This is a genomic window from Streptomyces filipinensis (assembly GCF_014649495.1).
GTDB classification, from domain to species: domain Bacteria; phylum Actinomycetota; class Actinomycetes; order Streptomycetales; family Streptomycetaceae; genus Streptomyces; species Streptomyces filipinensis.
Window position 1 is genome coordinate 1 of record NZ_BMTD01000029.1, and the last position, 55,208, is coordinate 55,208.

The 55,208-nt window shown below is 72.2% G+C and carries 58 protein-coding genes and 1 pseudogene (1 of these 59 running past the window's edge); 31 read left to right on the top strand and 28 right to left on the bottom strand.

What is annotated here, in order from left to right:
* Positions 1–229: pseudogene (locus IE244_RS38070) on the bottom strand (molybdate ABC transporter substrate-binding protein); the annotation flags it as partial.
* Positions 230–436: 207 nt separating this feature from the next.
* Between IE244_RS38070 and IE244_RS38075 the strand changes: the two are divergent.
* Positions 437–925, top strand: a complete 489-nt coding sequence (locus IE244_RS38075) for a molybdopterin-dependent oxidoreductase (protein ID WP_229854691.1) — start codon at positions 437–439, stop codon at positions 923–925.
* A 112-nt stretch (positions 926–1,037) separates the two neighbouring features.
* Here IE244_RS38075 and IE244_RS38080 read toward each other — a convergent pair whose 3' ends face one another.
* A complete protein-coding gene (locus tag IE244_RS38080; RefSeq protein WP_031174036.1) occupies positions 1,038–1,433 on the bottom strand; it encodes a TOBE domain-containing protein in 396 nt (131 codons plus the stop codon).
* Positions 1,434–1,559: 126 nt separating this feature from the next.
* On the opposite strand from IE244_RS38080, the gene IE244_RS38085 reads away from it, so the two are divergent.
* Positions 1,560–2,141 (top strand): DUF1707 SHOCT-like domain-containing protein, encoded by a 582-nt coding sequence (locus IE244_RS38085; protein WP_191878151.1) that lies wholly within the window; start codon positions 1,560–1,562, stop codon positions 2,139–2,141.
* Positions 2,142–2,220: 79 nt separating this feature from the next.
* Here IE244_RS38085 and IE244_RS38090 read toward each other — a convergent pair whose 3' ends face one another.
* From IE244_RS38090 to IE244_RS38110, 5 genes are all read right to left on the bottom strand, one after another.
* Positions 2,221–4,176, bottom strand: a complete 1,956-nt coding sequence (locus IE244_RS38090) for an APC family permease (RefSeq protein ID WP_191878152.1) — start codon at positions 4,174–4,176, stop codon at positions 2,221–2,223.
* Positions 4,177–4,441: 265 nt separating this feature from the next.
* Positions 4,442–4,999 (bottom strand): hypothetical protein, encoded by a 558-nt coding sequence (locus tag IE244_RS38095; RefSeq protein ID WP_191878153.1) that lies wholly within the window; start codon positions 4,997–4,999, stop codon positions 4,442–4,444.
* Positions 5,000–5,232: 233 nt separating this feature from the next.
* Positions 5,233–5,763 (bottom strand): universal stress protein, encoded by a 531-nt coding sequence (locus IE244_RS38100; protein WP_191878154.1) that lies wholly within the window; start codon positions 5,761–5,763, stop codon positions 5,233–5,235.
* A 378-nt stretch (positions 5,764–6,141) separates the two neighbouring features.
* The gene (locus IE244_RS38105; protein WP_031174044.1) at positions 6,142–6,348 is read right to left on the bottom strand and encodes a DUF5999 family protein; all 207 of its coding nucleotides are present in this window, start codon (positions 6,346–6,348) and stop codon (positions 6,142–6,144) included.
* 280 nt (positions 6,349–6,628) lie between these two features.
* Entirely contained in the window at positions 6,629–7,231 is a 603-nt protein-coding gene (locus IE244_RS38110; protein WP_191878155.1) for a hypothetical protein, read from the bottom strand.
* 577 nt (positions 7,232–7,808) lie between these two features.
* On the opposite strand from IE244_RS38110, the gene IE244_RS38115 reads away from it, so the two are divergent.
* Together IE244_RS38115 and IE244_RS38120 are read left to right on the top strand one after the other, a co-directional pair.
* Positions 7,809–9,326, top strand: coding sequence for a glutamate-cysteine ligase family protein (locus IE244_RS38115; protein WP_191878156.1), 1,518 nt, complete (start codon positions 7,809–7,811; stop codon positions 9,324–9,326).
* A gap of 354 nt (positions 9,327–9,680) precedes the next feature.
* The gene (locus IE244_RS38120) at positions 9,681–10,481 is read left to right on the top strand and encodes a CPBP family intramembrane glutamic endopeptidase (RefSeq protein WP_191878219.1); all 801 of its coding nucleotides are present in this window, start codon (positions 9,681–9,683) and stop codon (positions 10,479–10,481) included.
* Positions 10,482–10,574: 93 nt separating this feature from the next.
* On the opposite strand, the gene IE244_RS38125 is transcribed toward IE244_RS38120, so the two are convergent.
* Complete coding sequence (locus tag IE244_RS38125) at positions 10,575–11,387, bottom strand: PhzF family phenazine biosynthesis protein (RefSeq protein ID WP_191878157.1); 813 nt, start codon at positions 11,385–11,387, stop codon at positions 10,575–10,577.
* Between the two features lie 45 nt (positions 11,388–11,432).
* Positions 11,433–11,867, bottom strand: coding sequence for a hypothetical protein (locus IE244_RS38130; protein ID WP_191878158.1), 435 nt, complete (start codon positions 11,865–11,867; stop codon positions 11,433–11,435).
* A gap of 91 nt (positions 11,868–11,958) precedes the next feature.
* On the opposite strand from IE244_RS38130, the gene IE244_RS38135 reads away from it, so the two are divergent.
* A complete protein-coding gene (locus IE244_RS38135) occupies positions 11,959–12,318 on the top strand; it encodes a MerR family transcriptional regulator (RefSeq protein WP_191878159.1) in 360 nt (119 codons plus the stop codon).
* Between the two features lie 352 nt (positions 12,319–12,670).
* Positions 12,671–13,297 carry a PadR family transcriptional regulator gene (locus IE244_RS38140; protein ID WP_191878160.1) on the top strand — a complete coding sequence of 209 codons (627 nt, stop codon included), beginning with the start codon at positions 12,671–12,673 and terminating at the stop codon, positions 13,295–13,297.
* An 89-nt stretch (positions 13,298–13,386) separates the two neighbouring features.
* On the opposite strand, the gene IE244_RS38145 is transcribed toward IE244_RS38140, so the two are convergent.
* Positions 13,387–13,815 carry a type II toxin-antitoxin system Rv0910 family toxin gene (locus IE244_RS38145; RefSeq protein ID WP_191878161.1) on the bottom strand — a complete coding sequence of 143 codons (429 nt, stop codon included), beginning with the start codon at positions 13,813–13,815 and terminating at the stop codon, positions 13,387–13,389.
* A gap of 276 nt (positions 13,816–14,091) precedes the next feature.
* Between IE244_RS38145 and IE244_RS38150 the strand changes: the two genes are divergently transcribed.
* From IE244_RS38150 to IE244_RS38160, 3 genes are all read left to right on the top strand, one after another.
* A complete protein-coding gene (locus IE244_RS38150) occupies positions 14,092–14,670 on the top strand; it encodes a Clp protease N-terminal domain-containing protein (protein WP_373305827.1) in 579 nt (192 codons plus the stop codon).
* Between the two features lie 72 nt (positions 14,671–14,742).
* A complete protein-coding gene (locus tag IE244_RS38155) occupies positions 14,743–15,747 on the top strand; it encodes an EamA family transporter (protein ID WP_191878162.1) in 1,005 nt (334 codons plus the stop codon).
* Positions 15,748–15,939: 192 nt separating this feature from the next.
* A complete protein-coding gene (locus IE244_RS38160; protein ID WP_191878163.1) occupies positions 15,940–16,917 on the top strand; it encodes a DMT family transporter in 978 nt (325 codons plus the stop codon).
* Here IE244_RS38160 and IE244_RS38165 read toward each other — a convergent pair.
* Positions 16,899–17,579 carry a pyridoxamine 5'-phosphate oxidase family protein gene (locus tag IE244_RS38165; protein ID WP_191878164.1) on the bottom strand — a complete coding sequence of 227 codons (681 nt, stop codon included), beginning with the start codon at positions 17,577–17,579 and terminating at the stop codon, positions 16,899–16,901. The genes IE244_RS38160 and IE244_RS38165 overlap by 19 nt on opposite strands.
* 69 nt (positions 17,580–17,648) lie before the next feature.
* Here IE244_RS38165 and IE244_RS38170 point away from each other — a divergent pair, with 69 nt between their 5' ends.
* Complete coding sequence (locus IE244_RS38170; RefSeq protein WP_191878165.1) at positions 17,649–18,980, top strand: aminotransferase class I/II-fold pyridoxal phosphate-dependent enzyme; 1,332 nt, start codon at positions 17,649–17,651, stop codon at positions 18,978–18,980.
* Positions 18,981–19,063: 83 nt separating this feature from the next.
* Here IE244_RS38170 and IE244_RS38175 read toward each other — a convergent pair whose 3' ends face one another.
* A complete protein-coding gene (locus IE244_RS38175; protein WP_229854693.1) occupies positions 19,064–20,014 on the bottom strand; it encodes a DMT family transporter in 951 nt (316 codons plus the stop codon).
* A gap of 74 nt (positions 20,015–20,088) precedes the next feature.
* On the opposite strand from IE244_RS38175, the gene IE244_RS38180 reads away from it, so the two are divergent.
* Positions 20,089–20,991 (top strand): LysR family transcriptional regulator, encoded by a 903-nt coding sequence (locus tag IE244_RS38180; RefSeq protein ID WP_191878167.1) that lies wholly within the window; start codon positions 20,089–20,091, stop codon positions 20,989–20,991.
* A gap of 3 nt (positions 20,992–20,994) precedes the next feature.
* Here the strand turns inward: IE244_RS38180 and IE244_RS38185 are convergent, their stop codons facing one another.
* Entirely contained in the window at positions 20,995–21,465 is a 471-nt protein-coding gene (locus IE244_RS38185) for a pyridoxamine 5'-phosphate oxidase family protein (protein WP_191878168.1), read from the bottom strand.
* A 114-nt stretch (positions 21,466–21,579) separates the two neighbouring features.
* Between IE244_RS38185 and IE244_RS38190 the strand changes: the two genes are divergently transcribed.
* The gene (locus IE244_RS38190; protein WP_191878169.1) at positions 21,580–22,224 is read left to right on the top strand and encodes a cysteine hydrolase family protein; all 645 of its coding nucleotides are present in this window, start codon (positions 21,580–21,582) and stop codon (positions 22,222–22,224) included.
* Positions 22,225–22,230: 6 nt separating this feature from the next.
* Here IE244_RS38190 and IE244_RS38195 read toward each other — a convergent pair whose 3' ends face one another.
* The gene (locus tag IE244_RS38195) at positions 22,231–22,755 is read right to left on the bottom strand and encodes a Rieske (2Fe-2S) protein (protein WP_191878170.1); all 525 of its coding nucleotides are present in this window, start codon (positions 22,753–22,755) and stop codon (positions 22,231–22,233) included.
* Positions 22,756–22,934: 179 nt separating this feature from the next.
* Here IE244_RS38195 and IE244_RS38200 point away from each other — a divergent pair, with 179 nt between their 5' ends.
* From IE244_RS38200 to IE244_RS38230, 7 genes are all read left to right on the top strand, one after another.
* Positions 22,935–23,711, top strand: coding sequence for a HipA family kinase (locus IE244_RS38200; protein WP_191878171.1), 777 nt, complete (start codon positions 22,935–22,937; stop codon positions 23,709–23,711).
* Positions 23,708–24,157: a DUF3037 domain-containing protein gene (locus tag IE244_RS38205; RefSeq protein ID WP_031174064.1), complete on the top strand. Its 450-nt coding sequence runs from the start codon at positions 23,708–23,710 to the stop codon at positions 24,155–24,157. The genes IE244_RS38200 and IE244_RS38205 overlap by 4 nt, the downstream gene beginning before the upstream one ends.
* Positions 24,158–24,325: 168 nt before the next feature.
* Positions 24,326–25,087 (top strand): 3-oxoacyl-ACP reductase FabG, encoded by a 762-nt coding sequence (gene fabG / locus IE244_RS38210; protein ID WP_031174065.1) that lies wholly within the window; start codon positions 24,326–24,328, stop codon positions 25,085–25,087.
* 12 nt (positions 25,088–25,099) lie between these two features.
* Positions 25,100–25,864, top strand: coding sequence for an SDR family oxidoreductase (locus IE244_RS38215; RefSeq protein WP_191878172.1), 765 nt, complete (start codon positions 25,100–25,102; stop codon positions 25,862–25,864).
* A gap of 187 nt (positions 25,865–26,051) precedes the next feature.
* Entirely contained in the window at positions 26,052–27,629 is a 1,578-nt protein-coding gene (locus IE244_RS38220) for an ABC transporter substrate-binding protein (RefSeq protein ID WP_191878173.1), read from the top strand.
* A gap of 105 nt (positions 27,630–27,734) precedes the next feature.
* The gene (gene ung, locus IE244_RS38225) at positions 27,735–28,418 is read left to right on the top strand and encodes a uracil-DNA glycosylase (protein WP_191878174.1); all 684 of its coding nucleotides are present in this window, start codon (positions 27,735–27,737) and stop codon (positions 28,416–28,418) included.
* 100 nt (positions 28,419–28,518) lie between these two features.
* The gene (locus IE244_RS38230) at positions 28,519–28,974 is read left to right on the top strand and encodes a hypothetical protein (protein WP_191878175.1); all 456 of its coding nucleotides are present in this window, start codon (positions 28,519–28,521) and stop codon (positions 28,972–28,974) included.
* A 43-nt stretch (positions 28,975–29,017) separates the two neighbouring features.
* Here the strand turns inward: IE244_RS38230 and IE244_RS38235 are convergent, their stop codons facing one another.
* The 3 genes from IE244_RS38235 to IE244_RS38245 form a co-directional block, all read right to left on the bottom strand.
* Positions 29,018–29,503 carry a hypothetical protein gene (locus IE244_RS38235; RefSeq protein WP_308436311.1) on the bottom strand — a complete coding sequence of 162 codons (486 nt, stop codon included), beginning with the start codon at positions 29,501–29,503 and terminating at the stop codon, positions 29,018–29,020.
* 114 nt (positions 29,504–29,617) lie between these two features.
* Positions 29,618–30,130 carry a DinB family protein gene (locus tag IE244_RS38240; RefSeq protein ID WP_191878177.1) on the bottom strand — a complete coding sequence of 171 codons (513 nt, stop codon included), beginning with the start codon at positions 30,128–30,130 and terminating at the stop codon, positions 29,618–29,620.
* Positions 30,131–30,172: 42 nt separating this feature from the next.
* The gene (locus tag IE244_RS38245; RefSeq protein ID WP_191878178.1) at positions 30,173–30,763 is read right to left on the bottom strand and encodes a TetR/AcrR family transcriptional regulator; all 591 of its coding nucleotides are present in this window, start codon (positions 30,761–30,763) and stop codon (positions 30,173–30,175) included.
* 80 nt (positions 30,764–30,843) lie between these two features.
* Here IE244_RS38245 and IE244_RS38250 point away from each other — a divergent pair, with 80 nt between their 5' ends.
* Together IE244_RS38250 and IE244_RS38255 are read left to right on the top strand one after the other, a co-directional pair.
* Positions 30,844–32,034 carry an FAD-dependent monooxygenase gene (locus tag IE244_RS38250; RefSeq protein WP_191878179.1) on the top strand — a complete coding sequence of 397 codons (1,191 nt, stop codon included), beginning with the start codon at positions 30,844–30,846 and terminating at the stop codon, positions 32,032–32,034.
* Positions 32,031–32,942 carry a Gfo/Idh/MocA family protein gene (locus tag IE244_RS38255; protein ID WP_191878180.1) on the top strand — a complete coding sequence of 304 codons (912 nt, stop codon included), beginning with the start codon at positions 32,031–32,033 and terminating at the stop codon, positions 32,940–32,942. Before IE244_RS38250 ends, IE244_RS38255 begins: the two co-directional genes overlap by 4 nt.
* Here IE244_RS38255 and lnt read toward each other — a convergent pair.
* Both lnt and IE244_RS38265 read right to left on the bottom strand, forming a co-directional pair.
* The gene (gene lnt / locus IE244_RS38260; protein WP_191878181.1) at positions 32,860–34,434 is read right to left on the bottom strand and encodes an apolipoprotein N-acyltransferase; all 1,575 of its coding nucleotides are present in this window, start codon (positions 34,432–34,434) and stop codon (positions 32,860–32,862) included. The genes IE244_RS38255 and lnt overlap by 83 nt on opposite strands.
* Positions 34,435–34,608: 174 nt before the next feature.
* Complete coding sequence (locus IE244_RS38265) at positions 34,609–35,085, bottom strand: nuclear transport factor 2 family protein (RefSeq protein WP_191878182.1); 477 nt, start codon at positions 35,083–35,085, stop codon at positions 34,609–34,611.
* Between the two features lie 190 nt (positions 35,086–35,275).
* Here IE244_RS38265 and IE244_RS38270 point away from each other — a divergent pair, with 190 nt between their 5' ends.
* Positions 35,276–35,998 (top strand): SGNH/GDSL hydrolase family protein, encoded by a 723-nt coding sequence (locus tag IE244_RS38270; RefSeq protein WP_191878183.1) that lies wholly within the window; start codon positions 35,276–35,278, stop codon positions 35,996–35,998.
* A complete protein-coding gene (locus IE244_RS38275; protein ID WP_191878184.1) occupies positions 35,988–37,442 on the top strand; it encodes an MFS transporter in 1,455 nt (484 codons plus the stop codon). Before IE244_RS38270 ends, IE244_RS38275 begins: the two co-directional genes overlap by 11 nt.
* Before the next feature lie 144 nt (positions 37,443–37,586).
* On the opposite strand, the gene IE244_RS38280 is transcribed toward IE244_RS38275, so the two are convergent.
* The 5 genes from IE244_RS38280 to IE244_RS38300 form a co-directional block, all read right to left on the bottom strand.
* A complete protein-coding gene (locus IE244_RS38280; RefSeq protein ID WP_191878185.1) occupies positions 37,587–38,192 on the bottom strand; it encodes a TetR/AcrR family transcriptional regulator in 606 nt (201 codons plus the stop codon).
* 103 nt (positions 38,193–38,295) lie between these two features.
* The gene (locus IE244_RS38285) at positions 38,296–38,859 is read right to left on the bottom strand and encodes a dihydrofolate reductase family protein (protein WP_191878186.1); all 564 of its coding nucleotides are present in this window, start codon (positions 38,857–38,859) and stop codon (positions 38,296–38,298) included.
* A gap of 229 nt (positions 38,860–39,088) precedes the next feature.
* Complete coding sequence (locus IE244_RS38290; RefSeq protein WP_191878187.1) at positions 39,089–39,268, bottom strand: hypothetical protein; 180 nt, start codon at positions 39,266–39,268, stop codon at positions 39,089–39,091.
* Between the two features lie 383 nt (positions 39,269–39,651).
* On the bottom strand, positions 39,652–40,527 hold the full coding sequence (locus tag IE244_RS38295) for an undecaprenyl-diphosphate phosphatase (protein ID WP_191878188.1): 876 nt from the start codon (positions 40,525–40,527) through the stop codon (positions 39,652–39,654).
* Positions 40,528–40,877: 350 nt separating this feature from the next.
* The gene (locus IE244_RS38300) at positions 40,878–41,348 is read right to left on the bottom strand and encodes a winged helix-turn-helix transcriptional regulator (protein ID WP_191878189.1); all 471 of its coding nucleotides are present in this window, start codon (positions 41,346–41,348) and stop codon (positions 40,878–40,880) included.
* A 124-nt stretch (positions 41,349–41,472) separates the two neighbouring features.
* On the opposite strand from IE244_RS38300, the gene IE244_RS38305 reads away from it, so the two are divergent.
* A complete protein-coding gene (locus tag IE244_RS38305) occupies positions 41,473–42,642 on the top strand; it encodes a thiolase family protein (protein WP_191878190.1) in 1,170 nt (389 codons plus the stop codon).
* Positions 42,643–42,681: 39 nt separating this feature from the next.
* Here IE244_RS38305 and IE244_RS38310 read toward each other — a convergent pair whose 3' ends face one another.
* Both IE244_RS38310 and IE244_RS38315 read right to left on the bottom strand, forming a co-directional pair.
* Complete coding sequence (locus IE244_RS38310; protein ID WP_191878191.1) at positions 42,682–43,533, bottom strand: TVP38/TMEM64 family protein; 852 nt, start codon at positions 43,531–43,533, stop codon at positions 42,682–42,684.
* 104 nt (positions 43,534–43,637) lie between these two features.
* Complete coding sequence (locus IE244_RS38315) at positions 43,638–44,789, bottom strand: glutathione-independent formaldehyde dehydrogenase (protein ID WP_191878192.1); 1,152 nt, start codon at positions 44,787–44,789, stop codon at positions 43,638–43,640.
* A gap of 261 nt (positions 44,790–45,050) precedes the next feature.
* Between IE244_RS38315 and IE244_RS38320 the strand changes: the two genes are divergently transcribed.
* The 5 genes from IE244_RS38320 to IE244_RS38340 all read left to right on the top strand — a co-directional run bounded on the left by IE244_RS38320 (position 45,051) and on the right by IE244_RS38340 (position 51,256).
* Positions 45,051–45,773 carry a DNA alkylation repair protein gene (locus IE244_RS38320; RefSeq protein ID WP_191878193.1) on the top strand — a complete coding sequence of 241 codons (723 nt, stop codon included), beginning with the start codon at positions 45,051–45,053 and terminating at the stop codon, positions 45,771–45,773.
* A 305-nt stretch (positions 45,774–46,078) separates the two neighbouring features.
* A complete protein-coding gene (gene tuf / locus IE244_RS38325) occupies positions 46,079–47,260 on the top strand; it encodes an elongation factor Tu (RefSeq protein WP_191878194.1) in 1,182 nt (393 codons plus the stop codon).
* A gap of 96 nt (positions 47,261–47,356) precedes the next feature.
* Positions 47,357–48,202, top strand: a complete 846-nt coding sequence (locus IE244_RS38330) for a spermidine synthase (RefSeq protein WP_191878195.1) — start codon at positions 47,357–47,359, stop codon at positions 48,200–48,202.
* A gap of 80 nt (positions 48,203–48,282) precedes the next feature.
* Complete coding sequence (locus tag IE244_RS38335) at positions 48,283–48,564, top strand: hypothetical protein (RefSeq protein ID WP_191878196.1); 282 nt, start codon at positions 48,283–48,285, stop codon at positions 48,562–48,564.
* 124 nt (positions 48,565–48,688) lie between these two features.
* On the top strand, positions 48,689–51,256 hold the full coding sequence (locus IE244_RS38340) for a discoidin domain-containing protein (RefSeq protein ID WP_229854695.1): 2,568 nt from the start codon (positions 48,689–48,691) through the stop codon (positions 51,254–51,256).
* A gap of 78 nt (positions 51,257–51,334) precedes the next feature.
* Here IE244_RS38340 and IE244_RS38345 read toward each other — a convergent pair whose 3' ends face one another.
* Positions 51,335–52,345, bottom strand: a complete 1,011-nt coding sequence (locus IE244_RS38345) for a DUF8017 domain-containing protein (protein WP_191878198.1) — start codon at positions 52,343–52,345, stop codon at positions 51,335–51,337.
* A 216-nt stretch (positions 52,346–52,561) separates the two neighbouring features.
* Here IE244_RS38345 and IE244_RS38350 point away from each other — a divergent pair, with 216 nt between their 5' ends.
* Positions 52,562–53,020: a DUF4442 domain-containing protein gene (locus IE244_RS38350; RefSeq protein ID WP_229854697.1), complete on the top strand. Its 459-nt coding sequence runs from the start codon at positions 52,562–52,564 to the stop codon at positions 53,018–53,020.
* A 52-nt stretch (positions 53,021–53,072) separates the two neighbouring features.
* Here the strand turns inward: IE244_RS38350 and galU are convergent, their stop codons facing one another.
* On the bottom strand, positions 53,073–54,026 hold the full coding sequence (gene galU, locus IE244_RS38355; RefSeq protein ID WP_191878199.1) for a UTP--glucose-1-phosphate uridylyltransferase GalU: 954 nt from the start codon (positions 54,024–54,026) through the stop codon (positions 53,073–53,075).
* A gap of 289 nt (positions 54,027–54,315) precedes the next feature.
* Here galU and IE244_RS38360 point away from each other — a divergent pair, with 289 nt between their 5' ends.
* Positions 54,316–55,208 carry the beginning of an RICIN domain-containing protein gene (locus IE244_RS38360; protein ID WP_191878200.1) on the top strand. The gene runs 1,075 nt beyond the window's last position, so the window shows 893 of its 1,968 coding nt (coding positions 1–893); its start codon is at positions 54,316–54,318; its stop codon lies off the right edge, out of view.

The window sequence follows — 55,208 nt, forward strand, 5'->3', positions numbered from 1 at the left end:
CCGGGTGGGCCTGCTCGAACTCCTTGCCCAAGGCGGTGAAGCTCTCCTTGAGCGAGGCGGCGGCGAACACGGTGACCGTGCCCGACAGCTTCGCGGACGCGGAGCCGGCCTTGGCCGGCTTGGTGGAGGAGCCACTGGCGGAGGAGCAGGCGCTGAGTGCCATCAGGGCGGCGGCTCCCGCACCGGCCAGCTGCAGCGTTCGCCGGGTCCGGCGCACGGAACGGGTCATCACGGATCTACTCCTCGGGTCCTGTGGAACAACTGTCGCGCCCTGCCACGGACGGGGGCACCGACCGTGCGGCGATGATAATGCCGCATCTGCCAGCTCGAAGTCTCCTGTGGCATCGCATGAGCCGCGAACCAGTGACTTGTAGCTTGCATGTGCGTTTGCACGGTGCGTCACGGCGGGTACGGTGCTGCGGGGAGGTGGTCGCAGGTGACGCTCGCGGGACTCGCCCTGACCGGCGATCTGGCCCGGCCCGCTCGGCTGACCGTGCCGGATCTGCGGCGCTGGCCGCAGCACCGGGTGGACGTCAGCTTCGAGTGCGCGACGAGTGGCGTCCAGCGCCACCGGTTCGCCGGCCCGCGCCTGTACGACGTCCTCAGTGACGCGGGGCCCGGCTTCGACCCGGCGCGACGCAAGGACCGGCTGCGCTTTCTCATCGCCGTCACCGGCACCGACGGCCATCACGCGATGCTGTCCTGGGCCGAGATCGACCCGGACTTCGCGGATGCGCCCGTCCTGCTGGGCGTGCGCATCGACGACACCCCGCTGGATGTGGCCGGGCCCCAGCTGGTGCTCCCGCAGGACCGGTGCGGAGCACGGCACATCAGTGGGATCACGGCGATCCGTGTGGACGGCGGGTATCGGTGTGGCACTCCGGCACCGGCCGCACCCGCTCACGCCGCAGCGGCAGCCCGCTGAACCGGTCGTCCTCGGATCGTGAGGGCGTCCTGGTCCGGCCGAAGTGCGCGCCGCAAGCCCTCAGCCCGACGCCCTCAGCCCCACGGCCCGCTGTCCGTGCGGCCGGGTGGTGTCAGACGCGGTCGATGTGCACGTTGGTGGACTTCACGCGCGCGGTGGCCTCCATGCCGACCTCCAGGCCCAGTTCCTCGACGGCCTCCCGGGTCAGCAGAGAGACCAGCCGGTGCGGGCCGGCCTGGATCTCCACCTGGGCGGCGACGTCACCGAGCTTGATCGCCGTGACGATGCCGGGGAAGGCGTTGCGGACGGAGGTGTAGGAGGCGTCCTCCTCGCCGCCACCCGCCTTGGCTAGTTCCACGGAGAACGCGGCGAGGTCCCTGCCGTCGATGAGCCGCCGCCCGGACTCGTCGCGATGGGTCGCCACCCGGCCCGCGTCGGCCCAGCGGCGGGCGGTGTCCGGGCTCACGCCGAGCAGCCGCGCCGCTTGGCCGATCGTGTAGGACTGCATGCCGGTCACGATAGGGCCACCGGCGGGGAACCGTGGACGTGGGGTTGGCCGTTGGGTATAACGCGATATAGCGTTAGTGCGCGAGAGTGGGCTCCCTGCGGGGACGTGCTGAATCGGGGTGAGGGTATGGCGGCCGAGCTGCTGCACACGGAGATGCCGTCCGGACTGCGTGCCTCGCACGCGGACCGGGACCGGGTGGTGGACGTGCTCACGGGCGCGGCCGGAGACGGCCGGATCACGGCCGAGGAGCTGGACGAGCGGCTGAGCGCCGCGCTGTCGGCCCGCACGCTCGGCGAGCTCGCGGTGCTCACCGCCGATCTGCCGCCGGTGCCAGGCGCGGCACCGGCCAAGGACGCCGTGCGGATCGAGCAGCGGGGGGCGTCGGCCAGGCGCGCGGGCGGCTGGTCCGTGCCGCGCCTTATGGAGATCGAGTCCGCCTGGGGAGACGTGACCCTGGACTTCTCCAGCGCGGTGATCACTCAGGACACACTCCGCATCGACCTGGACATGCGCGGCGGCACCCTGCGGCTGATCACCCGGCCCGGCGTGGTCGTGGACGCCGACTCGCTGGTGATCGACTACGGCGAGAGCAAGGTGCGGCCCGCCGGCGGTCCGGGGGCGCCGGTCGTGCTCCGCGTGGAGGTGCACGGCCGGCTCGGCATGGGACGGCTGGAGGTACGGCCGCCCAGGCGGTGGTTCGGCGGGTAGGCCCGGCCCGCGTGGTCCCTGGGGCGGACCGGCCGCGCGTACGGCCCTCCGGGCGGGTCCCGACGGGCCGCGCCCGGTCTCACCCGGTGTGCACCCGGGGCCGGCGCTCCCGGTTCGGCTCCGCCTCGCGCAGTACCTCACGGGTGACCGGAGCGACCTCGCCCTGGCCGAAGAGGAAGAAGCGCAGGAAGTTGGCGAACGGGTTGCCCTCGGTCCACTCGAAGTAGATGTGCGGGGTGCAGCCGGTGACGTCCCGGACGTGGAGCAGCAGCGCGGCCAGCGCGTTGGGGATGGACGCGGACTCCAGGGTCAGCACGCGGTAGCGGCCGTGCAGCACCTCGCCGCGCACGGTCAGGCCCGCCTCGAACTCGGAGGGGTCGGTGACCGTGACCTCGACGAAGACGAAGTCCTCCTGCTCGGGCATGTCGTTGTCGGCGCGGATCTGCTCGATCTTGTCGCGGTACTCGGCCTTGTCGCGGTGCCCGGGCTCGTTGGCGATGAACCGCATCTTGCGGCTGGCCATGTCCCGGATGAATCGTTCCGCCAGCGGATCGAGGGTCATGCTGGTCACGCGCAGTTCGAAGGCGCGGGCCAGCCGGGAGGCCAGCGAGACGAGGATGATGCCGGCGATGAAGCAGGCACCGATCTTCACACCGTCGGGGCGCTCGATGACGTTCACGACGGTCGTGTAGAGGAACACCGCCGAGATCACCGCGAAGCCGATGGTCCAGTTGCGCTGCTGGGCCTTGCGCGCGGCGATGGTCACCGCGATGGCGGCCGAGCTGATCAGCACCAGCACACCGGTGGCGTAGGCGCCGCCCTGCTTGTCGACGTTGGCGTCGAAGATCCAGGTGACCAGGAACGCGACCAGGGTGAAGACGATCACCATCGGACGCACCGCGCGGGCCCAGTGCGGGGCCATGCCGTAGCGGGGCAGATAGCGCGGCATCAGGTTGAGCAGGCCCGCCATGGCGGAGGCGCCGGCGAACCACAGGATGGCGATGGTCGAGATGTCGTAGACCGTGCCGAAGGCGCCGCCGAGGTACTGGTGCGCGAGGTAGGCGAGGGCGCGGCCGTTGGCCCGACCGCCCGCCTTGAACTCGTTCTCCGGGATCAGCAGCGTGGTGATGAAGCTGGTGGCGATCAGGAAGCAGCTCATGATGAGGGCTGCGGTGGTCAGCAGCTTCTTGGTGTCGCGGATCCGGCCGGTCGGCTTCTCCTCGGTGTCCCCGGCGTCGCCCTGGACGTGCGGCATGACGGCGACACCGGTCTCGAAGCCCGACAGACCGAGGGCGAGTTTCGGGAAGACGATCAGCGCCACACCGACCATGACGAACACGTTGCCGTGTTCCGCCGTCAGGGCGGTGGTCCAGTCGGTGACGACATGCCCGGCGGTGAGGACGTGCCACAGGCCGACGATCACGACGACCAGGTTGAGCGCGAGGTAGATGCCGACCAGGGCGACCGCGACGCCGATCGCCTCCAGGAAGCCCTTGAGGAAGACCGCGCCGAGCAGCGCCACCAGGAACAGGGTGATGATCATCTGGTGGCCGTGCAGGGTGCTGGTCAGGTGGGGGTTCTCCACCAGGTGGGTGGAGGCGTCGGCGGCCGACAGGGTGATGGTGATGAGGAAGTCGGTGGCCGCGAAGCCCAGCAGCGTGAGCACGAACAGCTTGCCCTGCCAGAACGAGAGCAGCCGCTCCAGCATCGAGATGGAGCCCTCGCCGTGCGGGCTCTCTTCGGCCACCCGGCGGTAGACCGGCAGGGCGCCGGCCAGGGTCACGATGACCAGGACGATCGTGGCGATCGGCGAGAGCAGACCGGCCGCCAGGGCCGCGATGCCCGGCTGGTAACCGAGGGTCGAGAAGTAGTCCACACCGGTCAGGCACATCACGCGCCACCAGCGCTGGCCCTTGTGCGGGGGCTCCGGTTCGGCGTGGGGTCCGGTGTGGCCGCCGTGCTTGCCCATGTCGGACAGCCCCTCCAGCATCCAGTTGCGCAGGCGACTGGGAGGGGGGTGCTCGGTCGTGGCCATCAGCGTGCTCCTGTGTGCGGCTCAGCTCTTTCCGGCCATCACGCGGACGGCGGCACCAGCGTATGCAGAGAGTGACGCGTGGGCCCATGGATCCGGGCTCGGGAGGCGTCAATCTTGCGTTAAGAATGGCGCGAGAGCAGTAAGGGCGCATCAAGAAGGCGAGGCCGGAGCCGGTCGCCGGGGGCGCTGCGGTCCGGGTCGGCGGCTTGGGCCGCGGCGTCCGGGGTGGCCACCGAGTGTCATGTTCTGGCGCCGGGGCACCGCCTCACTTCATGCCGGAGGCCCGGAACACGCCCAGGGCCGTCTCGCGGTCGATGCGTCGGGCGAGGCGGTGCAGGGCCGTCGTGCCGCACAGCAGGGTGCCGGCCGCCTCGGACACCCGGGCGCCCTCGTCGAGCAGGTACCACAGGCCGGGATTGCGGATCAGCACCTCGGGGTCGATCTCGGCCCGGTTGCCGAGGGCGTCGCGCAGGACCAGCCGTTGGGACACGCCGTCGATCGGGCGCACCGCGACCAGCAGGTCGGTGCGGACCCGGCGGGTGCGCAGCAGACGGCGGGTGGCCAGCCAGCCCGCACCGGCCGACACCCGCACCGGGAGCAGGACGAGGAGCAGCAGGAGCGCGACAGTCAGCCACAGGGCACCGCGCCACCAGGTGAGGGAGCCGGCCGCCCCGTCGACGAACAGCAGCAGTCCGAGCAGCACACCGGCGCAGCGCAGCGACGCGCGTACGTCCGCTGCCCGGTCCCGGTCCTCCACCACGCCGGGGGTTGCGGTCGGGTGCGAGCCGGTGCGCCGGGTATGTGTGTCGTCGCGGTGCCTCATGTCTGGGACGGTAGACAGTCCTGGCCCCGGCGGAGCTCGGTCGCAGCGCACCTTGACGGTCTTCCGACGGCGGAGGGGCCGCTTTTGACGCCGCGTTGACACCGACCCGGCGCGTTGCCGTGGTGCGCGGGTCTGCGGGGTGCTGAGCACCGCGCTGTCCGGGGGCGCCCCAGCGCGGTCACCGGCCCCCGGCGAGACTCGGCGGGGGCCGGGGCGCCTCTTCGGGGACGCCTTCACAGGCCCCGGATGTCCATGCGCAGATGCCAGGTGTTGCGCCGGTGGACGGAGAGCAGTTGCGACTCCAGGGGGGAGGGGGGCACCGCGAGCACGGGGCAGACCGCGTGCGCCAGACAGTGCCGGGAGACCCGGCCCGAGAAGGCGCGTTGCAGACCGCGGCGGCCGGCGCCCACGACGAGGACGTCGTTCTCCCGGTTCGCCGTCGCCACCAGGGCCGGGCCCGGGGCGCCACGGACGATGACGGCGTGCACCGGCACACCAGGCGTCCGGCCGCCGAAGATCTCCTCCAGCACCGAGGCCAGCCGCTGCCTGGCCAGCCGCTGCCAGTCCTCGACCAGCAGACCGGCGGCGGGGGAGCGGCGCGCGGCCGGATCCCCGCCCGGCGGCTCCCAGGCCAGCACCGGCCACAGTTCGGCTCCCAGGCGCAGGGCCAGCGCGGTGGCCCTGCGCAGGGCCGTGACGCTGCCCAGGGATCCGCTGACACCCACCACCACCCGAGCGGCCGCCGAGACGTCGTAACCGGACATCACTCCACCGTTCCTCGCGGGCGACGCCGAGGTCTCTCGCGCGGACGTGCCCGCCCTGCAAGGCCCGTTGCTTCCTTCCATCCCACTCCCGTGGCGGCGATTCGACCAGCCGGGCGACGGTGATTTTCCGGCCGCTGCCACCGACGCGTTTCGGCCACCTCGCCGTGAAGAAGCTCAAGTCCGCCCGGGATCACCCCGCTCGCGCTGGCCGGCAAGGAGAGCTGGACCGGCATGTACTACCGGGCGTAGTCGCCACCAGGCGCCGCCGGAGGCGGTGCGCCAGCGTCCGGCCACGGTCCGTAGCCGGACCCGGACACACGTCGGGGCCGGTGCGCACCGGATGTGCGCGGCCGGCCCCTCAGGTCGCTCCCGCTCCGCTCAGGCGGCGGTCATCACCCGCTCCGCACCGAGCGGACGGTGCGGAGCGATGATGCTGCCGTCGGGCAGCAGCTCACCGGTGTCCTCGAAGAGCAGGACGCCGTTGCACAGCAGGCTCCACCCCTGCTCCGGGTGGTGCGCCACGAGACGGGCGGACTCCCGGTCGGCGGACTCGGCTGGCGGACACGGCGGCTGGTGCTGGCACATGGGTGGGATCTTTCGCTCTGTCGTGGTCATGGCCGTCCCCCGTCGTGATAAGTCGGTCGGAACCCAGTGTTGCCCTCTGGGCGGCGTTCCGCAGGGATTTCGCAGCACCGCTTCTCACAGGTTCATGACGCGTCACCCGCCCGGACGGTTCAGTCCAAGTGCACGGTCACTTCGGGTGGTTCCGAGTGGCCGGATAGGGCTAGTCCATGCAGCCCAGGGCTCCTGACATGGTCGTACCCCGCCTGCCGTGCGGGCAGCGGGGTACGCGGGGCGTCGTCCGTCAGGCGACGGGCGAGTCGAGCACGGGCGGTCCGAGCAGCGGAAGAGGGGTCGCGCGATGGGTCAGCACCGGCAGCAACTCGGTGACCCGGAACAGGCGGTGCGCCGGTATGCCGGGCGGGGCCGGCGCCAGCGGGACGAGCAGGTCGGTGCCCCCCGGGTGTCCCTCGGCTCCGTCGGCGGTGGTGTCGCCGTGCAGCCACAGGGTCAGCATGTACAGGCCGGGCACGGACAGCAGCCGCGCCTGGTACGGCTGTTGCAGCGCCTCGGCCTGGTGCAGGGCGCGCTCGGTGGAGGCGACGTAGGGGCCCTCGAAGAAGTGCGAGAAGGCCCAGCCGTCGGGCGTGAGCATGGTCTCCGCCGCGGCCACCGCCCGGTCGCCGCAGCGGATCAGGAAGCGCCAGCCGGCCAGCCGGGTCGTGGACAGACCCTGGGCGGTGATCCGGTCCAGCACATGTACCGGCAGCGGGAGTTCGGGTGTCGTCGGGCCCTGCGCGGCGCGCAGGGAGGGGGTGCGGGCCTCCCGTACCGCGGTGGGCGAACCCAGGGCGGTGAGGACGGAACGCAGGGCAGGCGCGGGGGCAGGGGGCACGTGCAGCGGCATGTGGGTCGCCTCTCTCGTACGACAGGCGCGGCGGCGCGAGGAGGGGGGTGGGGCTGGGGCGGACGGCGCTGTCTGCTCACGCAAGGCCGGAAGGGATGAGGCCCGGGTCGGTGAACGAGGGTGCGGCTCGGCCTGCCGCCCGTCCCGGGACGGCCTGAACACGGCAGGAACCAGGACCGAGGGCGTCACCCTTCTGCCTTGTGGGCGAAGTTTATACGACGCGTGTTCGGCCGATGTTTCATCTATCCGATTTTGGAAGGTCGCGCAAGCCGGTAATAAGCCGCAGATTTGCGGGACTCCTCCTGATTTCCCGGCCGGTTGCCGCCGCTGACCTCGTCATACGCGCCGGTAACGGTAGGCCGAATGTCATCGGCGTTTTTCACGAGGCGTTCCGGGCACTCGAAGGTGCACACTGCGGCATGCCCCGTGAATGTGCCGCGGGGAACATTCCGAAAGAGTAGCGGGCGCCGGGTCCGCGCGGGACGTTATCGATCGCTTCCGCTGGGCATCATCCCCCCTGACCCGGGAGCCCCGGCGGCCGGATCGTCGGCCCGCCCATCCGAGGAGGGACACTTCGATGGGGGAGAAGGTCGTGGCAGGGCAGTTCGACCTGTCCGATCGCCAGCGCTACCGCGAAAAGCTCCAGAAGTGCCTGACGGGACTGGAGCGACTGCTGAGCGAGAAGCGATTCGACCGTCCCAAGAACCTCATGGGAGTCGAGATCGAGTTGAATCTCGCCGGGCCCGACGGCATGCCGAAAATGTTGAACGGGCAGGTGCTGGAGCGTATCGCGAGCCGTGATTTCCAAACGGAACTCGCCATGTTCAACCTGGAAGTCAACATCGCCCCGCACCGGTTGGGCGGCCGGGTGTTCGACCGGCTCGCCGAGGAGCTGCGCACCTCGCTGGCCTACGCCGACCGCAAGGCCGGTGAGGTGGACGCCGGCATCGTCATGATCGGTATCCTGCCCACGCTCGACCGTGACGACCTGGTCTCCTCCAACCTCTCCGAGGTAGACCGCTACACGCTGCTCAACGACCAGATCGTGGCCGCGCGCGGCGAGGACTTCCGGGTCGACATCGAGGGCGTGGAACACCTCGTCTGCACCTCCAAGTCGATCGTTCCCGAGGCCGCGTGCACCTCCGTACAGCTGCACCTGCAGGTCACCCCGGCCCGGTTCGCGGACGTGTGGAACGCGGCGCAGGCGGCGAGCGCCGCACAGATCGCCGTCGGCGCCAACTCGCCGTTCCTGTTCGGTCACGAACTGTGGCGCGAGTCACGGCCACCGCTGTTCCTGCAGTCCACCGACACCCGCCCGCCCGAACTCCAGGCGCAGGGCGTACGGCCGCGCACCTGGTTCGGCGAGCGCTGGATCAGTTCGGCGTACGACCTGTTCGAGGAGAACCTGCGCTTCTTCCCCGCCCTGCTGCCGATCTGCGACGCCGAGGAGCCGCTGGACGTCGTGGCGGCGGGCGGCACACCGCGACTCGCGGAACTGGTGCTGCACAACGGCACGATCTACCGCTGGAACCGGCCCGTCTACGGCATCGCCGACGGCGTCCCGCACCTCAGGGTGGAGAACCGGGTGCTGCCGGCCGGGCCGACCATCACCGACGTGATCGCCAACGCGGCCTTCTACTACGGCCTGGTGCGCGCCCTGGCCGAGGAGTCCCGGCCGGTGTGGACCCGGCTGCCGTTCGCGGCGGCCGAGGCCAACTTCGACGCGGCGTGCCGGTACGGGATCGACGCCAGGTTCGTGTGGCCCCGGCGGGGGCGCTACGGCGGCACGGGCGAGGTGGACGCGGTCACCCTGGTCCGCGACGAGCTGCTGCCCCTGGCGTCGGCGGGACTGGACGCGTGGGGCGTGGAAGCGGCCGACCGTGATCTCTACCTGGGCGTCATCGAGGAGCGCTGCCGGCGCCGGGTGAACGGCGCGTCCTGGCAGGCGGCCACCTTCCACCGGGCGCTGGAGCTGGGGCTGAGCCGTGAGGCGGCGCTGGCCGCGACGACGAGGCGCTACGCCGAGCTCATGCATGTGGGGGAGCCGGTGCACACGTGGCCGGTGGGGTTGCCGGAAGCGGTGCCGCTCGGCTGAGGCCGTCGCCTTGGCCTGGTCCGGGCCCAGGCACCCCCGGGGCCCAGGCACCCCCGGGGCCCCGGCACGCCCGGGACCCCGGCACCCCGGCGCCCCCGCCACCTCAGCGCCCCGCGTGCCCGACGGGTCCCGGCCGAGGTCCGGGCCGCTCGGTGCCCGGCAGGCCACACCGGTCCACGCTGCGCGCCGGCGTTGCCCATCGGGGCCGGTGGCCCGGGCGTCGTAGGGGCGCCGTCGTCGCCGACCGCCCTCGCGGCGGGCAAGAAGCGGGCGTGCGCTGCTCGCACAGGTGCGTCTGCGATCCTTGCGGGGCAGAGGTGGGTCCTGGGGCCCATGAGCCGACGGGAGGCAGGGGTGCAGGTGGAGGCTGACTCGGTGGCCGATCCGGGAGTGCGGGAGTGCGACCGGCGGCGGATCCTGCGGGACGAGACCCTGCTCGTCCTGGGGCTCTCGCTGGGCGCGAGCGGGGTCTCCGCGCTGATCAGCTTCATCGGCTCGGTCACCAAGCCGGGCGGTCTGAAGGACCAGGCCGCCACCCTCAACGCCTCGGCCGCGCCCGGCCGCCCCTGGCTGGACCTCGCCTGGCAGCTGTTCGGCATCGCGACCGCGCTGGTCCCCGTCGCCCTGGTCGCCCACCTGCTCCTGCGCGAGGGCGGCAGCCTGCGCACCCTCGGCTTCGACCGCACCCGCCCCTGGCCCGACCTAGCCCGCGGCGCCGGCGTCGCGGCCGTGATCGGCAGCACCGGCATCGCCTTCTACCTGGCCGCCCGCGGCCTCGGCTTCAACCTCACGGTCGTCCCCGAGGCACTGCCGGACGTGTGGTGGAAGTACCCGGTGCTGGTCCTTTCCGCCCTGCAGAACGCCGTCCTCGAAGAGGTCATCGTCGTCGGCTATCTGCTGCGCAGACTGGGCCAGTTGGGCTGGACCCCGGGGACCGCGCTGGTCGCCAGCGCGGTCCTGCGCGGCTCGTACCACCTCTACCAGGGCATCGGCGGCTTCCTCGGCAACATGATCATGGGTGTGGTGTTCGTGTACCTGTACCGCCGCTGGCGGCGGGTCGGCCCGCTGGTCGTCGCGCACTCCCTGCTCGACATCGGCGCTTTCGTCGGCTACGCCCTCCTCGCGGGCAGGGTCGGCTGGCTGCCTACGGCCTGAGCCCCGCGCCGGGCCGGTGGCACGGAGTGCCGCCCGTACCGCGTCAGGCCGTGGACGCGTGGCGACGGCCGCCCGCGCGGCGGGGGCGCCGGCTCACGCAAGCAGCTCGCCCTCGATGACCGTCACCGCGCGGCCCGTGAGCAGGGTGCGCTCGCCGCGCAGGCCGGTGCGGACCAGCCCGGTACGGCGGGAGGCCTGCAGACCGGTCAGGTCGTCGCGGCCGAGGCGCGCGGACCAGTACGGGGCGAGCGCGGTGTGGGCGCTGCCGGTGACCGGGTCCTCGTCGATGCCGAGGTTCGGGAAGAAGCAGCGGGAGACGAAGTCGTAGCCGCGGGAGGCGTCGTCGGCGCGGGCGGTGGCGATGAGACCGCGCGACGCGTGGGCGCCTAGGGACTTGAAGTCCGGTGCGAGGCCGAGGAGGGTCTTCTCGTCGGCCAGTTCCAGCAGCAGGTCGCCGACGGCCGGGCCGGTGGTGGCGGCCGCGACCGGCGGCGCGCCGAGCGCCGCGGTGATCCCGGCGGGGATCTCGACCGGGGTGAGGGGGGCCGTCGGGAAGTCGAGGGTGATCGAGCCGTCCGCGGCGGGCTCGGCCGTGAGCACACCACTGCGGGTGGCGAAGCGCACCGGGCCCGGGTGGGCGCCCGTGGTGTGCAGGACGTGGGCCGTGGCGAGCGTGGCGTGACCGCACATCGCGACCTCGGCGACGGGCGTGAACCAGCGCAGCGCCCAGTCCGCCTCGCCGCCCTCGGGCAGCCGGTGCGCGAACGCCGTCTCGGCGTGGTTCACCTCCAGGGCGACGTTCTGGAGCCGGTCGTCGTCCGGGAAGACGTCGTCCAGGAGCAGGACTCCGGCCGGATTGCCGGCGAAGGGGCGGTCGGTGAAGGCGTCCACGATTCGAATGCGCATGACGCCGACGCTAGTGGCGGAGCCGGACGCCGGCCCAAGGCCAATTCAGGAGCTCTGGCATGCTTCCCGGACACCGGCGGCACGGCCCCGCGCCCACGGGGCCAGCTGGGCGATGCCGAACGAGGCCTCCAGCACCAGGAACGGCCACAGTACGCCGGGCCCTCCGTGCGCCAGCGCGTATGCCTGCCACAAGGAGAACAGGGCGCGGGCGGTGCCGTCGAGGAGGCCGTGCAGGGGAAGCGGCCGTACGACGCGCAGCAGGGCCCAGACCAGCACCACCGAGCCCATCAGGTTGGCGTACAGGGTCTGCAGCGGGGTGAGCGCGGGCATGCCGCCGAGACCGAGCGCGTCGCCTCCGGCCGACAGCAGGCGGTGCACCAGCGCGTAGGTCCACGGTGTCGCGAAACCGGCCGTGACGATCAGGTCGTACCAGCCGCTCGTGCGGACAAGACGCAGATAGGCAGGGGTGACTGGGGACATCGGGACTCCTCGGGAGGGCTCGCTCGGGCGCCGCCCACGCTAGACAGCGGAGTACGCTCCAAGGTCAAGTCGACCTGGTGGCGGGGGAGTCATGCGCATCGGAGAACTGTCCGCGCGTACGGGGCTGTCGAAGGACACCCTTCGGTTCTACGAGAGGATCGGTCTGCTCGACGGCGACCGGCTGCCCAACGGCTACCGCGACTTCCCGCCGGAGACCGTGGTCTGGCTGCGGTACGTCCGCACCGCACAGACGCTCGGTTTCACCCTGGCCGAGATCGGCCGGCACGGCGAGGAACTCCGCGATGCCCCCGACAGCGCCGCCGCACTGTCCGCCCTGTTCGAGGACAAGATCCGCGTCGTCGACGCGCGCATGGCGGAACTGACCGCGCTCCGCGCCGACCTGACGTCCCGCGTCGGCACCGGCTGCCCCCTGCGGGCTGACCGGACGTAGCGCCGGGAGGTCCGCGCGGCCGGACCGGCCGCGAGCGCGAGCGGCGGCGGACCGCGACGCCGTGAGGCTGCTCGCCACGGTCCATCTCGGGCGCGGCGTCCCCGCGGCCGACGCAGGTCGCGTGACGGCGCGCTCTCCCGCTACGCCGGGAGCCTGTACAACGGCCCGTCCCACCCGCGGTGACCCACTGAAGTCGGCTCGGGTTCGCTGTCACAGACCTCCCTCGGACGACAAGGGTCGCCCTCCCTCGGGAAGGGCCTTGTCACGCGATCGGTCCCGATATATCGTTGAGGCATCGCGAACGATACGCGATGCAGACGTGACAGATCATCGATGGAATGGAGTGAGTGCGATGCGTACCCACGGATTCGAGCGTGGACACCGGCACGAGGGCCGCGGCCCGCGCGGCATGGGCGGCTTCGACGGGCGACGGGCCGCCTTCGGGCCCTTCGGTCCGGGGGGTCCGGGCTTCGGCCCGGGCGGACCCGGATTCGGTTCCGGTCCCTGGGGACCCCGCGGGCGCGGGGGCCCGAGGGGGCGGGCCCGGCGCGGTGATGTGCGGGCCTCGATCCTGGCCCTGCTGAAAGACCGCCCCATGCACGGTTACGAGATGATCCAGGAGATCGCCGAACGCAGCGGCGGCGCCTGGAAGCCTAGCCCCGGCTCGGTCTATCCCACGCTCCAGCTGCTGGAGGACGAGGGGCTGATCGCCAGTGAGAGCGAGGGCGGCAAGAAGCTGTTCACCCTCACCGAGGACGGGCGCGGTGTGGCCGAGGAGGGTCCGGACGCCCCCTGGGAGGAGGCCTCGCGCGGGGTCGACTGGGAGGCGCTCGGTGAGATCCGCCAGGCCGGCGTCGGTCTGATGGAGGCCTTCGGGCAGGTCTGGAAGACCGGCAGCAAGGAGCAGCGCGAAAAGGCGCTGGTCGTCATCAACGAAGCCCGCAAGAAGCTGTATCTGATCCTCGCCGACGAGCACTGAGGCCTGCGGGCACTGAGGCTCGCCGGCGGGTGAGGCGCCCCGCGTGGTGATCCGCGCGGGGCGCCTTCGTGCGCCCGGCCCGCCGGGGCTCAGGTGACCAGGCCGGCCAGCTTGCGCAGCGACTCGTTCAGCGCGGCCGTCGCCGAGTCCTTCAGCTTGCCCGCCATCAGCGACACCGCGGCTCCCGTGAACTCTCCGTCGATACGGACGGTCGTGGCGTCGCCGTCAGGGATGAGGGTGTAGCGGGTGGCGACCGTCACCGCCATCGGACCCTTGCCGCGGATGGCGAACACCCGCGCGGGCTCCAGCTCCTCGATGGTCCAGTCGACCTCGGCCGGGAAGCCCATCAGCTTCATGTTCTCCTGGAACGTCCCGCCCACGGCCGGAGCCTGCGGCCCGCCCTGCGGGAAGCCGGTGTGCGTGGCGTTCCACTCTCCGTACGACGACCAGTCGGTGAGCCGGGCCCACACCTTCTCGGCCGGCGCCTCGATGCGTGCCTCCGCGCTGACTTCGGCCATGCGACCACCTCTTCGGATCGGGCGTAGCGGGCTACGGTGTCGCGGAACGTAGCCGCAGGGGCGCGAACATTCAATACTGATGAACCGTCAGGCGTGGTCGGGTCGTGGCGTGCGCGCGGCCTGCCCGGCGCGAGGCGGCGCCTGCCCTTGGGCCGGACCGGCCACGTCTCCTCCTTGAGGATGAGATCCCGGTCGGCGATGTCCACTCTGCGTGGGACGCGAAGATGGTTCCGCTCGTGGATGCCCCGGCCTGCTGAGACTGATGGGGTAGGGGATGTGCAACCCCGTACAGCCCGCTGGACCGCCCATGACGAGGCGGCCGCGCCCATGGACGACGATGCCGCGCTCGGTGCCGAGCTGGCGGCGGTGGTCGCCGGTGCCCGCCGCCGGGCCGTCCGGGACGGGGACCGGCAGACCGACACCGCCCATCTGCTGCACTCCCTCCTGGAACACGACCCCGAGGCCCGCGCCGCCGTCGGCGGGCCGCCGCAGCTCGCCCGGCTGCTCGGCTACCTCGTGCAGCGCAGCATCGGCTACGGACTGCGCTGGCAGGGCAGCGTGGAGGACTCCGGTGCGCTGGCCGTGGTCCCCGTCGCGGCCGTCCACGACGCCCGTGACCCCAGGGACACCGCCGGCTGGTCGCCCACCGCGGCCGCCGCACTGACCGACGCCCGCGAGCGCGCCCGGCTGCGCGGCGAGCCCCGCGTCCACGGCGTCGACCTCCTGGCCGCCCTCACCGCGGACCCGGAGTCCCGGGCCGCCGAGGTCCTGCGCCGCGCCGGCATCCGTGACCTGGACACCCGGGCCGACGCGGGCGCGGGGGAGTACGCCGGCGACAGCGGCACGCCCTGCTGAGACGGTCCCGCACGTCCAGCCCCTGAGACAGGTGTCAACAGGGGTGACGCTCATGTCGTCGCCTGCCATCATGTGCCGGTGCATACGTCAGACAGCAGTCAGGGCAGCCGCGGCAAGGGCGTCGGGCTCGGTCTCGCACTCGCCTCGGCGCTCGCCTTCGGCGGGTCCGGAGTGGCCGCCAAGCCGCTGATCGAGGCGGGACTCGACCCGCTCCACGTGGTCTGGCTGCGGGTGGCCGGCGCAGCCCTCGTCATGCTGCCGCTCGCCGTGCGGCACCGCGCGCTGCCGCGCCGCCGTCCCGCGCTGCTCGCCGGGTTCGGACTGCTCGCCGTGGCCGGGGTCCAGGCCTGTTACTTCGCCGCGCTCTCCCGGATCCCGGTGGGCGTGGCGCTGCTCGTCGAGTACCTGGCTCCGGCGCTGGTGCTGGGCTGGGTGCGGTTCGTGCAGCGGCGGCCCGTGACGCGCGCCGCCGCGCTCGGCGTCGTCCTCGCCGCCGGCGGCCTCGCCTGCGTGGTGGAGGTCTGGTCGGGGCTGAGCTTCGACGCCCTCGGCCTGCTGCTCGCCCTCGGCGCCGCGTGCTGCCAGGTCGGCTACTTCGTCCTGGCCGACCAGGGCAGCGACGCGGGCGACGAGGCACCGGACCCGCTCGGTGTGATCGCCTACGGCCTGCTCGTCGGCGCCCTCGTCCTGACGGTCGTCGCCCGCCCCTGGAGCATGCGCTGGTCGGTGCTCACGGGCTCCGCGCATCTGAACGGCACCGCCGTACCGGCCCTCGCCCTGCTCGGCTGGATCGTGCTGGTCGCCACCGTCGTCGCCTACGTCACCGGTGTGCTCTCGGTGCGCCGGCTGTCCCCGCAGGTCGCCGGTGTCGTCGCCTGTCTGGAGGCGGTCATCGCGACCGTGCTGGCCTGGGTGCTGCTCGGCGAGCACCTCTCGGCGCCGCAGGTCGCGGGCGGCGCGGTCGTCCTGGCCGGCGCCTTCATCGCCCAGTCCTCCGCCCCCGCCAGGGGTTCCGCCGAGCCGGTGGCCGCGGGCGGGGCCGAACGTGAGTTGTCGGCCCGCGGTACGGCCGCATAAGGTCCCGGTCATGCCGTCGAACGCACTCGTCCTTCCGCCTCCGGCCGCCTGAGGCGGGCCTCCGGGACACCAGCCCTGCGCGGGAGCGCCGGGCCGGACGGTGCTGCCCGCAGATGAAGTCCGCGCGCCCCGCTGAAGCGGGCCGCCCTCGAACTTCCGCACCCCTGGGTGCGTTCCTGCGGAGAGAATTCCTTGACGAACGCTGTCTCCGGCCTGCCCGTCGGGCGTGGCCTGCTCTACCTGATCATCACCGGTGCCGCCTGGGGCACCGCCGGCGCCGCAGCCTCCCTGGTCTACCGGACCAGCGACATGGGCGCCTTCGGACTGTCCTTCTGGCGCTGCGCGCTCGGCCTCGTCCTGCTGCTCGCGGGACGCGGGCTGCGCCCGCGCGTCCGCCCGGCCACTGCCGAACCCCTGGTCCGCAGGGCCGGCACGGCGCTCGCCACCGGCCTCGGTCTGGCGGTGTTCCAGACCGCGTACTTCGCCGCCGTGGGGTCGACCGGACTGGCCGTGGCCACCGTCGTCACCCTCGGCGCGGGCCCGGTGCTCATCGCGCTCGGCGCCCGGCTGCTGCTCGGGGAACGGCTCGGTGCCGGCGGAGTGCTGGCGGTCGCCGGGGCGCTCGCCGGGCTGGCCGTCCTGACCTTCGGCGGCTCGGCCGCGACGGTGCGGCCCGCGGGCGTGCTCCTGGCGCTCGCCTCGGCCGCGGGCTACGGCGCCATGACCCTGCTGACCCGCTGGTGGGGGAGGGGCGGCAGCGCCGACGCGTCGGACACCACCGTGGGGGCGTTCGCGGTGACCGGCCTGTGCCTGCTGCCGTTCGCGCTGCACGAGGGCCTGCTCCCGCACACCGTCCACCCCGCCCGGCTGCTGTGGCTGGTGCTGTACATCGCCGCAGTGCCCACCGCCCTCGCGTACGCCCTGTACTTCGCCGGGGCGGCCGTCGTGCGGTCCGCCACCGTGTCCGTGATCATGCTGCTGGAACCGGTGACCGCGGCCGTGCTCGCCGTGGTCCTGCTCGGCGAGCGGCTCACCGCGTCCACCGCGGCCGGCACCCTGCTCCTGCTCGGCGCGGTCACGGGCCTCGCCGTGAGCGAGGCCCGCGGGGGTGGCCGCCGGGAGCCGGCTCCGGTCCGGGCCCGGACCGGGACCTACCGGGCCATCAGGTAGTCCGGCAGCTCGACGCCGGCCGCCAGGTCGGCGTTGGGCACCGGTGCGTCGTAGCCCTTGCGGAGCGGGACGACGCCGGCCCAGTGCGGCAGCGCGAGGTCCTCCGGCTCGTCGTTGGCGCCGCCGGTGCGGACCTTGGCCGAGACCTCGTCCAGGTCCAGCCGGATCACCGCGGTGGCGGCCAGCTCCTTCTTGTTCGCGGGCCGGGAGTCGGCGGCGCGGCCCGGGACGACATGGTCCACCAGGGCGTCCAGGGCCGTCCGCCGCTCCTCGGGGTCGGTGACCTCGCGGGCGACGCCGTGCACCACCACGGAGCGGTAGTTGATGGAGTGGTGGAAGGCGGAGCGCGCCAGCACCAGCCCGTCCACGTGGGTGACCGTGAGGCACACCGGCAGGCCCGGGTCGCTCTCGCCGGCCATCCGCAGCGGACGGGAACCGGTGGACCCGTGCACGTACAGCCGGTCGCCGACCCGGCCGTACAGCGTCGGCAGCACCACCGGTGCCCCGTCACGGACGAAGCCCAGATGGCACACGTACCCCTCGTCGAGTATCGCGTGCACCAGCTCCTTGTCGTACGCCGCGCGGTCCGCGGAACGCGTGGGAATGGTGCGGTCGGTCGGGGTGTAGGCGGCGGCCTGCGTGTCCTCGGTCGTCCCCTGCATGACGGTCCCTCCGTGGCGAGCGATGGCGAGCACTGGCGGTCGATATTGCACTAGTGCATAATGGTCTTTGTGCTAGGAGAGTATCCCATCGAAGGGCGTGGCGCGGCGGAGATCGCGGCCAGCGTCGAGCGCGCGGTCGGCATCGGTGACCTGCGGGCGGGTCAATCCCTGCCGCCCATGCGGGAGTTGGCGGTCCGGCTCGGCGTGAATCCGAACACCGTCGCGGCCGCCTACCGCACCCTGCGTGAGCGCGGAGTGATCGAGACGGCCGGCCGGCGGGGCAGCCGAATCCGGTCGAAACCGGCCACCACCGGCCGCGAGGAACTGCGCGTGGAGGTACCCGCCGGGGGCCGCGATCTGGCCACCGGCAACCCCGACCCGGCCCTGTTGCCCCGCCTCGGCGCGGTCCTGGCCGCGGCGGCGCGGGAAGCGGACCGGCGGCCCGTCCTCTACGGCGACGACCCGGTCGACCCGGAGCTCGTGCGGGTCGCCCGCGCCGAACTCGACGCCGACGGCGTACCCGAGGGCCCGCTGACCGTCACGTCCGGCTCCCTCGACGCCATCGAGCGGCTGCTCGTCGCGCACCTGAGGCCGGGGGACGCGGTCGCCGTCGAGGACCCCGGCTGGGGCAGCGTCCTCGACCTGGTCCCCGCGCTGGGGCTGCGTACGGTCCCCGTCGGCGTGGACGACGACGGACCGAACCCCGACGACCTGCGCCGCGCCCTGGAGGCCGGGGCCCGCGCCCTGATCGTCACCGACCGCGCGCAGAACCCGACCGGCGCCTCGGTGACCGCCACGCGCGCGCGTGCCCTGCGCGCGGTCCTGCGCGAGCACCCGCAGACGCTGCTGATCGAGGACGACCACGGCCACGGCATCGTCGACCTCCCGCTGCACCCCCTGGCGGGCGTCACCCGCCACTGGGCCGTGGTCCGCTCGGCCTCCAAGGCCTACGGCCCCGACCTGCGCGTGGCCGTCCTCGCCGGCGACCCGGTCACCGTCGACCGGGTGCGGGGCCGCCAGCGCCTGGGCCCCGGCTGGGTGAGCCTGCTGCTGCAGCGGACCGTGGTCCGGCTGTGGGCCGAGGGCGCGGTGGACCGGGTGGCGGTGGCGGGGGCGTACGGCGCCCGGAGAGACGCGCTGGTCGACGCGCTGGCGAAGCGCGGGGTCGTCGCCCACGGCCGCAGCGGCATGAACGTGTGGATCCCGGTGCCCGACGAGACCGGCGCGGTGGCCCGCCTGCTGCAGGCGGGCTGGGCGGTGGCCCCCGGGGCCCGCTTCCGTCTGGCCTCTCCGCCGGGCATCCGCATCACGGTCTCGACCCTCACCGAGGGGGACATCACCCCGCTGGCCGAGGCGGTGGCAGCGGCCGTGCGCCCCTCTCCGGCCCGCGTCTACGGCTAGCGGCGCCGGAAGGAAGGGGCGGGGGACGGTGCAGCAGGCCGCATCCGGGCGGCAGGCGCGCACGGACCCCGGGCGCTTCCCTCTCAGGCGTCCTTGCGCCGCATCCGCGGAGCGCGACGCACCTGAGTGAGCGCGGCCCCCGCCAGGACGATCACCGCTCCCACCGGGGTGGTCCACCGCAGTGACTCCCCGAGGATCGCCACACCCGCGCCCGTGGCGATGACCGGAATGAAATAGGTGACCATCTGCGCGGTCGTGGGCCCCACCTCGGCGACCAGCCCGTACTGGATCAGGACCGCGAGCCCCGTGCCCAACGCCCCCAGCGCGGCGACCGCCAGCAGCGGCACCAGGGCGACATGCGTGGGGAAACCGGCGAACACCGGTGTGACGAAGGCCAGTTGCAGCGTCGCCAGCAACAGCTGCGCCCCCGTCATCGACAGATGGGAGTTGCCCGATCCCGCCAGTGTCCGCCGGACGTAGATCCAGCCCACCGGGTAGCTCAGCGACGCCAGCAGGGCCATGGCCGTACCGGTGGCGTCCAGCCCGTGGAACCCCTGCCAGGCGCCGAGCACCGTCAGGACGCCCAGGAAGCCCAGTCCGAGCCCGGCCACACGGACCCGGGTCGGCCGGTCCTCGGAGAGGGCGACCAGCGACAGGGCCATGCCCCACAGCGGTGACGTCGCGTTGCAGATGCCGGCCAGCGTGGACGGGATGGTCAGCTCCGAGTAGGCGAACAGGGAGAACGGCAGGGCGTTCAGGAAGAACGCGGCGACCGCCATGTGCCCCCACAGCCGGGCCCCGCGCGGCAGCCTCTCCCGCTTGGCCGCCATCGCCGCCGCCAGGACCGCCGTACCGAACACGAGGCGTCCGAGGGTGACCTGGAAGGGCGCGTACCCCTGCGTGCCCACCTTGATCAACAGGAAGCTGAAGCCCCAGATCAGGGACAGCGCACCGAAGCGCAGCCGCCAGTCGAGACGGGTGCGGGGGCGGGCGGGGGCGGGGGACTGGGTCCGGGCGGTGGTGGCCGTGCTCATGACGTCAACGATGCCGGAGGCAACCTCGTAGCACAATCGAGACTTCTCACCGAGTACCTCTTAGAATCACTTACATGTTGAGTCTTGAGCGCCTGCGCACCCTGGACGCCCTCGCCCGGCACGGCTCGGTCAGCGCCGCCGCGGACGCGCTGCACGTCACCACGTCCGCCGTCTCCCAGCAGCTGGGCAAGCTGGAGCGGGAGGTCGGCCAGCAGCTCCTCGCCAAGAACGGCCGGGGGGTGCGGCTCACGGACGCCGGCCGGCTGCTGTCGGAGCACGCGGCGCGCATCCTGTCCCAGGTCGAGCTCGCCGAGTCCGACCTGGAGGCGCACCGCGGGCAGGTCGTGGGCGAACTGCGGCTGTCGGCCTTCCCGACCGCCGCGCGCGGACTCTTCCCGGCCGCGCTCGGCGCACTGCGGGCCGGGCACCCCGGGCTGCGCGTGCGCTCCAGCGAACTGGAGCCGGAGCAGGGCATCGCCGGCGTCGTCCGGGGCGATCTGGATCTCGCGGTGGTCCTGGACTGGTACAACAAGCCGATGCCGGTGCCCGACGGCCTGGTCAAGGCGCCCCTGCTCGACGACCCGGCCGAAGTGGCCATGCCTGTGGGGCACCGGCTGGCCGGCCGGGACGAGGTGGACCTCACCGAGTTCGCCGAGGACGAGTGGATCACCTGGGGTGAGGGTGAGTTCTGCCACGAGTGGCTGATGTTCACGCTCCGGTCCAAGGGTGTCGAGCCGATCGTCGGCCACCGCGCCGGCGAGACCCACACCCAACTCGGCCTGGTCGCCTCGGGTTTGGGCGTGTGCATCGCCCCGCTGCTGGGCCGGCACCCGGTCCCGGACGGCGTGGTCCTGGTGCCGCTCACCCAGCGGGTGCGCCGCCATGTGTACGTCGTGTGGCGGGCGGACGCCGACCGCCGCCCGTCGATCCGGGCCGCGGTCGACGCCCTGCGCACCGCCGCGCGGAAACTGGGCTGAGCCCTACGCCCCGCCCAGTTTCCGGAAGTCCCAGGAGACGATCTTCTCCGGGGTCAGCCGGGCCCAGGCGTGCCGGCCGTCGTGCGGCATCTCGTCGAGACCGAAGTTCTTCCGCGCGAACAGCGTCTCCGCCGTGTCGAGTTCGGCGCACAGCTCACCGGTGCGCGGCACCTCGCCCACGAACTCCACCCGGCCGGACAGCTCGACACCGCGCAACTGGTCGTAATCCTCGCCCGAGTCGACCACGACGGCCACCCGTGGATCGCGGCGCAGCTGCGCCCAGCGCCTGCTCTGCACCACCGAGTACAGCCACAGCGAGGTGCCGTCCCAGGCGAACCAGAGCGCGCTGACATGCGGAGCGCCGTCCGCCGACACGGTCGCGACCCGGCAGGTGCGCTGGCCGGTGAGGAACTCGTCCAGCTCGCCGGGCGTCATCATGATCTTGCGGCCCCGGCGTTGCTCAGTGACGGTCATGCAGCCCCCTCTTCTCCCACGTCGTGCCAGAGAACTATCGTGTCCTGTTGATCCTCTGACATCACGTCAGAAAAGAGAACGGGTCGGCTCCACACAGCTTCGAAGGGGCGCGCCATGCCGTCGTACGAACAGCTCAGCGAACTCCTCGACCCCGTGAGCACCGTCCTGCTCACCGTGGAGTGCCAGCAGGGGGTCGTCGGACCGGACAGCGCACTGCCCGAACTCGCCCGAGAGGCCCGCTCCTCCGGTGCGCTGCGCAACGTGGCCCGGCTGGTCGCCGCCGCCCACCAGACCGGGGTCCAGGTCGTCCACGCCATCGCCGAGCGCCGCCCGGACGGCCGGGGCGCGAGCCGCAACGCCCGGCTGTTCCGTGCCGCGCGGCGGCTCCCCGTCCAGCAGCTGTCGGGTACCACCGCGGTGCGCGTCGCGCCCCCGATCGAGGTCGGCGAGGAGGACCTCGTCGTCCGCCGGCTGCACGGCCTGTCCCCGGTCCACGGCACCGACGTCGACGCCCTGTTGCGCAACCTCGGCTGCCGCACGCTGATCGTCACCGGTGTCTCCGCCAACGTGGCGATACCCAACGCGGTGTTCGACGCGGTCAACCTCGGCTACACCGTCGTCGTCCCGTCCGACGCCATCGCGGGGGTGCCCGCCGACTACACCCCGGCGATGATCCGGCACACCCTCGCGCTGGTCGCCACGATCGCGACCACCGACGAAGTGCTCGGCTGTCTCGAACGGCCGCGCCGGCGGGCCTGAGAGCGCTCAGGCCAGCTTGATCTCGTCGCCGGAGACCGTGATCTTGGCGGCGGGCAGCGGCTGGGTCGCGGGCCCCTGCTTCACACTGCCGTCCGCGACGGAGAAGTGGCTCTTGTGGCACGGGCAGACGATCACGCCGTCCGCCACGCTGCCCACCGCGCAGCCCTGGTGGGTGCACTTGGACGAGAACGCCTTGTACGTGCCCGCCGTCGGCTGGGTGACGACCACGCCCTGGTCCTTGAAGATCTTGCCGCCACCCTCGGGGATGTCGGAGGTCTTGGCGAGCGCGGTGCCGCCGGCGGAGCCGCCGCCGCTCTGCGAGCCCGCCGTGGAGCCGGTGCCGCCCGTGGACCCGGTCGAGCCGGTCGTACCCGCCGTTGTGGAGGAACCGGATCCGCTGCCGGCCGCACCGGACGAGTCGTCGCCCGAACCGCAGGCGGTCAGCGCGGCGGCGAGCCCCGCCGCTCCGGCCGCCGCCACGACGGTACGGCGAGCGGGTCCGGTGGCGGGCTGGGGCGATGCGCTGGTCATGTGGCTTTCCTTCCGCGGAGCTTGTCGTGATCCGTCCAGGGGTACGGCGCCCGGGCGCCGCCCGTTCAGACGGGCACCCAGATCCTTGCCGCCCCGGCCTGAGGCCGCCGTGAGCCACAGCTGTCGGCCCGCTGTGAGCCCCGCCCGGCAACCCGGTCCGATCCCAGTAGCCTGGGGCGATGCTCAAGGAAGTCACCGCGACCCGCTACATCACGCCCCTGCGTGAGGGCGGCTCGCTGCCGGGACTCGTCGAGGCCGACGACTTCGGGACCTACGTCATGAAGTTCACCGGCGCCGGACAGGGCCGCAAGACACTGGTCGCCGAGGTGGTGTGCGGCGAACTCGCCCGCCGCCTCGGCTTCCGGATGCCCCGGCTGGCCACCGTCCGGCTGGACCCGGTCCTCGGCCTCGGCGAACCCGAGCAGCAGGTGCAGGACCTGCTCAGGTCCAGCGGCGGCACCAACCTCGGCATGGACTTCCTCTCCGGCGCCCTCGGCTACGACCCGCTCGCCTTCCCGGTCGGCCCCGCCGAAGCGGGCCGGATCGTGTGGTTCGACGCGCTGATCAACAACGTGGACCGCTCCTGGCGCAACCCCAACCTGCTCGTGCACCGCGGCGAGCTCTGGCTCATCGACCACGGCGCGACGATGATCTGGCACCACAACTGGCCCTCCGCCGAGGCCTCCGCGGCCCGCCCCTACGACGCCGGCGACCACGCCCTCGCCCGCTTCGCCCCGGACGTCAGCGCCGCCGCGGCCGAGTTGGCGCCGCGGGTCACCGAGGACCTCCTGGCCGAGGTCACCGCCGAGATTCCCGACGCCTGGCTCGCCGACGAGCCCGGCTTCGACACCCCGGACGACCTGCGGCGGGCCTATGCGCGGCCGCTGCTGTCCCGGGCCGCCGTCATCGCCGAGCGCATCACCGGCATCGGCTTCGGACCGGAGGAGGGCAAGTGAGCCAGACCCATATCCACATGGCCGGCCATGTCACCGAGCGGCACATCACCCGGGCGGGCCAGGGCGGGGACCGGGACGTGTTCGAGTACGCGCTGCTGCGGGTCGTACCGCGGGTGGAGCGCGGCGAGTGCATCAACGCGGGCGTCGTCGTCTACAGCCGCGCCCAGGGCTACGTCGGCGCCCGCACCCATCTGGACGAGGCCCGGCTGCTCGCGCTCGACCCGGACGCGGACGTCGCCGGGGTGCGGGCCGCGCTCGGTGCGATCGAGCGTCACTGCGCGGGCGGCGAGGAGGCCGGGCAGGCGGCCGGTGACGACGCCGGACGCCGTTACCGCTGGCTGATCGCGCCCCGCTCCACCATCGTGCAGCCCGGCCCCGTGCACACCGGACTGACCAGCGACCCGGCGGCCGAGACGGAACGCTTGCTGGACCTCCTGGTGAGGTAATGGATCACATGGACCCGGTGTGCCGTTGACACCGGGTGCCAGGGCTTCTAGCGTCACGTGTGCTGAAGGTACTAAGCGGTCGCTCACCGCACCACAGAGCCCCCGGAAGAGCCGCCGCAGGCTTTCTCCAGGGGCGCCAGGTTCTCTCAAGGGCGAGGAGAAGCAGCAATGTCCACCACTGAACAGCGGGTCGCGGTAGTCACCGGCGCGGCGCGCGGCATCGGCGCCGCCACCGCCGTACGGCTGGCCGCCGAGGGCCGTGCCGTCGCCGTGATCGATCTCGACGAGGCCGCCTGCAAGGACACCGTCGAGAAGATCACCGCCGCCGGCGGCAAGGCGATCGCGGTCGGCGCGGACGTCTCCGACGAGGCGCAGGTCGAGGCGGCCATCGCCCGGATCACCGAGGAGCTCGGTGCCCCGACGATCCTGGTCAACAACGCGGGCGTGCTGCGCGACAACCTGCTGTTCAAGATGAGCGTCTCCGACTGGGACACCGTCATGAACGTCCACCTGCGCGGCTCCTTCCTGATGACCAAGGCCGTCCAGAAGCACATGGTCGACGCGGGCTTCGGCCGGATCGTCAACCTCTCCTCCTCCTCGGCGCTCGGCAACCGCGGCCAGGCCAACTACTCCGCCGCCAAGGCGGGCCTGCAGGGCTTCACCAAGACCCTCGCCATCGAACTGGGCAAGTTCGGCATCACCGCCAACGCCGTCGCCCCCGGGTTCATCGCCACCGAGATGACCAAGGCCACCGCCGACCGCGTCAAGATGGACTTCGACGACTTCAAGAAGGCCGCCGCCACCCAGATCCCGGTACAGCGCGTCGGTGAGCCCGAGGACATCGCCAACGCCATCGCCTTCTTCACCGGCGAGGCCGCCGGCTTCGTCTCCGGCCAGGTGCTGTACGTCGCCGGCGGACCGCTCAACTAAGGGAACGGGTACATGACTTCCGCTGAACTCCCCGAGCTGTCGGGCAAGGCCGCCCTCGTCACGGGCGCCAGCCGCGGCATCGGCTACGGCGTCGCCGAGGCGCTCGTCGCCCGCGGCGACCGCGTGTGCATCACCGGCCGCAACGAGGACGCCCTCAAGGAGGCCGTCGAGAAGCTCGGCTCGGACCGGGTCATCGGCGTCGCCGGCAAGGCCCACGACCTGGACCACCAGGCCGAGGCCGTCGAGCGCGCCATGGAGGCCTTCGGCCGCGTCGACTTCCTGGTCAACAACGCGGGCACCAACCCGGTCTTCGGCCCGATCGCCGACCTCGACCTGGACGTCGCCCGCAAGGTCTTCGAGACCAACGTGATCTCCGCGCTCGGCTTCGCCCAGAAGACCTGGCACGCCTGGCAGAAGGACAACGGCGGCGCGATCGTCAACATCGCCTCCATCGCGGGCCTCGCGCCCTCGCCCTTCATCGGCGCCTACGGCGTCAGCAAGGCCGCGATGATCAACCTGACCCAGCAGCTGGCGCACGAGTTCGCGCCGAAGGTGCGGGTCAACGCGATCGCACCGGCCGTGGTCAAGACCAAGTTCGCGCAGGCCCTCTACGAGAACCGCGAGGAGGAGGCGGCCGCCGCCTACCCGCTCGGCCGGCTCGGCGTGCCCTCCGACATCGGCGGGGCAGCCGCGTTCCTCACCTCCGGGCAGTCCGACTGGATCACCGGTCAGACGCTGGTCGTGGACGGCGGTATCTTCCTGAACGCCGGGGTGTGAGCCACCTCCCGGGCGTCGATTTTCGGACGGATCGGCGCCCGGGAGGCCCCGGAGAGTCCGCACAGCGGAATGACAACGTCGTCATGGCGAAGTCGATCAAGAAGCCCCGTTTCCGGGGAGGTTCAGGGGCCCGAACGCTGCGGTATGGTCTGCCGACCCTTGGTATGGCAGATCGAGGAGCGTGCGCGTGTTCAACCGGAACCGATTCCTGCGGAGAGTCGCGGCGATCGCGTCCATATCCCTGGTGGCCGGATGCGGTCTCCTGTCCGGCGGTGACAGCGACGGCAAGGGGCCGATCGTCGTGGGCACCACCAGCGCGCCCAGCACGCTGGACCCGGCCGGTGCCTGGGACGGCTCGTGGGAGCTGTACCGCAACATCTTCCAGACGCTGCTCGCCTACCCCAACGGCGCCACCACGCCCCAGCCCGACGCCGCCGAGCGCTGCTCGTTCGCGGACTCCTCAAGCCGCACCTACCGCTGCACCCTGCGCGCGGGCATGAAGTTCGCCGACGGCGACCCGTTGAACGCCCAGGCCGTCAAGCACTCCATCGACCGCATCCGCGCCATCAACGCCCCCGGCGGACCCGCCGGCCTGCTGGGCAGCCTGGACCGGGTGCAGGCGCTCGGCGACCGCGACGTCGTCTTCCACCTCAACCAGTCCGACGCCACCTTCCCCTTCGTGCTGGCCACCCCCGCCATGTCGATCGTCGACCCGGACGACTACCCCGCGCGCTCCCTGCGCAAGGACGACAGCGTGTACGGCTCAGGTCCGTACAAGCTCCAGTCGTACGAGGAGGACAAGCAGGCCGTCCTGGTCCGCAACGAGAACTACCAGGGCTTCGCCAAGAGGCAGAACGACGCGGTGACCATCCGCTACTTCCAGGACTCGGCCGGCATGGTCAAGGCGCTGCGGGACAAGCAGATCGACGTCACCTACCGCGGTCTCGCCGCCGACGACATCCTCGCCCTCCAGCAGCACGACACCACCGACCTCCAGCTGGTCGACGGCGCCGGTACCGACATCAGCTACCTGGTGTTCAACCCCAAGGACCCCTGGGCCAAGGAACCCGCCGTACGCAAGGCCGTCGCCCAGATCGTCGACCGGGGCGCCATCGCGCACAAGGTCTACAAGGACACGGTCGACCCGCTGTACTCGATGGTCCCCAAGGGCCTGACCGGGCACACCACCGGCTTCTTCGACGACTACGGCGACCCGAGCGTGCCCAAGGCCCGCAAGATCCTCTCCGACGCCGGGGTCCACCAGCGCGTCCCGCTCACCCTCTGGTACACCACCGACCGCTACGGCTCCGAGACCGCGCTGATGTTCCAGGAGCTGAAGCGGGAGCTGGAGGACTCGGGGCTGTTCACCATCACGCTGAAGAGCCGTCCCTGGAAGACCTATGTGGTCGGCTACCAGAAGGGCGAGTACCCGGTGTTCGGCCGCGGCTGGTTCCCGGACTTCCCCGACGCGGACAACTTCATCGCCCCGTTCGTCGGCGAGCACAACGCGCTCGGCACGCCCTACCCGTCCAAGGAGATCACCGGCCAGCTGCTGCCCCACTCGCGCGCGGAGAGCGACCGCGCCCAGACGGTCAAGGACATGGAGCAGGCCCAGCAGATCCTGGTGAACGACGCCCGGCTGATCCCGCTGTGGCAGGGGAGGCAGTTCGTCGCCGCGAACGACGACATCTCCGGCGGCGAACAGGCCCTCGACCCGTCGACGATCATGATGATGTGGACGCTGCACCGCAAGACCAGCTGGTGAGGGGGCGAGCGGCTCTCGCGGCACCGATTGTCAGTGGTCGCCTGTAGGTTCTGAGCCTGGAAGTGACCGCAGGCCGTAGTTGATCGATACCGTGAGGACGTTGACGTGACCGACATCGCCATGCTGCCCGAGTCCTGGCGCGGGGTTCTGGGCGACGAGCTGCAGCAGCCCTACTTCAAGGAGCTGACCGAGTTCGTCGAGGAGGAGCGGGCGAACGGCCCCGTCTACCCGCCCCGCGAGGAGGTCTTCGCCGCGCTGGAGGCGACGCCGTACGAGCAGGTCAAGGTTCTCATCCTCGGCCAGGACCCGTACCACGGCGAGGGACAGGGCCACGGCCTGTGCTTCTCGGTCCGCCCCGGGGTGAAGACCCCGCCCTCGCTCCGGAACATCTACAAGGAGATGAAGGAGGAGCTGGGCCTGCCGGTCCCGGACAACGGCTATCTGATGCCGTGGGCCCGGCAGGGCGTGCTGCTGCTCAACGCGGTCCTCACGGTCCGCAGCGGGGAGGCCAACTCGCACAAGGGCAAGGGCTGGGAGAAGTTCACCGACGCCGTCATCCGCGCGGTCGCCTCCCGCCCCGATCCGGCGGTCTTCGTGCTGTGGGGCAACTACGCGCAGAAGAAGCTCCCGCTGATCGACGAGACCCGGCACGTGGTGGTCAAGGGCGCGCATCCCTCGCCGCTGTCCGCGAAGAAGTTCTTCGGCTCCCGCCCGTTCACCCAGATCAACGAGGCGATCGCCGCGCAGGGGCACGCGCCGGTCGACTGGCGCATCCCGAACCTGGCCTGACGGCCACCGGCCCGAAGCGCAACGGCGCCGCCTGACCCGCAAAACTCGCGGAGCCGGTTAGCGTCGGGAGCGGACAACCGACGACGGCCCGGAGGACGCGGTGACGGAGCGGCAGGAGCAAGCGGCACTGGATCCCATGCTGACGCGGATCGGGCAGGTCGTGATGCTCCACCACGGGGGCGACCGCGAGGAGGCCCGCAGCCGCTTCCTGGACCTGTGGGCGGAGATCGGCGAGGCCGGCGACCCGCTGCACCGCTGTACCCTCGCCCACTATCTCGCGGACACCCAGGACGACCCGGAGGACGAACTCGCCTGGGACCTCAGGGCGTTGTCGGCGGCGGAGGAGCGGGGAGCCGCGCTGGGCGTGCGGGGATTCCTCCCCTCCCTGCATCTCAATCTCGCGGCCGACTACGTGAAGCTGGGCCGTGACGACGCCGCCCGCAGCCATGTGCGCCGGGCGCGGGCGGCCGCGGGCGCGCTGGCCGACGACGGGTACGGCGACGGGGTGCGGGCTGCCATCGGGCGGCTGGAGCTGCGGCTGGGCGAGGGCGCCTGAGAGCCTGCCGGGCCGTGCCGGCGTGCGGCTGCGGCCGGGCGTTTCAGTGGCCGTACGTCTGGTCGCAGATCACCGACTCCGGGCTGTCCGAACGCCAGCCGCCGTACTTCCTGCCGAGGGCGCACACGTCCGGGGTCGCGGGTACGGGGTGGCCCGGGCCCGGGGTGTCGGGGCGCGCGCGCCGGTGGTGCTCGGGGTGGGTGCGCCGGCGTGGGGGAGCGGCGGGGGCGGCAGGGGGCCGATGCGTCGGCGGGGGCGGTGGCGGGGCCGCCTCCGGCCGGTGGTGCGAGGGGGTCGGCGACGGGCGCTTCGGATGCCGGGAGGGGCCGGTCATCTCCAGTGCCTCCCGGGCCGGTGCCTGCACCACGCGGGGTGCCGCGCTGCCGTCCGGGCGGGGTGCCGTCGGCAGCGAGGCGGCCGTGTCGCGGGGCGGCGCGGGTGCCGCCGGGCGCTGTACCGTCACACAGCCGGAGAGGGCCGAGACGGCCACGGTGGCCAGGAGCGCTGCGGTGGTCGTCGTTCGATGCACCCGCGCCACTCTGCTCGGTCGTGCCCCGCCTTGGCGGCAGGGAGACGACGTCGGGCCCCCGCACGGGTGATCTCGTGCCCCGTGCGGAGGATTCCCGTGTACCGGAGGTGACGCTCAGTCGCCCGTGGCGCCGTCGATCCGTTCCCGGACCAGGTCGGCGTGGCCGTTGTGCCGGGCGTACTCCTCGATCATGTGGGTGTAGATCCAGCGCAGGTTGAAGGCTTCCCCGGTGGACCTGCTCCTGCCCCGGGAGAAGTCGTCGAGCGAGAGCCCGGCGGCGTTGCCCCGGGCCGCCTCGATCTCGGCCTGCCAGGTGGCGTGCGTCTTCTCCCAGGTGTCCGCCTCGGTGACATGGAAGTCGCCGTCCGGGTCCTCCTCGGTGCAGTACAGGGTGCCCGGGTCCTCGCCCAGCAGGACCTCGTGGAACCAGAACCGCTCCACCTCCGACAGATGGCGGACCAGGCCCAGCAGGGACAGCTCGGAGGGTTCGAGGGGCTTCGTTCGCAGCTGTGCGTCGGTCAGCCCCTCGCACTTCCAGGCCAGGGTGCTGCGGTGGTAGTCCAGCCAGCCTTCCAGCATCTCGCGTTCACCGGCGCTCAGGGCGGGCTCTCGACGTTCGATTGTCATGTCCGTATCCTCGCCGAAACGCGGGGGATCCAGCGGCGATTTTCACCGGCCGAGCATCCCGGCCAGCAACTCCCGCAGTCCCCCGCGGATCTCCTCCCGTCCTGGCACCTCGGCGCTGAACGAACCCGCCACACACGAGAACAACAGCCCGTCCGCCCACGCGACCAGGGACAGCACATGCCGGTGCGGGTCGGGCGAGCCCGCCGCGGTGAGCATCGCGGCCAGCTGTTCCCTGAAGACCGCACCCGTCCGGTCGTAGAAGGCCCGCAGCTCGGGGCGGCGGGTGGCCTCCAGGGCGAGTTCGTAGCGCGCGATCAGCAGGTCGCGCCCCTGGGTCAGGGAGCGGTGGACGGCGAGGGACAGCCCGTCGGCCAGCGCGTCGGCTCCGCCGCTCGGATCCGGCATCTCGGCCGCGTCCAGCACCCGGGCCTCGCGCTCGGCGTGCCGTCGTACCGCCAGTTCCAGCAGCGCCTGCCGGGTGCGCGCCACGTTCGAGGTGGAGCCCGGCGGCAGGCCGGCCGCCTCGTCGACGGCGCGGTGCGTCAGCCCGCGCATCCCGCGCTCGGCGAGCAGGGTGAGCGCGGTGTCGGCGACGAGGGCGGCACGGGAGGCACTGGAGACGCGTACGGGCATGAGGCGACCCTACCGGCGCCACTACGGCTGTAGTACAGTCCCACTCACTACAGGTGTAGTGAGTGGGGTCAGGAGGAGTCATGGCACAGTCGGCCCGCGCTGTCGTCGTCGGCGGCGGAATCGGAGGACTGGCCTCGGCGGCGGCCCTGCACGCCCGGGGCTGGGACGTGACCGTGCTGGAGCGGGCCCCCTCCCTGGAACCCGTCGGCGCCGCCCTCTCCCTCGCCCCGAACGCCCTGCGCGCCCTGGACGTCCTCGGCATCGGCGAGGAGATCCGCGACCTCGCCGCCTGGCAGGGGGACGGCGGCCTGCGCACCCCGGGTGGGCGCTGGCTGTCCCGCGCCGGCGCCGAGGCGGCCACCGCCCGCTTCGGCGGCCCGCTGGTCCTGCTGCCCCGGGCCACCCTGGTCGACCGCCTCGCCGCCCTGCTCCCGCCCGCTGCCGTCCGCACCGCGGCCACGGCGGTCCTCACCGACCCCGGCGACGGCCGGCGGCCCGCCCGGGTGAGCGTCGGCGGGCAGGACCTGGAGGCCGAGCTGGTGGTCGGCGCGGACGGCGTCAACTCCCGGGTGCGCCGCGCCCTGTTCCCGGCGCACCCCGGTCCGGTGTACGCCGGGTTCACGACCTGGCGGGTACTGATCCCGCTGCCCGGCGTCGAGTTCGCCTCGCACGAGACCTGGGGCCGGGGCCGCATCTGGGGCACCCATCCGGTCAAGGGCGGCCGGGTCTACGCCTACGCGGCGGCCGTGACACCCGCCGGCGGGCGGGCGCCGGACGACGAGAAGGCCGAACTCCTGCGCCGGTTCGGCGACTGGCACGACCCCATCCCGGCCGTCCTCGCCGCCGCCCGCCCCGAGGACGTCCTCCGGCACGACGTCCACCACATCGCCACGCCCCTGCCCGCCTGTCACTCGGGCCGGGTCGCTCTCCTCGGCGACGCCGCCCACGCCATGCCGCCGACCCTCGGCCAGGGCGGCAACCAGGCCGTCGAGGACGCCGTCGTCCTCGCCCACCACGCCCATGACCTCGCCGCCTACACCGCCGCCCGCCTTCCGCGCACCACCGCCGTCGCCCGCCGGGCCGTGAAGGCCGCCCGCCTGAACATGACCGGCAACCCGGCCGCCATCGCCGTACGCAACACCGCGATCGCCGCCCTGTCGAAGGCCGGACCCGCTCTCTTCCTGCGCGGCTTCGACGGCATCGCCGACTGGCGACCCCCGTATGCTGCCGGGGACGCGCACACGGGCGAGCGGAAGAGGGAGAGCACGTGAAGGTCGGCTGCATCGGACTCGGGGACATCGCGCAGAAGGCGTATCTGCCGGTGCTGGGCATGCAGCCGGGGGTCGAGCTGCACCTGCAGACCCGTACGCCCGCCACCCTCGACCGGGTCGCGGACACCCTGCACCTGCCGGCCGGGCAGCGGCACACCACGCTCGACTCCCTGCTCGGCGCCGGCCTCGACGCGGCCTTCGTGCACGCGCCGACCCCCGCCCACCCCGAGATCGTCACCCGGTTGCTCGAAGCGGGCGTACCGACCTACGTGGACAAGCCGCTCGCCTACGAACTCGCCGAATCCGAGCGGCTGGTGCGCCTCGCCGAGCAGCGCGGGGTCTCCCTGTTCGTCGGCTTCAACCGCCGGTACGCGCCCGGCTACGCCCAGTGCCTGGAGCACCCGCGCGAACTGATCCTCCTGCAGAAGAACCGGATCGGGCTGCCCGAGGAGCCCCGCTCGATGATCCTGGACGACTTCATCCACGTCGTCGACACCCTGCGCTTCCTCGCGCCCGGCCCGGTGGACGACGTCACCGTGCGCGCCCGCGTCGAGGGCGGGCTGCTGCACCACGTGGTGCTCCAGCTCGGCGGGGACGGGTTCACCGCGCTCGGGGTGATGAACCGGCTCAGCGGCTCCGCGGAGGAGATCCTGGAGGTCTCCGGACAGGACACCAAGCGCCAGGTGCTCAACCTCGCCGAGGTCATCGACCACAAGGGCCAGCCCACGGTACGCCGCCGCGGCGACTGGGTGCCCGTGGCCCGGCAGCGCGGGATCGAGCAGGCGATCCTCGCCTTCCTCGACGCCGTGCGCGCCGGCAAGCTGCTCAGCGCCCGGGACGCGCTGGCGACCCATGAGCTGTGCGAGCGGGTGGTACGAGCGGTTCGGGACCGCTTCGCCGCAGCCTGAGCGCCCGCGCGCCCTCCATGGCGCACAGCGCGGCCAGCACCAGCAGTGCGCCGTGCACCGGCCAGTCGCCGTAGCGGACGTACGGCGTGACGCCGTGCGCGAGCGGTACGTCGTACACGTGCGCGGCGCTCGCGTCCGTGCCGAGCCACGGCCCGAGCCGCTGCCCGCCCGGCCCGTACACGGCCGAGACTCCGGTGAGCGTCGCGTGCACCATCGGGCGGCCGGTCTCGGCGGCCCGCAGCGCGGCCAGCGAGGCATGCTGCTCCGGTGCCCAGCTGTGCTGGAAGGTGGAGGTCGCGGACTGGCCGAGCAGGACATCGGCGCCGTCCTCCGCCAGGTGCCGGCTCATGTCGGGGAACGCGGTCTCGAAGCAGATCAGCGGGCCGATCCGCAGCCCGTGCCCGACGTTCATCACGACCTGCTCGGTGCCGCGCCTGCGGTCCTCGCCTGCCGCCTTGCCGACCGAGGTGGCCCAGCCGAGGAGTGAGCGGGCGGGTATGTACTCGCCGAAGGGCACGAGCCGCATCTTGTCGTACCGGTCGACGGTCGGACCGTCCGGGCCGACCAGCACCGAACTCTTGTAGATGCCGGGCTCGCCCGAGCGGCGGGCGTCCACGTTCACCAGCACGTCGGCGCCGGTCTCACGGGACAGTGCGACGATCCGCCGGGCCAGGTCGGGGCGGTCGTCCAGATCGAAGCCGACGCTGGACTCGCCCCACACGACCAGGTCGACACCCCGCCCCGCGAGCCGCCGGGTCAGCTGTTCCTCCCGGGCGAACCGCTTGTCGCCGCTGTCCTGCCCGTCCACGACTCCCGGTTGGACGACGGCGATCCGCACCTGCCCGTCGGTCTCGGGGCGTGGCGCCCACGCCCACGCCGCCGAGGCCGCGGCGGCCGTGGCGACCAGCGAGGCCACGGCGGGCACCCGGGACCCGCGCACCGACATCAGCGCGGCCGCCGCCACGTTCACGGCCACGATCAGGAAGCTGAGCAGCCACACCCCGCCGACCGAGGCCAGCCGCAGCGCGGGCGGCACCTGCCACTGGCTGGCGCCCAGCATGCCCCAGGGCCCGCCGAGCCCCTGCCAGGACCGCACCAGCTCCACGATCAGCCAGGCCGACGGCAGCACCAGCAGTGCGGCGGCGCACCGGCCGGGGCCGGGCCGCCCGCCGAGGAAGCGGCGCACCAGCAGGCCCCAGGGCGCCCACAGCGTGCCGAGCAGGGCGGCGATCAGGAAGATGAACACGTGCAGACTCGGCAGCAGCCAGTGGTGCACGGCCACCAGGTAGCCGAAGCCGCCGCACCAGCCGTCGTACGCCGCCCGCCGCCCGGTCGGTGCCGCGCGGGCCAGCAGGATCCAGGGGACCAGGGCGACGTACGCGAACCACCACAGCGAGGGCGCGGGGAAGGCGAGTACCGGCAGGGCACCCGCGAGTGCGGCGGCGCAGGAGCGGCGCCAGGGGGAGGTCAGCCAGCGGTTGATCGTCCTCATACGGACCCTCCGTACCCAGGGCTGGCTCCAGTGTGCGCGATCGGAGGGATCTCCTCCAGGGTGGGGAAGCGAGGCGCGGCAGAACCCGGACCGTGTGGTCGTCGAGCGTGTGGGCGGCGGGGCGCCCGGTCGCGCCCTCGCGGCGGAGCCGCATGCCGATCCGGTCCCGTGCCCCTAGGAAGCCGGTGCACTCTCGGCCCGCAGGCGGCGCCACTTCTCCTCGACCACCACCTCGCTCAGCCGCCATCCCTGCGATGTGCGCAGCAGCGCGAAGGCGTAGCGGCCGCCGCACACCAGGTCGGGGGCCGTGGGCCCGCCGTCGGCGGCGACCCGCATCGGGTTCAGGTAGTCGGCGCGCACCGAGGCGGTGTCGCCGGTGTCGTGCTCCAGGACGTCGAACCGCAGCCGGCGGTTGACGATCAGGTGCTGCCGCATGGCGAACAGGGTCAGGCTCTCGGCGAGCCATCCGGCGACCTGCCCCGCGCCGCCCTCGATGCCGCCGGCCGATCGGTAGTCGGCCCGCCCGTCCGCCGTGAAGAGGCCTCGGTACGCCGTCCAGTCGCCGTCGTCCACCGCCACCGCGTACGCGGTGATCAGCTCGTCGACGGCCAGCCGGTCCATCACGGTCGCCAGCTCCGCGCGCTGCGTCATTCGGCACAGTGTCGGGCATGGCGGGCGCGGAGCCAAGAGGCGCGCGGGGACATTCGGTAGTACCGGGACGTCCGGTGGCGCGGGAGGCGGCCGGGACCCGGCCCCGCGGCGGCCTTCACGCCACCACGGCGGACGGCTGAACGCTGGACCGCCCTTGAGAAAGCATACGATCGACTGTACGCTTTTTTGCATGGAGCAACCCTTCCTCACCGAGGCGACCGACCCGTTCTGTCTGGCGCACTCGGACGCCGTGGCATTGCTGACGGGGGCCCCGTGGGCCAGGTATGCCGTCATCGGCGACAGCCTTTCGGCGGGAACCGGCGATCCCACCCCGGGCTACCAGGACCAGGGCTGGTCAGGCCGGGTCGCCGCTGTCCTGCGGTCCGTCCGGCCGGAGCTGGAGTACCTCAACCTCGCCGAGGCCGGGGCGACAACCGCCCAGACCCTGGAGAACCAGGCGGCCCGCATGGCCGGGTTCTCCCCGGACCTGCTCCACCTGCCCTGTGGGGCCAACGACATCGTGCGGCGCAGGCCGGACTTCGCCGAGACGGAACGAACGCTTCGGCAGATGTACGACGTGGCGAAGCGGACCGGCGCCCTGCTGACCACGTTCACGCTCGGCAGGGCGTATGTCGTCCCCGTGTTCCCCGACTGGCCGGAACGCATCGCCGCGGTCAACGAGATCGTGCGCGGGCTGGCTTCCGAATACGACGCCCTCGTGGTCGACATGTGGGATCACCCGGTCAACGACCGAGGCAACCTGCTCAGCGAGGACCGTATCCACTTCTCGACCTCGGGTCAGGCCGTCATGGCGGCCGAGGTGGTCAAGAAGCTGGCTGCTTCCCTAGGCCGTCCCGGTTCCACGCAGGGGCGGACCCCGACGAACAACGAGGTCTCTTACCGTGGCGAGTAGTCAGCGATCAGCCAGTCGGCCGTCAGCGGACGCGAAAGCCGACGCCATTCCCTGGACGACGATCTCGGTCGTCCTGACCGCCCTGTTCATGGCCGTCCTCGACTCGTTCATCGTCGTGGTCGCCGACCCCTCGATCGTGGCGGACCTGCATGCCTCCGACAGCGACGTCCAGTGGGTCCTGGCGGGTTATCAGCTCAGTTACGCGGTCTTCATCATCACCGCCACCCGCCTCGCCGACCTGTACGGCCGCAAGCGGATCTTCCTCCTCGGGGTGGCGCTGTTCACCCTGTCCTCCGTCGCCTGCGCGCTCTCACCGAACGCGGGCAGCCTGATCGCCGCACGCGTCATCCAGGGCCTGGGAGCCGCCCTGATGGTCCCCCAGGTGTTCGCTTACGTCACGGTGCTGGTGCCGGCGGCGAGGCGGCACAGCGTGTACGGCGTGCTCGGCATCGTCATGGGCATGGCCACCATCGGCGGACAGGTCATCGGCGGGCTGCTGATCGGTGCCGACCTCTTCGGTTCCGGCTGGCGCCTGGTGTTCTGGGTGAACGTACCGATCGGGATCGCCATGTTCCTGCTCGCCGTGCGCAATGTGCCGGAGACAGGCTCAGCCGCCACCCGCAAACTGGACATGCCCGGCGTCCTGGTGCTCAGCGCGGCCCTCTTCCTCCTGGTGCTCCCGCTGATTCAGGGTCAGCAGGCAGGCTGGCCCGGGTGGGTCTGGGCCTGCTTCGCGGGCAGCGCGGTCGCGTTCGGCTTGTTCGTCGTGATCGAGCGGGGCCTGGAACGGCGGGGCGGGGAGCCGCTGGTACCGCTGACGCTGTTCAGACAGCGCTCGTTCGCGCTCGGGATCGTTCTCGTCCTCGCCCTGTACGCGCTGATCTACTCCTACTACCTGGCCTTGTCGGTGACGTTGCAGCAAGGCCTCGGCATGTCGGCGCTCGGCGCGGGCCTGGCCTATACGCCGGCGGCCATCGCGTTCTTCCTGTTCAGCATGGTGGCGAGCCGCGTCATCCCGAAATACGGACGACGCGTTCTGGAGGTGGGGGCGATCGTACTGGCGAGCGGCTATCTGGCGACCGGCCTGTTGCTGGTGTCCGGCCCGCGTATCACTCCGCTGCTCGTGATTCCCACCCTCGTTCTGCAGAGCGTGGGCGGCGGACTGGTCATCACGCCGGCGCTCAACACGGTGCTGAGCCGCGTCAGGCCGGAGTCCGCAGGTGTCGCGTCAGGGGTCCTGTCCACGGCCCAGCAGTGCGGCGGAGCGCTGGGAGTCGCCGTGATCGGAGCGGTCTTCTTCAGCTCGTTCCATCCCGCGGCGGTCGGCAGGGTCGCCGCCGCCGGCCACGCCTTCGCGGTCGCGTCCTTCGGAACGTTCGTCATCGCTGTCGTAGCGGGCATGGTCGTCTTCCTCCTGCCGAAACGGCCGGCGCCCCAGAGCTGAGCCCGGGGCCTGGCCGCAGCGACGTCCGGGCAGGCCCGCTGCCCGGACGTCCGCGTTGTGCCACGCCCTCACGCAGCAGCCGGCGTCGCGGGCCAGGAGGTGCACGCAGCCGCGCCCGCGGAACCGGCGCAGCATCGACGCGGGCTATCGAGGGGCGGTCAACAGCCCCTCGACGATGCGGCGGACCTTGCTCACCGCGCTGTCGTCCCCGAGCCGCAGCGCCGTGTTGGCGGCGCACAGCAGCGCGTCGATCTGGAAGACGGCGAGTTCGACGTCCAGGTCCGCGATCTCACCACTGTCCAGGGCGTGCCGCAGTTCGCCGGCGATGACGTCGAGCCACTCCCGCTGGTCGCGGAAGAGCGCGTCATGGACGGGCCCGGTCCTGCCGTCGAACGCCGCGAGGTTCGCGGCCCGGAAGCATCCGCCCGCGAACAGCGGGGTCGAGGCGTAGTCGACCCACGCGTCGAGCAGCGCGCGCAGACGTGCGACGCCGCGCGGCGCGGACCTGGCCGGACGCACGACGTTGTCGACGAACATCTCGCGAGCGAAGTCGATGACCGCCAGCTGCAGCGCTTCCTTCGACTTGAAAAGTGTCTGGATGCCCGCCTTGCTGAGCCCGGTGTCCGTGGCCAGACGGCCGAAACTGAGCCCTTCGAGACCGTCGAGCGAGGCGATGTCGACCGCCCGCTCCAGGACGACCTTCCGGGTCCGGGCACCGCGCAGGAGGCGTTTGTCGGTGACATCTGCCATGGCACTACCCATACGGTCGATCGTACCCCAGGCCGGGGAGCCCGGTCGGTGAGCGAGCCTCACCGGCTGACGCGTTCTTCCCGAAACTCGGCGGACGAGTCGGCTAGCGCGCCACGCGGTGGCGAAGGTAGACGACTCTCGCGCTGAAGGTGCGGGTCTCGACGAGTTCGAGATCCACCCGGCGCTCGTGCCGGGGGAAGAACGGGATGCCACCGCCCACCAGCACCGGGTGGACCATGGCCCGGTACTCGTCGATCAGGCCCGCTGCGGCCGCCTCGGCGGCGAGGGTCGCGCCGCCGATCGCGATGTCGCCTTCCCCCGGCTCGGCCCGCAACCGCTCGATCTCCTCCGCCAGACCGCCGACAGCCAGGCGGGCGTTGCCCTGCACCGACGACAGCGTGGTGGAGAACACCACCTTGGGGAGCGGCTTCCAGAGTGCGGCCCACTCAAGCATCGAGTCGTCGAGCGACGGATCCTGGTCGGCGGTCTCCCAGTACAGCATCGTCTCGTACAGCCGTCGTCCCATCAGGTGGACGCCGACCTCTCGGATCTCGTCGATCCAGAAGCGAAAGACGTCCTCGTCCGGCGCCGTCCAGTCGAAGTCGCCGTCCGGCCCGACGATGTAGCCGTCAAGTGAGACGCCCATCGAATAGGTCACGCTTCTCATCAGCAGTCCTCCTCGGTGACGGGTTCGACAGTACGACCGCTGAACACCGCGAAACTCACCGTGACGCGTCTGTGAAGCCGGAGAGGCCGGCGTCCGGGGTGACCCCTGGACCGATGGCGGCCACGAGGACCGCACGGTCGGCCTCAGCCGGCGACGCAAGGGGTGAGCGCGCGTGGCGGCGGCCGGAACCCGGGACGTGAGTCTGCTGAGCGCCTGGGGGCGGGCCGTGTCAGGCCGCCTCGATGACCTCGCCGCGGATCGCCTCGGCCCACTCGACCACCAACAGCTCGTACTCCGCGCGTTCTTGGGCCGACAGGATGCCGCCCGCACGCAGCCACAGCGCCCGGATCTGCTCGTTCACCTCGGCGGCAGACCGCACGGAACCAGAGGGTAGGGAATCGGGGGACATACCGACAGCCTAGGGGTAAGCACTGACACTGCGCTACCGCCCGGCTACGGGGAAGGTATGGGGTTGGTCACCGTCGCCGGTCGCGGCGTCCCCAGATCGGTCCAGATCACCCGGCATATGCCGTGCCGGGACGTCGTGCGCAGAGTGGCCCGTCGGCGGTGAAGTGCTGGGGCCGGCAGGGGCGTAGGGCGGCGGCGAAGCCATGGAACGCGCAGGCCGCGGGGACTTGGGGAGCCGTGGCGGGCGGTCGGGGCGCAGCGGCGGGCGGTTCGAGTGCGCCCGGTTCCGGGAGATGTCCGAAACGGTGCCGCCGGGCAGGAGCCGGGACGCCGTCGGTCCCGACCGGGCTCAGTTCGCCCGACTCCGCCCCATCCCGGCCGGGCTCAGCTCGCCGACTCCGCCGCGTGCGGGCTGAGGACGCCCGCCGAGACCAGGGCGATGATGACGACTCCCAGGGCCACGCGGTACCAGACGAACGGCATGAAGCTCTTGTGGGAGATCCACTTCATGAACCACGCGATCACCGCGTATCCCGAGGCGAACGCGATGACCGTCGCGAACAGGGTCGGGCCCCAGGCCACATGCCCCCCGCTCACCGAGTCCTTCACCTCGAAGGCGCCCGACGCCAGCACCGCGGGGATGGCGAGCAGGAAGGAGTAGCGGGCCGCGGCCTCGCGCTTGTACCCCATGAACAGGCCACCGCTGATGGTCGCGCCGGACCGGGAGACGCCGGGGATGAGCGCGCAGGCCTGGCACAGGCCGTAGATCAGGCCGTCCTTGACGCCCAGGTTCTCCAGCGTCTTGCGCTGTTTGGGCGCGCGGTGCCGGCCGCCGCTCTCGTCGCGGGCCGCCAGACGGTCGGCGACGCCGATGACCAGGCCGACCACGATGAGCATGGTGGCGGTGACCCGCAGATCGCGGAACGGCCCCTCGATCTGGTCCTTCAGCGTCACGCCCAGCAGCCCGATCGGGATCGAGCCGACGATCACCAGCCAGCCCGTCTGCGCGTCGTGGTCCCGGCGCATCGCCTTGTCGAAGAGCGACCGGAACCACGCCGAGACGATCCGGCCGATGTCCTTGCGGAAGTAGATCAGTACCGCGGTCTCCGTGCCGATCTGCGTGATCGCGGTGAAGGCCGCTCCGGGGTCCTTCCAGCCCGCGAACGCCGCCGTCAGCCGCAGATGGGCGCTGGAGGAGACGGGCAGGAACTCGGTCAGCCCCTGGACGAGGCCGAGGACGAGGGATTCAAACCAAGACATGGAGGGCGGCGTCCCAGTGCGGAGAGGTAAAGGAATGATCAAGTGGCGAGGTCAGCGTAGCGGGCGCCGGGGGTGGCGGGGCATCGGGGTCACCGTCCTCATGCGGAACGCGGTGCGGTGCGCTGGCGGTGGCGGAGGGCCGGCATCTGGACCAGCCGGCGTCGGGCGACGCGGCCCGTCTCGGCGAGGCCGTGGCGCGGGCCGAGCGGCCCGTCGGGCAAGGGCGGTTCGGCATGTGCGGGCGGCTTGATGTGTACCGCACGCCGCAGTAGGGGTGCGGTGGACCGTTGGGCGTCTGCGGCTTCGTCCTGGCCGCTCGCGCGGTTCCCCGCGCCCCTTGCGGGGAGTTGTTACGCCGCCGTCGGCCCGGTGAGCGTCCAGCCCGGGGCCTGCGGGTGCGCCGTGAGGTCCTGGTGGCGCACCTCGTCGCCGCAGGCCCGGCAGGTGACGACCGGGACCAGCGCGTGGCCACAGGAGTGCTCGACGACCATGGGCAGGCCGGTGCCCCTGCGGAGATGGCGGTCGCCCCACTCCTTCAGCGTCATCAGGACCGGCTCCAGCTCCAGTCCCGCCTGCGTGGCCCGGTACTCGAAGCGCTGCGGGCGCTCGCTGTAGACGCGCTTGGTGAGGATCCCGGCGTCCACGAGCCGGCGCAGCCGGGCGGCCAGGATGTCGCGCGGGGCGCCGATGTTGCGCACGAGCTGGTCGAAGCGGCCGTTGCCCAGGCACACCTCGCGCAGGACGAGCAGGGAGTACTTCTCGCCGACCAGCGCGAGGGCGTCGGCGATGGAGCAGGGGCGCGGGTCTTTCGTGGCGGCCATGACGGCCAGTCTAGGGGAGGGTTTGATTTTCCAACCCTTCCGGCTAAGGTGAGTTTGGATTTCCTACTCACTGGTAGCTGTCGTGGCCCGCCACGGACAGCCAGGCGGCCAAGGAGGCCCCGCCATGCGCGACGCAGTGATCGTCGAAGCCGTACGCACCCCCATCGGCAAGGGCAAGCCGAACGGCTCCCTCGCCGACGTCCATCCCGTGCAGCTGCTCGCCCACACCCTGCGCACCCTGGTCGAGCGCTCCGGCGTGGACCCTGTGCTGATCGACGACGTGATCGGCGGCACCGTCGACCAGGTCGGCGAGCAGGCCATGAACACCACCCGGTACGCCGTCCTCGCGGCGGGCTTCCCCGAGACGGTCCCGGCGACCACGGTGGACCGCCAGTGCGGTTCCTCCCAGCAGGCCGTGCACTTCGCCGCGCAGGGCGTGATCTCGGGCGCGTACGACCTCGTGGTGGCCTGTGGTGTGGAGTCCATGAGCCGGGTGCCGATGTGGTCCAACGTCCCCGACGGAAAGGACCCGTTCGGGCCCGGTGTCGCCGAGCGCTACCCCGAGGGCCTCGTCCCGCAGGGCGTCAGCGCGGAGCTGATCGCCGCCAAGTGGTCACTGACCCGGGCGCGGATGGACGAGTTCGCCGTCTCCTCGCACCGGAAGGCCGCCGCCGCGTGGCAGGGCGGCCTGTTCGACGCCGAGGTCGCGCCGCTGGAGGGCGTCACCCGCGACGAGTGCGTACGGCCCGGCAGCACCCCAGAGATCCTGGCGGGTCTCAAGCCCGCCTACTACGACCCCGGTTTCGCCGAGCGTTTCCCGCAGATCGAGTGGAACGTCACGGCGGGCAACGCCAGCCCGGTCAACGACGGCGCGTCCGCCGTCCTGATCACCTCCGGCGAGACCGCGGCCCGGCTCGGCCTGCGCCCGCTCGCCCGCCTGCACAGCTTCGCCGTCACCGGCTCCGACCCGCTGCTGATGCTCACGGGCGTCATCCCCGCGACCGAGAAGGTCCTGCAACGGGCCGGACTGCGGCTGGAGGACATCGACCTCTTCGAGGTCAACGAGGCTTTCTCCAGCGTGGTCCTGGCCTGGCAGCAGGAGACCGGTGCCGACCTGGCCAAGGTCAACGTGCACGGCGGGGCCATCGCGCTCGGCCACCCGCTCGGCGCGAGCGGCACGCGGCTGACCACCACCCTGGTCCACGCCATGCGGGAGCGCGGCGCCCGCTACGGTCTGCAGACCATGTGCGAGGCGGGCGGACTGGCCAACGCGATGGTGCTCGAAGCGGTGTGACCGTGGGCGCCGCGGGGCGATGAGTGCCGCCCCGCGCCGTCATGACCGGTCGTTCCCCCGGGCCCTCGGCCCTGTCGCCGGGGACGGCGGAGCGGCGGAGCCTGCAGGCGCCTGTCGGCTGCGCAGGTGGTGTCGTTTGCGCCAGGCGATCACTGCGCCGGCGAGCGCCGGTGCGGCGATGGAGGCCATCGCGATCAGGAAGGCGGGGGACGTCGGCGCCGAGGCGCGGGCGCCGGCCACCGCGTAGGCGGCGGTGTTCGGGATCGACCCGAGCGCCGTGGCCAGCAGGAACGGCCACCAGCGCATCCGGGAGACGGCGGCGCAGTAGTTCGCCGCCCAGAACGGCACGCCCGGGAAGAGCCGGGCCGCCAGCATGGACCGGAATCCGTGCCGGCTCAGCTGTCCGTCGGCCGCCCTCAGCCAGCGGCCCCGCAGCAGCGGGCGCAGGGCGTCCTGCCCGAGCACCCGGCCCAGCCCGAACGCCACGCCCGCCCCGAGCACCGTGCCCGCCAGCGCCGTCGTCAGCCCCAGCTGTGAGCCGAACAACGCGCCCGCCGCCAGGTTGAGCAGGGGCCGGGGTACGAACGCCACGGTGCACAGCCCGTACGCCAGGGTGAACACCACGGCCGCCGCGAGCCCGCCGAGCTGCGGCGGCCAACCGTGGGTCAGCAGCCGCTGCGGCTCGAAGACCAGCACGGCGGCACCGGCCCCCGCGAGGAGGGCGAACAGCAGCGACAGCCGGGCGTGCGGGGATCCCAGCGCGCGCCTGCAGCGAGCGACGGCTCCTGGGCGGGGGAGGGGTGGGGTGAGGACGGCCGCGGGGACGGCGAGCCCGGTGGCGGCGGCCCGGGGTGAGGCCGTGGCGGTGCCAGAGCGGTTGGCATCGAGCATCCGGCGACCCTAACCGACACGATGTGTGATCGCCGTCAAGGAAGTCCCGTCTTCGCCACGAAGCGGTCCGGGCGCTCCTGGCGCCCGGACCCGTGACCCGTGGTTCACGCGGCGAGCGCGTGACCGGGGTGGAGCACCACCTTGGTGTAGCCCTCGATCCGCTTGTCGAACTTCTCGTACGCCTGCGGCGCCTGGTCCAGCGGCAGCTCGTGGGAGACCACGAAGCTGGGCTTGGCCCGCCCGGCGATGATCAGGTCGCGCAGCTGGCGGTTGTACCGCTTGACGTTGCACTGACCCGTGCCCATCTGCTGGCCCTTCTCGAACATCTTGCCGATGGAGACCAGCAGCTGGCCGTGCTTGGCGTGCTCGTCGGGACCGCCCGGGTCCGAGGGCACGTACAGCCCCGGTACGCCGAGCATGCCCGTCGGCCGTACCGTCATGACCAGCTCGTTGAGGACGATGGCCGGTTCCTCGTGGCTGGCGTCGTGCGCCTGGGCCTGGTAGCCGACGGCGTCGACGCCCTTGTCGGTTCCCTCGCCGCCGGTCTGTTCCTTGATCTGATCGGCCGGGTCGCCCTTGGTGAAGTCGATGGGGATGGCTCCGATCTCCTCCGCCTTGGCGAGCCGCTCGGGCACCCGGTCGACGGAGAAGACCTTCGCCGCACCGCGCACCAGTGCCGAGTAGGCGGCCATCAGCCCCACCGGTCCGGCACCGTAGACGGCCACGCTCTCGCCGGGGGAGACCTGGGCGAGTTCGCAACCGTGGTAGCCGGTCGGGAAGATGTCGGCGAGCAGCACGAAATCGGTCTCGAACTCCTCGCCCGGCGGCAGCTTCAGGCAGTTGAAGTCGGCGAACGGCACCCGCAGCAGCTCGGCCTGGCCGCCCTTGTACGGGCCCATCGCCACATAGCCGTACGCCCCGCCGGCGAATCCCGGGTTCACCGTCAGGCAGAAGCCGGTCTTCCCGGCGAGACAGTTCTTGCAGAAGCCGCAGGCGACGTTGAAGGGCATCACGACGCGGTCACCCTCGGACAGGGAGGTCACGCCGCTGCCGACCTCCTCGATGATGCCGAGGTTCTCGTGTCCGAAGACGATGCCCGACTGGGCCGCCGTACGGCCCTCGTACATGTGCAGGTCCGAGCCGCATATGGCGGACGACGTGACCCGTACGAGCACATCGTTGGGATGCTGGATCTGAGGGTCCTGGACGTCCTTCACCGCCACGCTGAAGGGCTCTTCGTAGACGACCGCTTTCACCTCTGTCACCTCCGCGTCGAGCGCTGGACGGCGGCGACGAGGAGGGGGCCGCTGCCGAGGAGGACGCACGCGCGGGACACACCCGGAAGGCGCGGGCCCTCGGACTGCGCCGTGGCCCCATGTGCCCGCTTCACCGCCGGTACTTCCAGGTAACGCCCGCTCGGCGGGGGGTGCAACCCCCGTCACCCCTGCCACCGGAGGCGCCACGCCACGCTGTGCGACGCTGGATGCGAACGCGTATTCGACAGTAGGGTTCCTCCCATGACCCTCACCGGTGCGGCCCCGCCGCGGGTCCCGCGCAGCGCACTCGCCGACACCGTGCTGGAGCGGCTGACGGCCGTGTTCACGGGCGCCGCCGACCCCGGGCGGGCCGCCGCGATGCGGGCGTACATGAAGGACGTGGCGCCCTTCCTCGGCATTCCCACCCCGGCGCGCCGCACTCTCTCCCGTGGCGTCCTCGCCGGCACGCCCCGGCCCGCCGAGGCCGACTGCACCGCGCTCGCGCTGCGCTGCTGGGCCCTGCCTGAGCGTGAGTACCACTACTTCGCCGTGGACTACCTGCGCCGGCACGCGGCGCGGTGCACCTCCGGCTTCCTTCCGGTGGCCCGCCATCTCGTCACGACCGTCCCCTGGTGGGACACCGTCGATCTGCTCGCCGCACACGTCGTCGGAAGGCTGGTCGCCGCCGACCCGGCGCTCACCGCCGCCATGGACGCCTGGATCACCGACGACAGCCTGTGGGTGGCCCGCACCGCCCTGCTCCACCAGCTGCCCTACAAGGAACGCACCGACAGCGAACGGCTGTTCACCTACTGCCTGCTGCAGTCCGGACACCCCGACTTCTTCATCCGCAAGGCCATCGGCTGGGCGCTGCGCGAGTACGCCAAGACCGACCCGGAGGCCGTACGGGCCTTCCTGACGCGGGAGCGGGGCCGGTTCGCGCCGCTGACCGTGCGGGAGGCGCTGAAGAACATCGGGGCCTGAACCCGCCCGGGACGGCCCGGCGGGCGGGGCCGCCGGCCGAACCGCGCACCGGGGAAAAACCATTCGACTCCGGACACCCCGTCGACGATGATCGACGGCATGTTCCGGTACGCCTTCCTCCTCGCAGCATCCGCCGTCGCGGATGCGCCGAAGGCTGCCGTCCCGCTCCTCGTGGCCGCTGGCGACGGCGCCCGAAGCTGACCCTCTCCGGAACGTCCGGCGGACCCCGCAGGGGGAGGGTCGGTCGGCCAGTCCCTCGGGGTCCCGCATTCCCGTACGACGAGCAGAGGCTTCGAGGTACAGCCATGTCCAAAACGGCCTACGTGCGCACCAAGCCGCACCTGAACATCGGCACCATGGGTCACGTCGACCACGGCAAGACCACCCTGACCGCCGCCATCACCAAGGTCCTCGCCGCGCGCGGCACCGGCGGCGGCACCCGGTACGTTCCGTTCGACCGCATCGACCGGGCCCCGGAGGAGGCCGCCCGCGGCATCACCATCAACATCGCACACGTCGAGTACGAGACCGACACCCGGCACTACGCCCACGTGGACATGCCCGGTCACGCCGACTACGTCAAGAACATGGTCACCGGCGCGGCGCAGCTCGACGGGGCGATCCTCGTCGTCTCCGCGCTCGACGGGATCATGCCGCAGACCGCCGAACACGTGCTGCTCGCCCGGCAGGTGGGCGTCGACCACATCGTCGTGGCGCTCAACAAGGCAGACGGCACGGACGACGCGGAACTCATCGACCTCGTCGAGCTGGAGGTCCGCGACCTGCTCACCGCCCAGGGCTACGCCGGCGACTCGGTCCCGGTGGTACGGGTCTCGGGCCTCAGGGCGCTGGAGGGCGACCCGCGCTGGACGGCGTCGATCGAGGCGCTGCTCGACGCGGTGGACACGTACGTGCCCATGCCGGAGCGGTATCTGGACGCGCCGTTCCTGCTGCCGGTGGAGAACGTCCTCACCATCACCGGGCGGGGCACGGTCGTCACGGGCGCGGTGGAGCGGGGGACGCTCCGCCTGGGGGACCGGGTGTCCGTGCTCGGCGCCGACGTGGAGAGCGTGGTCACCGGTCTGGAGACCTTCGGCAAACCGATGGAGGAGGCTCAGGCCGGGGACAACGTGGCGGTGCTGCTGCGGGGTGTGCCGCGGGACGCGGTCCGGCGGGGGCATGTCGTGGCGGCGCCGGGGAGCGTGGTGCCGGCCCGGAGGTTCTCGGCGCGGGTGTATCTGCTGTCGGGGCGTGAGGGGGGCCGTACGACGCCGGTCGCGAGCGGGTACCGGCCGCAGTTCTACATCCGTACGGCGGATGTGGTGGGCGATGTCGACCTGGGGGCGGCCGGGTTCGCCCGGCCGGGGGACACGGTGGAGATGACCGTCGAACTGGGACGGGAGATCCCCTTGGAGCCGGGGCTCGGGTTCGCCATCCGTGAGGGCGGACGGACCGTCGGTGCGGGGACCGTGTCCGCGGTGGGGTGAGGCCGGGGCGCGCGCGGGGGACAGCGGGGCCGTCGCGGCCGGTCGCGCCGTTCCCCGCGCCTTCGGAGGGGCGCTGCCACCGGGCACAATGGGGAGGTGAGCGAACCCATACCCCACACCCGCCGCACGGACCACGGCACCGCCAAACTGATGCCCGACGTCGACCGCGAGCGGGCCTGGCTGCTGACGGTCGACGGGGCACCGCAGTCGTACGTGGACCTGGACGAGCCGACGCATCTGGAGTTCGAGTACGCACGCCGGATCGGTTACGTCCTGGACACCGTCGGCGAAGCGGGACGGCCGCTGGATGTGCTGCACCTCGGCGGAGGGGCGCTCACCCTGCCGCGCTATGTCGCGGCCACCCGGCCGGGCTCGCGGCAGGAGGTCGTCGAGGCCGACCGGGGGCTGCTGGAGCTGGTCGCCGAGCATCTGCCGCTGCCGGCGGGCTCGGGCGTCGCGCTGCACGCGGCCGACGCCCGGGCCTGGCTGGAGACGGCCCCGGACGATCATGCCGATGTGCTCGTCGCCGACGTGTACGGCGGGTCCCGGGTGCCGGCGCACCTGACCACGCTCGCCTACGCCCGTGAGGCCGAACGGGTGCTGCGTCCCGGCGGGGTCTATCTGGCCAACCTCGCCGACGCGACGCCGTTCGGGTTCCTGCGCTCCCAACTGGCCACCTTCGCGGCCGTCTTCGAGGAGCTGGCCCTGATCGCCGAGCCCGCCGTGCTGCGCGGGCGGCGGTTCGGGAACGCGGTGCTCGTGGCCGCGCACCGCCCCCTCGACACCGCCGCCGTGGCCCGTCGTGCCGCGGCGGACGCCTTTCCGGCCCGGGTCGAACACGGGGCGGCGGTACGGGAGTTCACCGGCTCCGCGCGGGCGGTCGAGGACGCCGACGCGGTGCCGTCACCCCAGCCGCCCGACGGGGCGTTCGGCATCGGCTGACCGGCGTCACCCGAATCGCGGCTCCCCCAGTCGGCTGCGCTCGGGGCGAATTCGATCGTGAGGGCGTGCATGGTGAGTCCATGAACACTGCACAGGTGAACCCCGCCAAGTACCCCCGACTCCTTTCCCGCATGCCGCGAATATGCGCGGTGAGTGCCGTCAGCGCCGCCCTGGGCATGACCTGGCTGGCGGGCACGGCGAACGCGGCATCGGCCGCGACCCCCGCCCCGCACGCGGCCGCCCAGACCACGGGCGTGACACCGGCCCCGGCCCACGGCCACCGCGCACCCGAAGCCCAGCGTGGTGGCGGCGACTACGGCGATGACGACTGCGAAGGTCTCATCGTGCTCCTCTGCAACTGACGGACGACCCACCGCCATTCGGACCGCGTCCCGCCCCGCCGAGGCACCGACGGGGCGGGACGCCCCGCTTCTTCCCCCGGGTCCGCACCCGTGCGACCCGCATCCCACCGTTCGGAGAGGCGTCATGACAGGTGCGCCAGGCAGGATACGAGGGGTCGCGTCGCGCGCCACCGGCCTCGTGCTGCTGCTCTGCGCGGCGGCGACCCTCGCGCTGACACAGCCGGACTCCACCGCGGCGCACCACGCGACCGTCGGACGAGGCACGGACCCGCCACCCGGGGGGCACACGCCGATGCCCCCGGGAGTCCATGGCGAGGTCGTTCCCGAGTCGGCCATGGCGCCCTCCGCCCCCACCCTGTCGCGGAAGGGCTGGACCGCCACCGCCGACGGCGAGGGGACCCAGGCGAGCCACGAGCAGGCCCAGAACGTGCTCGACGGCGACTCCGGCACCCTGTGGCAGTCCACGTGGTCCGGTGCCGGACCACCGCGGCCGCACACCCTCACCATCGACATGCACCGCACCGACGTCGTCTCGGGCGTGGTCTACCAGCCGCGCCAGGACGGCAGCCCCGACGGCCGGATCGGCGAGTACGCCATCTCCCTGAGCGGCGACGGCAAGGGCTGGGACAAGCCCGTGGCCACGGGCACCCTGGCCGACGACGCGACCACCAAGACGCTGCGATTCGCCACCGCCCGCGCCCGCTATGTGCGGCTGACCGTCAGCTCCGAGGCCGGCGGGCGCGGACCGTGGGCCTCGGCTGCCGAGATCAACCTGCTCGGGGACCCGGGCGGACCGGCGTCCGGTGCCGACCTGCCGCGCGACGGGTGGACCGCCACCGCCGACAGCGAGGAGACCCAGGCGGGGGGCTACCGCGCCCAGAACGCGCTGGACGGCGACCCCCGCACCCTGTGGCACACGCGGTTCTCGGGTGACGCCCCGTCGCTGCCGCACAGCATCACCATCGACATGCACCGCACGGCGGTCGTCTCAGGTCTCACCTACGAGCCGCGTCCGGACGGCCCCAACGGCCGGACGGGCCAGTTCTCGATCACCACCAGTGTGAACGGCACCACCTTCGGGGAGCCCGTGGCGACCGGGTCCTGGAAGGACGACGACACCGCCAAGGGCGCCACGTTCAGCCAGCCCGTCACCGCCCGCTACGTGCGTCTGACCGCCCTCACCGAGGCCGGCGGGCGCGGACCGTGGACCTCGGCGGCGGAAGTGCGCCTGAGCGGCCCCGCCGACCCCTCCGTCAACGGCAGCTGGAGCCCCGTGATCGGTTTCCCGCTGGTGCCGGTGGCCACCGCCGTACTGCCCAACAACAAACTCCTGGCCTGGTCCGCCTACGCCCCCGACCGTTTCGGCGGAAGCAACGGCTACACCCAGACCGCCCTCATGGACCTGACCACCGGCAAGATCACTCAGCGCCGCGTGGACAACACCAAACACGACATGTTCTGTCCGGGCATCGCCCTCCTCGCCGACGGCCGGGTGCTGGTGACCGGGGGCAGCGACGCCTCGCGCGCCAGCATCTACGACCCCGTCGCCGACAAGTGGACCTCCACCGGCGACATGAACATCGCGCGCGGCTACCAGGCGATGACCCTGCTGCCGGGCGGTGACGCGTTCGTCATCGGGGGTTCCTGGCAGCAGGGCAACGCCCCGGACAAGGGGGGCGAGGTCTGGTCGGCCGCCACGGGCACCTGGCGCAGACTGCCCGGCGTGCCGGTCACCCCCATCCTGACCGCCGATCCGGCGGGCCCCTACCGCGCGGACAACCACGCATGGCTGTACGCCACGTCCCAGGGACGCGTCCTGCAGCTCGGCCCCAGCAAGCAGCTCAACTGGATATCCACCGACGGCGACGGCAGCATCACCTCGGCCGGTACCCGTGCCGACAGCCTCGACGCGATGAACGGTGACGCCGTCGCCTACGACGTGGGCAAGCTCCTCACCCTGGGCGGCGCCACGGCGTACGAGAACGTGACGGCCACCAACCGCGCCTACACCGTCGACGTGACCGGCCGCGACGGCAGGCCCGTCAGCGCCCGCACCGGCGACATGTCCTACGCCCGCTCCTTCGCCAACGGTGTCGTGCTGCCCGACGGAAAGGTCGCGGTCTTCGGCGGGCAGTCCTATGCCAAGCCCTTCAGCGACGAGCACTCGGCCCTGACCCCCGAGATCTGGGATCCCGCGACCGGCCGCTTCACGCCCATGGCGTCCATGGCCGTCCCGCGCAACTACCACAGCGTCGCCAACCTGCTGCCCGACGGACGTGTCTTCACCGGAGGCGGTGGCCTGTGCGGCGACTGCCAGACCAACCACGAAGACGGGGCGATCTTCACCCCGCCCTCCCTCCTCAACCCCGACGGGACCGAAAAGCCCCGGCCCCGCTTCGTCGGTACCGTTCCCGCCCAGGTCGCGCCCGGGCAGCAGCTGACCGTGACGACCGACGTGCCCGTCGACACGTTCGCCCTGATCCGGGCCGGAGCCGCGACCCACGCCGTCGACAACGACCAGCGCCGCATACCGCTGACACCCCGCAAGACCGGCGCCACCACGTACGATCTCGCCGTCCCGGCCGACTCCGGCGTGGTACTCCCCGGCACGTACATGCTCTTCGCGCTCGACCAGCACGGCGTCCCCGGCAAGGCCGCGATCGTCACCGTCACCTCCGCCGCCACCCGCTGAGGCCGATCGGGCACGCGTGGGCAGGGACGGTCGTGTGCCGGCCCGCCGTGTCGTGGCGGGGCGGCACACGACGACGGCTCACTCGTGTGTCGGACTTCCGTGCAGCCGGACGGTGCTGAGGATCTTCAGGACGGTCGCCCTGGAGATGGCGTCCTTCACGCCCGTGGCCCCGAAGTAGTCGAACGACACATAGTCGTTGGCCGCGTTCTTGAAGCCGAACGTGAGTGCCTGGCCGTCGGTGACGCACTTGCCCTTGCGCGGGGTGTTGTGCGACTGGGCCCACGCGTAGCTGCCCTGGACGCCCGAAGCGGTCGTGAAGGGGGTCGCCTTCTGGTCCCACGTGAGGCTCTTCTTGTCCGGCATGGTGTAGGCGCCGTAGACCCACCAGGCCGGCGTGTTGATGGCGATCTCGTCCGTGTTCTTGGCGCCGCTGGCGCCCTTCGCGCCCACGGCCGCCAGCTGGGTGTCCTCGGTACGGCCGTCCTTGTCGTCGTCGGACGTGCACCAGGTGGGCTTGTACTCGCCGAGGCCCGACATGGTGATGCCCGTGTTCGCCTCGCCCTTCGGGAAGTTGAAGATGATCGCGGCGCCCGGTTTGTCGACCTGCCAGTCCGCGGGCACGTCGTAGGCGATGCCCCACTTGGCGTTCACCACGGCCCGCCATCCGGGGACGGTCGGCTTTTCGGTCTGGGTGCCCCGGGGGTCGTCGGTCGCGGACGAGGAGGCCGAGGGATCTCCGGCGGACTGGCTCGCGTGCTGCCCGCCCTTGCCGCCGGCGGTGTCGTGTTTGCCGTCCTTGTCGTCCTTCGAGCCGAGGACCAGATAGCCGGTCACGCCGGCGGCGACCACGACCGCCGTGGCCGCGAGGATCGCGATCAGTTTCGTGCGCCCGCCGCCCTGCGGGGGCTGCGGGACAGGTGCGGTGGGCTGCTGCTGCCCCCACTGCGACTGCTGACCGTACTGCCCGGCCTGCGGATACTGCTGGTACCCGGGCTGCTGGTACGGGTTCGGCTGCTGGTAACCCGGCTGTTGGTACGGGTTGTTCTGCGGGTTCGGCGCGCCCCCTGGCGGCTGCTGATCTGGCCACATGGCCAGTAACCCTAGTGCGGCCCGGGACACGGTTCGGTCACCGGCCCTCGTCAGGGTCGTTGCGAAGGCCTTGCCGAGGCCGTGGCGGACCCCCTGCCGGATCGTGGCGAAGCCGCCCGTCGGGGTCCGGGCGAGGCCCTTCCCGGGTCGCGGCGGTGAGGGATGTGCGGCGGCCGGTGCTGGTCAGATTCTGCTACTCATGAGTAACATGGCGGCATGAGCGCAGACCAGATGTCGATCGGCGAGATGCTCGCCGCCACCGTGCCCATGGCCCGGACGCTGAACCTGGAGTTCCTGGAGACCACCGCGGACCAGGCCGTGGTCTCCCTGCCGGACCAGGGCGCGTACCACAACCACGTGGGCGGGCCGCACGCCGGTGCGATGTTCACGCTCGGGGAGTCGGCCAGCGGGGCCATCGTGCTGGCCGCCTTCGGGGACCAGCTCTCCCGCGCGGTGCCGCTCGCCGTGCGTGCCGACATCGCCTACAAGAAGCTGGCGATGGGTGCCGTCACCGCGACCGCGACGCTGGGCCGTCCGGCCGCCGAGGTCGTCGCCGAACTGGACGCGGGGCAGCGCCCCGAGTTCCCGGTGACGATCGAGATCCGGCGCGCGGACGGCGCCGTCACGGGCGAGATGACCGTCGTCTGGACGCTGCGTCCCAACCAGCAGGACTGACACGGCACTTGGAGAGGGGCCCCGTGCGTGCGGGGCCCCTCTCGTCGTCCTCTCAGGCGGCCCGGCGGCCCTTCCGGGTGCCCCGCGCGCCGTCCTCCAGTTCCCGCACGAACTCCCTGAGCCAGTCGGCGAACCCGGGTCCGAGATCCGGGCGGGCGCAGGCCAGCCGGACCACCGTGCGCAGGTAGTCGGCCTTGTCGCCGGTGTCGTAGCGCAGACCGTCGAACACGACCCCGTGCACCGTGCCGTCCGTCGCGAGGTCCTGGAGGGCGTCGGTCAGCTGGATCTCGCCGCCGCGGCCCGGCGGGGTGCGCTCCAGGACGTCGAACACGGCCGGGTCCAGGACATAGCGGCCGATGACCGCGTACCGGCTCGGGGCGGCCTCGCGCGCCGGCTTCTCCACCAGCCCCGTCACCCGTACGACACCCTCCTCGCCGACGGGCTCCACCGCCGCGCAGCCGTAGAGGTGGACCTGTTCCGGGGCGACCTCCGTCAGCGCGACCACACTGCCCGCGTACCGCTCGCGGACCTCCAGCATGCGGCTCAGCAGGGTCTCGCGCGGATCGATCAGATCGTCACCCAGGAGTACCGCGAAGGGCTGGTTCCCGACGTGGTGGCGGGCGCACAGCACGGCATGGCCGAGGCCCAGCGGATCGCCCTGGCGGATGTGGTGGATGGCGGCGAGCCGCGCCGGATCGCGCACCGCGTCCAGGCGCACGGTGTCGCCCTTGGATGCCAGTGCCTGCTCCAGTTCGAAGGCGTGGTCGAAGTGGTCCTCGATCGCGCGCTTGTGCCGGCCCGTCACCATCAGGATGTCGTCGAGACCGGCCGCGGCCGCCTCCTCGACGACGTACTGGACGGCCGGCTTGTCGACGACCGGCAGCATCTCCTTCGGGGTGGCCTTGGTCGCGGGCAGGAACCGGGTGCCGAGCCCGGCGGCCGGAACGACCGCCTTGCGGACCGTGCGGGGGCCGGCGGGGGTCGCCGTGGAGTACGAAGCGATCATGCGGGCCATGGTGGCGGACCAGGATGAGAGCGCGCCCGGAGAATCATGGGAACCGGCTGTGGAAGTGATACCGCCGGTAACTCCCTTGAATTTCGGCGAGCTTGATGCCGAGTCAATCGAACTTCTTGTTTCCTGTCAGCCGCGTGTGCGAAGGTGAGCCTCCCCGCGGGAGGGTCGAGGTGGGCGTCGAACGCCACGGCCGGCCCTTTAGGTATGCACCAATTCGGCACTGCCTTCCGACAGGACGGCATTTTGTGTGCGGTCCTGCGGCTGGAAAGGAAATGGTTCCGTGCAGTCCCCTCACCCCCCACGCCCGCCGTACCCCCCGCTGCCCGGTCCGACCGGGGAGTCCGACCGCAACCTCGCCGCCCTGCTCGGCGGCCCGCACCCCGCCCGCCACCACGCCGTCGCCCTGCTGCTGGCCCGCCACTGGCGGGCCGCCCGCGACTACGCCGTGGTCTGTCTGACCTCTGCCTGTCCCACCGCCCACCTCGTGGCCACCGCCGCCTTCCACGACGTCCTCGGCCGCATGGCGGGCGGGGCGGTCGGCGGCGCCCTGCGCCCGCACCTGCTGGTCGCCGTCCGCGACATCGTCCGCGCCTGGGCGGACGACGACGCGGCCTGCGCGACCCTGCCGGAATTGCGCAAACCCGCCGGCGGTCGCGGACTGCGCGCGACAAAGCCCGGAACGCCGGAAAGGCGACAACTCGCCGAACGCGCATTCCGGGCCCTTCCCGCCGCCTCGCAATGCCTTCTGTGGCACACCGAGGTCGAAGCGGAGCCGATAAACATTCCCGCTGGTCTCCTGGGGATCGGCCCGGCCACCGCCGCGGCCGCCCTGGAGCAGGCCCGCGCGCAATTCCGCGCCGGTTGCGTACGCGCCCACCGGGAACTCGCGCCCTCCAGGGAATGCCGTTTCTACAACCGGCTCCTCGACGTTCCGATGCGCCGGGGCGGCACCCTGCTGCCGGATGTGCGGCGGCATCTGACGGTCTGCGCCTACTGCCGGCACGCCGCCGAGACCTTCGTGCTGTTCGACACCAGGCCGGGGCTCCTGCTCGCCGAGACCGTCCTCGGCTGGGGGGCCCGCCGCTACCTCGACTCCCGGCCGGCCCGCGACACCGCCGAGGAGGCGCCGCCCGCACCGGCCCCCGAGCCGGAGGGGGCCAGGACCGGCGGCAG

Coding starts and splice junctions, on each gene's coding strand:
- IE244_RS38140 (WP_191878160.1), top strand. CDS start 12,671: ATGCGTACCCACGGATTCGAGCGTGGACACCGGCACGAGGGCCGCGGC.
- IE244_RS38290 (WP_191878187.1), bottom strand. CDS start 39,268: ATGTCCCCCGATTCCCTACCCTCTGGTTCCGTGCGGTCTGCCGCCGAG.
- IE244_RS38100 (WP_191878154.1), bottom strand. CDS start 5,763: ATGTCCGGTTACGACGTCTCGGCGGCCGCTCGGGTGGTGGTGGGTGTC.
- IE244_RS38285 (WP_191878186.1), bottom strand. CDS start 38,859: ATGAGAAGCGTGACCTATTCGATGGGCGTCTCACTTGACGGCTACATC.
- IE244_RS38240 (WP_191878177.1), bottom strand. CDS start 30,130: ATGACAATCGAACGTCGAGAGCCCGCCCTGAGCGCCGGTGAACGCGAG.
- IE244_RS38320 (WP_191878193.1), top strand. CDS start 45,051: ATGACCCTCACCGGTGCGGCCCCGCCGCGGGTCCCGCGCAGCGCACTC.
- fabG (WP_031174065.1), top strand. CDS start 24,326: ATGTCCACCACTGAACAGCGGGTCGCGGTAGTCACCGGCGCGGCGCGC.
- IE244_RS38195 (WP_191878170.1), bottom strand. CDS start 22,755: ATGACCAGCGCATCGCCCCAGCCCGCCACCGGACCCGCTCGCCGTACC.
- IE244_RS38135 (WP_191878159.1), top strand. CDS start 11,959: ATGCGCATCGGAGAACTGTCCGCGCGTACGGGGCTGTCGAAGGACACC.
- IE244_RS38305 (WP_191878190.1), top strand. CDS start 41,473: ATGCGCGACGCAGTGATCGTCGAAGCCGTACGCACCCCCATCGGCAAG.
- IE244_RS38190 (WP_191878169.1), top strand. CDS start 21,580: ATGCCGTCGTACGAACAGCTCAGCGAACTCCTCGACCCCGTGAGCACC.
- IE244_RS38180 (WP_191878167.1), top strand. CDS start 20,089: ATGTTGAGTCTTGAGCGCCTGCGCACCCTGGACGCCCTCGCCCGGCAC.
- IE244_RS38095 (WP_191878153.1), bottom strand. CDS start 4,999: ATGAGGCACCGCGACGACACACATACCCGGCGCACCGGCTCGCACCCG.
- IE244_RS38165 (WP_191878164.1), bottom strand. CDS start 17,579: ATGCAGGGGACGACCGAGGACACGCAGGCCGCCGCCTACACCCCGACC.
- IE244_RS38175 (WP_229854693.1), bottom strand. CDS start 20,014: ATGAGCACGGCCACCACCGCCCGGACCCAGTCCCCCGCCCCCGCCCGC.
- IE244_RS38130 (WP_191878158.1), bottom strand. CDS start 11,867: ATGTCCCCAGTCACCCCTGCCTATCTGCGTCTTGTCCGCACGAGCGGC.
- IE244_RS38300 (WP_191878189.1), bottom strand. CDS start 41,348: ATGGCCGCCACGAAAGACCCGCGCCCCTGCTCCATCGCCGACGCCCTC.
- IE244_RS38145 (WP_191878161.1), bottom strand. CDS start 13,815: ATGGCCGAAGTCAGCGCGGAGGCACGCATCGAGGCGCCGGCCGAGAAG.
- IE244_RS38105 (WP_031174044.1), bottom strand. CDS start 6,348: ATGTGCCAGCACCAGCCGCCGTGTCCGCCAGCCGAGTCCGCCGACCGG.
- IE244_RS38280 (WP_191878185.1), bottom strand. CDS start 38,192: ATGGCAGATGTCACCGACAAACGCCTCCTGCGCGGTGCCCGGACCCGG.
- IE244_RS38310 (WP_191878191.1), bottom strand. CDS start 43,533: ATGCTCGATGCCAACCGCTCTGGCACCGCCACGGCCTCACCCCGGGCC.
- IE244_RS38340 (WP_229854695.1), top strand. CDS start 48,689: ATGACAGGTGCGCCAGGCAGGATACGAGGGGTCGCGTCGCGCGCCACC.
- IE244_RS38090 (WP_191878152.1), bottom strand. CDS start 4,176: ATGGCCACGACCGAGCACCCCCCTCCCAGTCGCCTGCGCAACTGGATG.
- IE244_RS38345 (WP_191878198.1), bottom strand. CDS start 52,345: ATGTGGCCAGATCAGCAGCCGCCAGGGGGCGCGCCGAACCCGCAGAAC.
- IE244_RS38125 (WP_191878157.1), bottom strand. CDS start 11,387: ATGCGCATTCGAATCGTGGACGCCTTCACCGACCGCCCCTTCGCCGGC.
- IE244_RS38250 (WP_191878179.1), top strand. CDS start 30,844: ATGGCACAGTCGGCCCGCGCTGTCGTCGTCGGCGGCGGAATCGGAGGA.
- lnt (WP_191878181.1), bottom strand. CDS start 34,434: ATGAGGACGATCAACCGCTGGCTGACCTCCCCCTGGCGCCGCTCCTGC.
- IE244_RS38265 (WP_191878182.1), bottom strand. CDS start 35,085: ATGACGCAGCGCGCGGAGCTGGCGACCGTGATGGACCGGCTGGCCGTC.
- IE244_RS38335 (WP_191878196.1), top strand. CDS start 48,283: ATGAACACTGCACAGGTGAACCCCGCCAAGTACCCCCGACTCCTTTCC.
- IE244_RS38350 (WP_229854697.1), top strand. CDS start 52,562: ATGAGCGCAGACCAGATGTCGATCGGCGAGATGCTCGCCGCCACCGTG.
- IE244_RS38185 (WP_191878168.1), bottom strand. CDS start 21,465: ATGACCGTCACTGAGCAACGCCGGGGCCGCAAGATCATGATGACGCCC.
- IE244_RS38200 (WP_191878171.1), top strand. CDS start 22,935: ATGCTCAAGGAAGTCACCGCGACCCGCTACATCACGCCCCTGCGTGAG.
- IE244_RS38245 (WP_191878178.1), bottom strand. CDS start 30,763: ATGCCCGTACGCGTCTCCAGTGCCTCCCGTGCCGCCCTCGTCGCCGAC.
- galU (WP_191878199.1), bottom strand. CDS start 54,026: ATGATCGCTTCGTACTCCACGGCGACCCCCGCCGGCCCCCGCACGGTC.
- IE244_RS38080 (WP_031174036.1), bottom strand. CDS start 1,433: ATGCAGTCCTACACGATCGGCCAAGCGGCGCGGCTGCTCGGCGTGAGC.
- IE244_RS38295 (WP_191878188.1), bottom strand. CDS start 40,527: ATGTCTTGGTTTGAATCCCTCGTCCTCGGCCTCGTCCAGGGGCTGACC.
- IE244_RS38110 (WP_191878155.1), bottom strand. CDS start 7,231: ATGCCGCTGCACGTGCCCCCTGCCCCCGCGCCTGCCCTGCGTTCCGTC.
- IE244_RS38115 (WP_191878156.1), top strand. CDS start 7,809: ATGGGGGAGAAGGTCGTGGCAGGGCAGTTCGACCTGTCCGATCGCCAG.
- tuf (WP_191878194.1), top strand. CDS start 46,079: ATGTCCAAAACGGCCTACGTGCGCACCAAGCCGCACCTGAACATCGGC.
- IE244_RS38085 (WP_191878151.1), top strand. CDS start 1,560: ATGGCGGCCGAGCTGCTGCACACGGAGATGCCGTCCGGACTGCGTGCC.
- IE244_RS38270 (WP_191878183.1), top strand. CDS start 35,276: ATGGAGCAACCCTTCCTCACCGAGGCGACCGACCCGTTCTGTCTGGCG.
- IE244_RS38215 (WP_191878172.1), top strand. CDS start 25,100: ATGACTTCCGCTGAACTCCCCGAGCTGTCGGGCAAGGCCGCCCTCGTC.